The sequence below is a fragment of the Bacteroides sp. DH3716P genome (assembly GCF_025914115.1).
Lineage (GTDB): Bacteria > Bacteroidota > Bacteroidia > Bacteroidales > Bacteroidaceae > Bacteroides > Bacteroides ovatus.
Window position 1 is genome coordinate 921354 of sequence record NZ_CP083673.1, and the last position, 57671, is coordinate 979024.

At 42.7% G+C, this 57671-nt stretch carries 50 protein-coding genes and 1 tRNA gene (1 of these 51 only partly in view); 26 read left to right on the forward strand and 25 right to left on the reverse strand.

All coding sequences use genetic code 11. The features are described 5' to 3' along the window. Window positions 1-2381, reverse strand: the 5' portion of a protein-coding gene (locus tag KQP79_RS03180) for a TonB-dependent receptor (RefSeq protein ID WP_004301370.1). The gene continues 946 nt to the left of window position 1, outside the view; only the first 2381 of its 3327 coding nucleotides appear in the window; its start codon is at window positions 2379-2381; its stop codon lies off the left edge, out of view. Between the two features lie 237 nt (window positions 2382-2618). On the opposite strand from KQP79_RS03180, the gene KQP79_RS03185 reads away from it, so the two are divergent. The 4 genes from KQP79_RS03185 to KQP79_RS03200 are packed head-to-tail and all read left to right on the forward strand — an operon-like array spanning window position 2619 to window position 7641. After that, complete coding sequence (locus KQP79_RS03185) at window positions 2619-3689, forward strand: glycoside hydrolase family 18 (protein WP_032856118.1); 1071 nt, start codon at window positions 2619-2621, stop codon at window positions 3687-3689. A 9-nt stretch (window positions 3690-3698) separates the two neighbouring features. Next, window positions 3699-4859 carry a DUF1735 and LamG domain-containing protein gene (locus KQP79_RS03190; RefSeq protein WP_008642037.1) on the forward strand — a complete coding sequence of 387 codons (1161 nt, stop codon included), beginning with the start codon at window positions 3699-3701 and terminating at the stop codon, window positions 4857-4859. A gap of 26 nt (window positions 4860-4885) precedes the next feature. Then, a complete protein-coding gene (locus KQP79_RS03195) occupies window positions 4886-6313 on the forward strand; it encodes a BT_3987 domain-containing protein (protein WP_004310998.1) in 1428 nt (475 codons plus the stop codon). A 20-nt stretch (window positions 6314-6333) separates the two neighbouring features. Further along, window positions 6334-7641, forward strand: coding sequence for a DUF4989 domain-containing protein (locus KQP79_RS03200; RefSeq protein WP_004301374.1), 1308 nt, complete (start codon window positions 6334-6336; stop codon window positions 7639-7641). Between the two features lie 1021 nt (window positions 7642-8662). Here the strand turns inward: KQP79_RS03200 and KQP79_RS03205 are convergent. From KQP79_RS03205 to alaS, 6 genes are all read right to left on the reverse strand, one after another. Next, window positions 8663-10933: a GH92 family glycosyl hydrolase gene (locus tag KQP79_RS03205; RefSeq protein ID WP_061448265.1), complete on the reverse strand. Its 2271-nt coding sequence runs from the start codon at window positions 10931-10933 to the stop codon at window positions 8663-8665. A 104-nt stretch (window positions 10934-11037) separates the two neighbouring features. Beyond that, the gene (locus KQP79_RS03210; protein WP_004315134.1) at window positions 11038-13344 is read right to left on the reverse strand and encodes a GH92 family glycosyl hydrolase; all 2307 of its coding nucleotides are present in this window, start codon (window positions 13342-13344) and stop codon (window positions 11038-11040) included. 44 nt (window positions 13345-13388) lie between these two features. Further along, entirely contained in the window at window positions 13389-14396 is a 1008-nt protein-coding gene (locus tag KQP79_RS03215) for a FecR family protein (protein ID WP_008650585.1), read from the reverse strand. A gap of 34 nt (window positions 14397-14430) precedes the next feature. Beyond that, on the reverse strand, window positions 14431-14988 hold the full coding sequence (locus KQP79_RS03220; RefSeq protein WP_061448266.1) for an RNA polymerase sigma-70 factor: 558 nt from the start codon (window positions 14986-14988) through the stop codon (window positions 14431-14433). A 27-nt stretch (window positions 14989-15015) separates the two neighbouring features. Beyond that, window positions 15016-17253, reverse strand: a complete 2238-nt coding sequence (locus KQP79_RS03225; RefSeq protein WP_061448267.1) for a GH92 family glycosyl hydrolase — start codon at window positions 17251-17253, stop codon at window positions 15016-15018. Between the two features lie 338 nt (window positions 17254-17591). After that, a complete protein-coding gene (gene alaS / locus KQP79_RS03230) occupies window positions 17592-20210 on the reverse strand; it encodes an alanine--tRNA ligase (protein WP_004305396.1) in 2619 nt (872 codons plus the stop codon). A 171-nt stretch (window positions 20211-20381) separates the two neighbouring features. On the opposite strand from alaS, the gene KQP79_RS03235 reads away from it, so the two are divergent. Together KQP79_RS03235 and KQP79_RS03240 are read left to right on the forward strand one after the other, a co-directional pair. Next, window positions 20382-21350, forward strand: a complete 969-nt coding sequence (locus tag KQP79_RS03235) for a M23 family metallopeptidase (protein WP_234120531.1) — start codon at window positions 20382-20384, stop codon at window positions 21348-21350. Window positions 21351-21370: 20 nt separating this feature from the next. Beyond that, entirely contained in the window at window positions 21371-21715 is a 345-nt protein-coding gene (locus KQP79_RS03240; protein ID WP_004301384.1) for a MerR family transcriptional regulator, read from the forward strand. A 123-nt stretch (window positions 21716-21838) separates the two neighbouring features. Here the strand turns inward: KQP79_RS03240 and KQP79_RS03245 are convergent, their stop codons facing one another. The 5 genes from KQP79_RS03245 to KQP79_RS03265 all read right to left on the reverse strand — a co-directional run bounded on the left by KQP79_RS03245 (window position 21839) and on the right by KQP79_RS03265 (window position 28039). Beyond that, window positions 21839-24079: a RelA/SpoT family protein gene (locus KQP79_RS03245; RefSeq protein ID WP_008776780.1), complete on the reverse strand. Its 2241-nt coding sequence runs from the start codon at window positions 24077-24079 to the stop codon at window positions 21839-21841. Window positions 24080-24151: 72 nt separating this feature from the next. Next, window positions 24152-25447, reverse strand: coding sequence for a lytic transglycosylase domain-containing protein (locus KQP79_RS03250; protein WP_004301388.1), 1296 nt, complete (start codon window positions 25445-25447; stop codon window positions 24152-24154). Between the two features lie 33 nt (window positions 25448-25480). Then, window positions 25481-26368 carry a DUF5683 domain-containing protein gene (locus KQP79_RS03255; protein ID WP_004315141.1) on the reverse strand — a complete coding sequence of 296 codons (888 nt, stop codon included), beginning with the start codon at window positions 26366-26368 and terminating at the stop codon, window positions 25481-25483. Further along, window positions 26369-27259 (reverse strand): ParB/RepB/Spo0J family partition protein, encoded by an 891-nt coding sequence (locus KQP79_RS03260; RefSeq protein ID WP_004301392.1) that lies wholly within the window; start codon window positions 27257-27259, stop codon window positions 26369-26371. It abuts the gene before it with no gap. Window positions 27260-27274: 15 nt separating this feature from the next. Continuing rightward, window positions 27275-28039, reverse strand: a complete 765-nt coding sequence (locus KQP79_RS03265) for a ParA family protein (protein WP_004310990.1) — start codon at window positions 28037-28039, stop codon at window positions 27275-27277. A gap of 355 nt (window positions 28040-28394) precedes the next feature. Between KQP79_RS03265 and surE the strand changes: the two genes are divergently transcribed. From surE to KQP79_RS03280, 3 genes are all read left to right on the forward strand, one after another. Further along, entirely contained in the window at window positions 28395-29162 is a 768-nt protein-coding gene (gene surE, locus KQP79_RS03270; RefSeq protein ID WP_008776782.1) for a 5'/3'-nucleotidase SurE, read from the forward strand. A gap of 78 nt (window positions 29163-29240) precedes the next feature. Further along, complete coding sequence (lpxB, locus tag KQP79_RS03275) at window positions 29241-30377, forward strand: lipid-A-disaccharide synthase (protein WP_004310988.1); 1137 nt, start codon at window positions 29241-29243, stop codon at window positions 30375-30377. Window positions 30378-30471: 94 nt separating this feature from the next. Beyond that, on the forward strand, window positions 30472-31263 hold the full coding sequence (locus KQP79_RS03280) for a NigD-like protein (RefSeq protein WP_004310987.1): 792 nt from the start codon (window positions 30472-30474) through the stop codon (window positions 31261-31263). 106 nt (window positions 31264-31369) lie between these two features. Here KQP79_RS03280 and KQP79_RS03285 read toward each other — a convergent pair whose 3' ends face one another. Genes KQP79_RS03285 through rsfS form a run of 3 tightly spaced genes read right to left on the reverse strand, consistent with a single transcriptional unit; the run spans window position 31370 to window position 34754 of the window. Further along, a complete protein-coding gene (locus KQP79_RS03285; protein WP_004310986.1) occupies window positions 31370-32218 on the reverse strand; it encodes a phosphatidate cytidylyltransferase in 849 nt (282 codons plus the stop codon). Between the two features lie 16 nt (window positions 32219-32234). Continuing rightward, window positions 32235-34385, reverse strand: a complete 2151-nt coding sequence (gene ftsH / locus KQP79_RS03290; protein WP_022199101.1) for an ATP-dependent zinc metalloprotease FtsH — start codon at window positions 34383-34385, stop codon at window positions 32235-32237. Window positions 34386-34394: 9 nt separating this feature from the next. Continuing rightward, window positions 34395-34754, reverse strand: a complete 360-nt coding sequence (gene rsfS, locus KQP79_RS03295; RefSeq protein ID WP_004310984.1) for a ribosome silencing factor — start codon at window positions 34752-34754, stop codon at window positions 34395-34397. Between the two features lie 264 nt (window positions 34755-35018). Here rsfS and KQP79_RS03300 point away from each other — a divergent pair. The 9 genes from KQP79_RS03300 (at window position 35019) to KQP79_RS03340 (ending at window position 40498) form a co-directional block, all read left to right on the forward strand. Further along, a tRNA-Gln gene (locus tag KQP79_RS03300) sits at window positions 35019-35089 on the forward strand. A gap of 173 nt (window positions 35090-35262) precedes the next feature. Further along, a complete protein-coding gene (locus KQP79_RS03305; protein WP_061448018.1) occupies window positions 35263-36525 on the forward strand; it encodes a site-specific integrase in 1263 nt (420 codons plus the stop codon). Then, window positions 36522-36791, forward strand: coding sequence for a hypothetical protein (locus tag KQP79_RS03310; protein ID WP_061448019.1), 270 nt, complete (start codon window positions 36522-36524; stop codon window positions 36789-36791). The genes KQP79_RS03305 and KQP79_RS03310 overlap by 4 nt, the downstream gene beginning before the upstream one ends. A gap of 27 nt (window positions 36792-36818) precedes the next feature. Beyond that, window positions 36819-37139: a helix-turn-helix domain-containing protein gene (locus KQP79_RS03315; RefSeq protein WP_004310981.1), complete on the forward strand. Its 321-nt coding sequence runs from the start codon at window positions 36819-36821 to the stop codon at window positions 37137-37139. Between the two features lie 5 nt (window positions 37140-37144). Further along, complete coding sequence (locus KQP79_RS03320; protein ID WP_138343164.1) at window positions 37145-38377, forward strand: DUF4373 domain-containing protein; 1233 nt, start codon at window positions 37145-37147, stop codon at window positions 38375-38377. Window positions 38378-38388: 11 nt separating this feature from the next. Beyond that, the gene (locus tag KQP79_RS03325; protein ID WP_061448021.1) at window positions 38389-38619 is read left to right on the forward strand and encodes a hypothetical protein; all 231 of its coding nucleotides are present in this window, start codon (window positions 38389-38391) and stop codon (window positions 38617-38619) included. Further along, window positions 38616-38885 carry a hypothetical protein gene (locus KQP79_RS03330; protein WP_004310978.1) on the forward strand — a complete coding sequence of 90 codons (270 nt, stop codon included), beginning with the start codon at window positions 38616-38618 and terminating at the stop codon, window positions 38883-38885. Before KQP79_RS03325 ends, KQP79_RS03330 begins: the two co-directional genes overlap by 4 nt. A 215-nt stretch (window positions 38886-39100) precedes the next feature. Next, window positions 39101-39637: a hypothetical protein gene (locus KQP79_RS03335; RefSeq protein WP_229093027.1), complete on the forward strand. Its 537-nt coding sequence runs from the start codon at window positions 39101-39103 to the stop codon at window positions 39635-39637. Between the two features lie 681 nt (window positions 39638-40318). Beyond that, on the forward strand, window positions 40319-40498 hold the full coding sequence (locus KQP79_RS03340) for a hypothetical protein (protein WP_008650648.1): 180 nt from the start codon (window positions 40319-40321) through the stop codon (window positions 40496-40498). A gap of 620 nt (window positions 40499-41118) precedes the next feature. On the opposite strand, the gene KQP79_RS03345 is transcribed toward KQP79_RS03340, so the two are convergent. From KQP79_RS03345 to KQP79_RS03355, 3 genes are all read right to left on the reverse strand, one after another. After that, the gene (locus KQP79_RS03345; RefSeq protein WP_004312083.1) at window positions 41119-41595 is read right to left on the reverse strand and encodes an HU family DNA-binding protein; all 477 of its coding nucleotides are present in this window, start codon (window positions 41593-41595) and stop codon (window positions 41119-41121) included. 427 nt (window positions 41596-42022) lie between these two features. Then, window positions 42023-42496: an N-acetylmuramoyl-L-alanine amidase gene (locus tag KQP79_RS03350; RefSeq protein ID WP_061448023.1), complete on the reverse strand. Its 474-nt coding sequence runs from the start codon at window positions 42494-42496 to the stop codon at window positions 42023-42025. Window positions 42497-42672: 176 nt separating this feature from the next. Next, on the reverse strand, window positions 42673-42924 hold the full coding sequence (locus KQP79_RS03355) for a DUF4248 domain-containing protein (protein WP_008650657.1): 252 nt from the start codon (window positions 42922-42924) through the stop codon (window positions 42673-42675). Between the two features lie 121 nt (window positions 42925-43045). Between KQP79_RS03355 and KQP79_RS03360 the strand changes: the two genes are divergently transcribed. Further along, a complete protein-coding gene (locus tag KQP79_RS03360; RefSeq protein WP_229091099.1) occupies window positions 43046-43264 on the forward strand; it encodes a hypothetical protein in 219 nt (72 codons plus the stop codon). A 535-nt stretch (window positions 43265-43799) separates the two neighbouring features. On the opposite strand, the gene KQP79_RS03365 is transcribed toward KQP79_RS03360, so the two are convergent. The 7 genes from KQP79_RS03365 to rsmA form a co-directional block, all read right to left on the reverse strand. After that, window positions 43800-44219: a hypothetical protein gene (locus KQP79_RS03365; protein ID WP_149952699.1), complete on the reverse strand. Its 420-nt coding sequence runs from the start codon at window positions 44217-44219 to the stop codon at window positions 43800-43802. Window positions 44220-44528: 309 nt separating this feature from the next. Then, entirely contained in the window at window positions 44529-44849 is a 321-nt protein-coding gene (locus KQP79_RS03370) for a helix-turn-helix domain-containing protein (RefSeq protein ID WP_008770400.1), read from the reverse strand. A 15-nt stretch (window positions 44850-44864) separates the two neighbouring features. Beyond that, window positions 44865-45413 (reverse strand): hypothetical protein, encoded by a 549-nt coding sequence (locus KQP79_RS03375; protein ID WP_015532213.1) that lies wholly within the window; start codon window positions 45411-45413, stop codon window positions 44865-44867. 86 nt (window positions 45414-45499) lie between these two features. Next, window positions 45500-45748, reverse strand: a complete 249-nt coding sequence (locus KQP79_RS03380; RefSeq protein WP_008770401.1) for a hypothetical protein — start codon at window positions 45746-45748, stop codon at window positions 45500-45502. A 495-nt stretch (window positions 45749-46243) separates the two neighbouring features. Continuing rightward, on the reverse strand, window positions 46244-48097 hold the full coding sequence (locus tag KQP79_RS03385) for a DUF349 domain-containing protein (RefSeq protein ID WP_008776525.1): 1854 nt from the start codon (window positions 48095-48097) through the stop codon (window positions 46244-46246). Between the two features lie 85 nt (window positions 48098-48182). Next, window positions 48183-49523, reverse strand: a complete 1341-nt coding sequence (gene mgtE, locus KQP79_RS03390; protein ID WP_004312092.1) for a magnesium transporter — start codon at window positions 49521-49523, stop codon at window positions 48183-48185. Window positions 49524-49584: 61 nt separating this feature from the next. Further along, the gene (gene rsmA, locus KQP79_RS03395) at window positions 49585-50385 is read right to left on the reverse strand and encodes a 16S rRNA (adenine(1518)-N(6)/adenine(1519)-N(6))-dimethyltransferase RsmA (RefSeq protein WP_004312093.1); all 801 of its coding nucleotides are present in this window, start codon (window positions 50383-50385) and stop codon (window positions 49585-49587) included. A gap of 116 nt (window positions 50386-50501) precedes the next feature. Between rsmA and KQP79_RS03400 the strand changes: the two genes are divergently transcribed. From KQP79_RS03400 to KQP79_RS03430, 7 genes are all read left to right on the forward strand, one after another. Next, window positions 50502-51488 carry a lysylphosphatidylglycerol synthase transmembrane domain-containing protein gene (locus KQP79_RS03400; RefSeq protein ID WP_004312094.1) on the forward strand — a complete coding sequence of 329 codons (987 nt, stop codon included), beginning with the start codon at window positions 50502-50504 and terminating at the stop codon, window positions 51486-51488. Window positions 51489-51772: 284 nt separating this feature from the next. Next, window positions 51773-52189 (forward strand): helix-turn-helix domain-containing protein, encoded by a 417-nt coding sequence (locus KQP79_RS03405; protein WP_024988925.1) that lies wholly within the window; start codon window positions 51773-51775, stop codon window positions 52187-52189. Next, a complete protein-coding gene (locus tag KQP79_RS03410; protein WP_232305450.1) occupies window positions 52186-52788 on the forward strand; it encodes an IS630 family transposase in 603 nt (200 codons plus the stop codon). The genes KQP79_RS03405 and KQP79_RS03410 overlap by 4 nt, the downstream gene beginning before the upstream one ends. Window positions 52789-52960: 172 nt before the next feature. Beyond that, window positions 52961-53779: a hypothetical protein gene (locus tag KQP79_RS03415; RefSeq protein ID WP_264386616.1), complete on the forward strand. Its 819-nt coding sequence runs from the start codon at window positions 52961-52963 to the stop codon at window positions 53777-53779. Window positions 53780-54053: 274 nt separating this feature from the next. Further along, window positions 54054-55643 (forward strand): sulfatase-like hydrolase/transferase, encoded by a 1590-nt coding sequence (locus tag KQP79_RS03420; protein WP_234120940.1) that lies wholly within the window; start codon window positions 54054-54056, stop codon window positions 55641-55643. 139 nt (window positions 55644-55782) lie between these two features. Further along, a complete protein-coding gene (locus KQP79_RS03425; protein ID WP_004320118.1) occupies window positions 55783-56511 on the forward strand; it encodes a FadR/GntR family transcriptional regulator in 729 nt (242 codons plus the stop codon). Between the two features lie 283 nt (window positions 56512-56794). Then, window positions 56795-57523 carry a FadR/GntR family transcriptional regulator gene (locus KQP79_RS03430; RefSeq protein ID WP_004320114.1) on the forward strand — a complete coding sequence of 243 codons (729 nt, stop codon included), beginning with the start codon at window positions 56795-56797 and terminating at the stop codon, window positions 57521-57523. Window positions 57524-57671 lie beyond the last annotated feature (148 nt).

Sequence of the window (57671 nt, forward strand, 5' to 3'; positions counted from 1 at the left end):
TTAAGGAAACGTGCAGTAAGACCTACTTCCCAAGAATCTGTACGTTCCGGTTTCAAATCATACAATGGATATGCAGACTGAGAAGAGTATGCTCCTGTTGAAGTATTCCATGAAAAAGTTGGATAAGCAAGGAAGCGTCCAAATGGTAGACCTACGGATGCCCAAGAAGCACGTAGTTTTAAGTATGAAATACTTTCAGGTAATTTGAAAAGTTCAGACAAAACAACAGAGCCTCCTACTGACGGGTAGAAAAAAGAAGACTGTTTTGAGTTCGGTCCCGCTAATTGACTTGGCCAATCATTACGTCCGGTAAGAGTCAAGTAGTAAGTACTTCTATAACCAACTTCTGCAGATGCAAATATAGATTGTGTTTGTTCACGATAACCAGTTTCTTCACGTTTCCCAGTTTCTTTATCCAATTGAGCAACTGTGAAAAAGTTAGGAAGTCCATTCGCTGCAATTGGTCCACTAACGGCAAGAGCTTCAGAACGATTGTCTGAATAAGATGCTCCGATATTAGCTGTTAAACTCCAATCCTCGCCAAATGTTTTATTTATATTCAACAATAAGTCTGCATATGTTTGCTTGTCACGAGTGTTTGTTACACCATAAAAACCATTTTCACCTTCAGCAATAGTTGCGATGGTAGAGGCATAGTATTTTTGTGTATATGTGTTGTATGAATTATCTAGACGTACACGTCCAGCTACGTTCAACCAACTTAGAATATCGTAACTTAAAGCTGCACTCAACATATAACGATCTTTGTCATTTTCACGCAAGTTACGATAATTAATCCAGTAAGGATTTTGTAAACGGAACGATCCCCCTCCTTGAGGCCAATATTGCGTATACATATTACGCTCTAAATCATAACGTTCGTACATTTTGTAATCTTCCCAGTCATTTCCACGCGGAAACAGGTAAGCAGAAGACAATGGGTTTGCATAAATACCTTGATTCACCATATTACGGTCTTTCTGCATAATATATTGAGCACCAACATCCAGTTTCATCTTATCTTCTAGAAAAAGAGTGGTGTTCCGGAATGTAAAGTTATAGCGGTCGTATTTGTTATTTGGAATAATGCCACGCGAATTAACGGCTGCGGCAGAAAGATATGTCTGATTGTGTTCAGTACCAGTAGAAAGTGTTACAGATTCTGTTCCAATAAGCCCAGTCTGAAAATAATCACTTGCAGGATCGTATCCGCGGTAATTAGCTTCATTCAATCTTTTACCCCAACTAGCATCTGTTCCAGAAGTTCCATAGCGATTCTGAAACTGTGGCATGACGAATGGAGATAACATTTCTGTATTACTAGATACGGTCAAGGCTACACGACCCACTTTTCCTTTTTTGGTTGTAATCACAATAGCACCATTAGATGCATTGCTACCATACAATGCGGCAGCAGCAGCACCAGACAAAACTGACATTGATTCAATGTCATCTGGGTTTATATCAGCTATAGCTTCTGTAGAGCCTTGCGATTGCATCTCTTCAGAACCACCAGAAGCGCTCAGGTTATACATTGGAATACCGTCGATAACATAAAGAGCATTAGACGATTGTTCGATACCCCTGGAGCCACGCATAACAACTTTACTTGCACCACCAATACCAGAAGAAGAAGAGTTGATATTTAAACCCGCAACCTTTCCGTTCAGTGAATTAATAAAGTTCGCATCTTTTACAGCTAAAGCTGATTCTGCATCGACCTGTGTGACATTATAACTCAAAGCTTTCTCTGAACGCTTAATACCCAAAGCTGTAACAACTACCTCGTCAATCACTTGGGTATCATCCATCATCGTAATATTAATGGCTGTCTGTCCTTTCAAAGGGATTTCTTGTGTCTTATATCCGATATAAGAATAAACAATAACTGGGTTATTGCTTTTTGTCACAATTTTGTAGTTACCATCCAAATCGGTAATAGCTCCGTCTGTTGTTCCTTTCACTAAAATGCTAACACCAATCAATGGTTCTCCTTTAGCATCTACAACTTGTCCGGTTATAGTACGTTCTTTCCCGCTTTGTTGTTGTAGTGAATCGGAATTTTCTTTTTCTGATAAATAAATTATATTCTCTTCTATTTTATAAGAGATATCTTTATTTTTCAAAAGTGTGTTTAAAACTTGCTCTAAAGAAGCATCTTTTACTTTTAAAGGTTCAACTGTGACAGTTGATAGCTTGTCATTGTAGAAAAATTGGTACTTTGATTGTGATTGAATTTGTTTAATTACAGTTCCTAAAGTTGTACGGGGAGTTGATAAGGTCAACTGTGCCGCAGCCCATTGTACAGGAACTGCTATCAACAAAAGAATCAATAAAGCTCGAAATAACTTCGACTTTCGAAGCGAATGTTTGCTTTCCATACATTTAATTTAATGGTTATACATTTTATTAAACTCAAAAAGAAGAGTGTCGACTTTCCCTTCCTTTGTTAATAAAACAATGCTAATATAATAAACACTTAGTCCATTTTCTCTTTTTTTTCGAAAAAAGTAAGAAATATCTGATATCTCCTTGAATAACCTATATTTAGAATTTACCAAGTACTTAGAGAACTTGGATGAAAATAATGTGATTAAAATCTTTAAGTGATAATATATATGAAAAGAATAGTAAAAAACAGTTTGTTTACAACAATATTGATGGTGTGGGGGATGATGTATTCCTCATGCGAAGGCTGGACAGACCCAGAAAGCATTAACATCCATTACCCTACATTTGAAGAGCAAAACCCGCAACTGTATGCTGACTATATCAGAGATCTGAAACGCTACAAGGATGGAGAACATAAGTTAGTCTTTGTCTCTTTTGACAATCCGGAAACTAATCCAATCAATCAAACCGAACGTCTCACCGCTATACTGGACAGTGTGGATTTTATCTGTTTGAATAATCCAGAAAAGCTCTCGTCTGAAACACAAGCCGAAATGGTAAAAATACGCGAGAAGAATATCCGCACGCTTTCCTGCATTAATTATGAGAGTTTAGAACAAGAATGGAACAATAAGGCAAAAGATAATTCCGAATTGACGGAAGAAGATGCACAAAGGTATCTGAATGAACGTACGGATGCTATGCTGGTTCTATGTGACAATTATGGATATGATGGTATCCTAATTGACTATACAGGACTTTCAATGGTGGGTATGCAAGAAGATGTGTTACAACAATACAAGGCACGTCAGCAAAACTTCTTCAGCAGAGTGTTGGATTGGCGGATTAAGCATACCGACAAAACATTGGTTTTTTACGGTTATGTGCAGTATTTGGCTCCAGAAAACATGGATATGCTGGATAAATACAATCATCTGATACTGAAAACCGCTTCTTCCAAAAACATGGAGGATCTGACATTAAATGTTTTTATGGCTATTCAAGCAGGCATAGACGTAGCAGGAACGAATGCGGATCTTGTTCCAAAAGATCGTTTTATTGCCTGTACACAGTTTCCTCAACAGGAAGATAAGGATATGATAATTGGTTATTGGGATACACGGGATGCAAATGGAAATAAAGTATTGGCTGCACAAGGTACAGCTCAATGGATTGTACAGGCATCACCAGATTATACCTGCACTGGTATTTTTATCATCAATATCCAAAAGGATTATTACAATAATACTTATGGAACAGTACGTGAAACTATTCATATAATGAATCCTAATAAATAGAAATACAATATGAAATTGCATATTTATCAATTAGCATTTATAGCACTTACTGCATTTACGGTAAGCAGCTGCAAGGATACGGATATTAATGATGAACATCATTATGACAATAAGCTTTATATAAGTTCGGTACCCGTAACAGAAGATTTACTGATTAAAGAAGATGTATTGTTTGACAGTCGTAAAATTACTTATCGGCTTGCTGCTCCTGTCGACAACGAAATCCAAGTCAGCTTTGATGCCAAACCATCTTTAGCGGCTACCTACAATCTAAGTTATGGAGATAATGCTACAGCACTTCCCGAAGCGTTTTATGATATTCCTGTGAAGAATGTTACGATTCAACCCGGAGGAATTTCTGGAGATGATATCATAGTGAATTTCGTTAATTTGAATCAATTGGACGACTCAAGACGTTATGTGTTGCCTGTTACAATCACAAATGTATCTGGAATTGGACTTCTTGAGAGTGCCCGTACTACTTATTTTATCATCAAAGGCGCTGCTCTTATTAATGTTGTAGCTAATATTAAAGAAAACTATTTTCCGATAAAATGGAATAGTGATGTAAGCAAGATGATTACTATTACAGTGGAAGCATTGGTACGAAGTGATGACTGGGTGGCCAAACGTGATAATGCACTAAGTTCTGTTTTTGGAATTGAAGGTAATTTCCTTATACGTATCGGTGATGGCGACCGTCCACGTGATCAACTTCAGGCATTTGTGCCAGGTGGAAGTTTTCCTCCAGCAAATCACGCACCAGGTATTGGACTTCCGGTAGACGAATGGGTACACATAGCTGTTGTGTATAACACTGTCAATAAAAACCGAATCTATTACAAGAATGGTGTGGCGGTGTATAAAGACCAGTCAGCAAATAGTACGGTTGATTTAACTAAGAATTGCTATATAGGCCGTTCTTTTGATGGTACCCGCTGGCTTCCGGGAGAAATTTCAGAGGTTCGTATTTGGAGCGTAGAAAGAACTGCAGAGCAAATTGCAGATAATCCTTATAAAGTAAATCCTGCCAGTGAAGGACTTGTAGCCTACTGGAAATTTAATGAGGGGTCTGGAAAGGTTGTTATAGATCGTACAGGTAATGGAAATGATATCACTGCGAGTAAAGATCCGATATGGGTTCCTGTAGAACTTCCTCAAATATATTAATCCTTTTAATTAAAAAGAATATTATTATGAAACAAAAATATCTGATAACAGGGTTGATGGTTGCCATATTTGCAGGCGGCATAACTTGCCTTACCTCTTGTGATGATGATCTTGTCATAAATAAAGCAATAGATGAGTCAGCATATACTGGCATTTATGAAAACAATGGATACTTGCGTGACGGAAAGTCCAATTTGTCCTCTAACGTAGTGGAGCTATACAAAGATACTTATACTACTTCTGTAAAAATGAGTCTTAGTAAAATGGCGAGTACCAGTACTTTTGCTCAAGTAATTATTGATGCAGACTATTTGGATACTTATAACAAAGAGCATGAAACCGATTTTGAATTGTATCCTGCGCACTTGGTTTCTTTTAAGAATGACGGGAAGCTTATTGTAGATGCACAAACAAAATCTGCTCAGACTGACATCACCATTCAGACGGACGGCACTTTGAAAGAAGATAAAACCTATGCTTTACCTATAGCTCTTACCCACGTAAGTAGCGACATTACCATAAAAGATGAGAAAGCTGGTCATTGTATCTATTTGATAAAAGATATGAGAAAGTTAGGAAACACTTACAAAGGGGAAGATGTAGTAAAGTCATTTGTCTTCTTTGATGGTACAAATCCACTGAATGCTCTTTCTTTTCAACTGGAAAACGGAAAATTGCTGTGGGATGTAGTATCTCCATTTGCTGCCAATATCAACTGGGACGCACAAGCCCAACGCCCTTATTTAAAATGTAATGCTTACATACAATATTTGCTAGATAATAATGAGAAATTTTTGCAACCACTTCGTAAACGTGGAACTAAAATAGTATTAGGAATACTTAGTAACGGGGATATAACAGGAGTGGCGCAACTTTCTAAACAAGGTGCCAAAGACTTTGCACGAGAACTAGCTCAGTATTGCAAAGCATATAATCTGGACGGGGTATGTTTTGATGACGAATATGAAGGTGCTTATGATCCGAATAATCCAGCATTAACAGAGCCTAGTGAGGAGGCTGCGGCACGTTTATGCTACGAAACTAAACAAGCAATGCCTGATAAAATCGTAGCAGTATATGCATTAAGAAGAATGTATAGTTCGAAGGCAACCGTTGTTGATGGAGTAACTATTAAAAACTGGATAGATATTGTAGTTGGTGATTATGGTAGAGATCCTTCTCAAGTTCCGTATGGGGACCTGACATCCAAAGAATGTTCCGGTCAATCCATGGAGTTTGTTAGAGGTACAGGTGGCGATTTACAGGGACAAAGACTGATAAACCAAGGTTCTGGATGGTTTATGGGCTTTTCACCGAAGCCGGAAAATTATGGCAATGTATTCCGGCGTCTGTCTGATGTGAGAACTCTGTATGGTTCTCCGTTACAAGCACCTACCGTGTTCTACAAAGACAATGATGCCACACCTTACCAATATCCCGATGATTTGCAATAAATTAAAAAACAATTGTAGAAATGAGAACACTTTATAGATTTTTCTTATTATTGGCAGTCGGTTTGCTGACAGCCCTTTCTGGATGCGGCGAAGATGAAACTCCAAGTCTGGCTACCTATCCGGATAACAATTTTTCTCTTGTGGCGGAAGACGGAGAAGGCTCGGAAATAACAGTGAATGCCACCTATAATAATGAGGGTATATTAGAATTCGATAAACCCGTAATATTCACCTTTCGTTTTAACGCTTCACCCGAGGACGCAATAGTTACTTTTGAGCCAATCGGAGAAGATGTTGAGTTAAGTGATACCAAATTGATAATTCCGGCAGGCTATACGGATGCCAGTGTTACTTTGGGTATAAAAAATATGGATGTTTTTCAATCTAATTACGATGAAGCTACCTATAATTTAGGAGTGAGAGCTACTGTGCAAGGATATAAAATGCCATCTATTACCTTGGAGGCAAAAGCTTTGATAAAGAAAGAGGCGTATGTAGCTACAGGTTTCTTGGAAGGAAAAGTCGGTAATAAAACTACATTCGAACATACTTATTTCAACGGAGAATTTAAGGACACGGAGCGGAATCTATATACATTCAGTGTACAATTGGATCGTCCTGCTCGGAAAGATGTAAAGGTGAAACTTACAACGGAAGGAGTGGATGACGAATACCTGAAAGACATTAGTATTACTCCTGCAGAAATTATAATTCCTGCTGGTGAAAAGACATCAGGAGATATTACTTGGGAGATTACTAATGACTTTTTGTTGCGTACATCGGACGACTCGTCAAACACATTAAATATCACAGCTGTTTTTGAATGTGAAGATCCGGTCTTCGTGCAGGATGAGAAAAGAAGTTCTTTCACCTTGAATATAAATAAATATATAAGAGGATTTGAACACATATCTTACAAACGGCCTTCCGGTTGGATAGAATGGGCCAAACAGGGTTGGTCTGTAGATGTGGAAGATAGTAGTGATTTTTATCAAAACGATGGTGGCGGTTCGCTTATTGATGGTGAAACCAAAGGTAACTATGAAGGTATATGTTCTGATGGAGATATTTCATTTACACTCGATATGGGAGAGGAAAAAACAATCACTGGAGTAGGTCTTGATTATATATATTATTATGCTCCTCAAAATGTACAATTATCAGTTTCTTCTGATGGAAACACATGGAATTATCTAGGAAAAGTAGCTACTGCTGATGAGAATGCCGATTACTATCAATTCATTGAATCTATAACTGCACGGTATGTGAAATTTGATCTTTTGGCTTCTTGGGGATGTGAGCTTTATGAAATATACGTCTTTAAGTAGTATTGAGTCTAAAAAGAATATAGGTTAAAGTTTGTATTCGAGAGGCTGTCTCAAGATTGTTTTTGAGTCAGCCTCTTTTTAATTGCTTTTTCAAAGAACGGGCAGGCGCTAACTTTTCTAAGTCTAACGTTTGCTCATGTTCCTAAATATTTGAATTAAATGCTACATAGTGAAATAAAATATCTATCATAGTATCATTTATTTCAATAATCTTTTAATTATCAAAGGAATAAGTATGATAGATAGCTTTTAGAAAATGCATCTATCATACTTTTACCAGTAAAAACAGGTTATCTATCATTGTGCAAAATAGCCATATAAGGGTCATAATAGGTGTAAGATAGCTTGTTTTTGTCACAAGGGAGCCATATAAATCTGATTATCGTGGCTTAATAATGTAAATGTAATGGCGATAAGTTTATAGCCCACGTATGTGTGCTGTACAGTCCGCATGTGTGGGCTGCACGGTTTACATACGTGGGCTGTACAGCCTGCACATGTGAACTATAGAAAGACAGCCGCTTCCAATAGATTATTAAGTTGTCAATACAGGTTATCATCCTATAAAGTGTGCATTCTTATGCCTTTAAATGGATACTCTCACCTAATGCTACACTAAATAGATATAGTATGGGTGTGATAGATACCCGTTTTTTGCAATAAAAGTATGATAGATGCATTTTCTAAAAGTTATCTATCATACTTATTCCTTTGATAATTAGAAGATTATTAAAATGAATGATACTATGATAGATGTTTTTCTCACTATGTATTCAAACCTGTATCATTTTACTCATTTCCGTACGGTGCTGAATCAATTGATATTTTAGCAAATAAGTATTGAAACGCAGATTAACGCAGATTTTCGCAGATTATTAGAAGGCTGCGCCATGTTTGAGAACTTTTTTATTCTTTGCGAAAATCTGCGTTAATCTGCGTTTCAATAAATGTTCATTTGGCTCATTTCGGTGCAATACAGAAAGACTCAAACCAAGATTAGGGCTAAATTATCCCGCAAGGATTATTGTTGCTTAGAGAAAGAATAGGGCATATCTTCTTCTTTAGTTCCTCTATTCTGATTAGGTTGATTACTCATTTCAACATTGATCGTACCTCCCTTGAGCAAATTTTCGTGTCGGAGATAATTTTTAGTGTAATCAGCACCATTGACATTCATCGAATTGACATAAAATTTTTTCTTACTATTATTCGGAGCATCAATAACCAAACTATTGCCATTTTCAAAATGGAGTGTAGCTTTCTTGAATAACGGAGCACCTATAATATATTCATCCGTTCCCGGACAAACAGGATAGAAACCTAATGCCGAGAATACATACCAGGCAGAAGTTTGTCCGTTGTCCTCGTCGCCACAATAGCCGTCCGGAGTAGGAGAGTACATACAATCCATTACTTGACGCAACCAGTATTGGGCTTTCCAAGGTTGTCCTGCATAGTCATATAAATAAATCATGTGCTGAATCGGTTGATTGCCATGTGCATAGTTACCCATATTCATCACAGTCATTTCACGGATTTCATGAATCACTTGGCCGTAGTAGCTATCATCAAAAATAGGAGGTACGGCAAAAACAGAATCCATCATGGTGATAAACATCTCTTTTCCACCCATCAAGTCAATCAATCCTTGAGGATCGTGGAATACCGACCAAGTATAGTGCCAGCTATTTCCTTCCGTAAAAGCATCTCCCCATTTCAGCGGAGAGAAAGGAGATTGGAATGTACCATCTTCGTTGCGTCCACGCATTAACTTAGATTCCTTATCGAAAAGATTCTTGTAGTTCATGGCACGTTTTGCGAAAAGATTAATCTCTTTTTTCGGACGTTTAAGTTCCTTTGCCAGTTGGTAGATACACCAGTCATTGTATGCATATTCCAACGTGCGTGCGGCGTTCTCATTGATTTTTACATCATAAGGCACGTAGCCCAGTTTATTGTAATATTTATATCCCAGACGTCCTGTTGATGATACTTGTGGATGTACATTCTCCGTTCCGTGAATCAGCCCTTCATACAATGTTTTTATATCGTCCACTTTCACTCCTTTCATGTAAGCATCCACTAAGACAGAAGCAGAGTTGTTACCAACCATACAGCCTCTGTGCCCCGGACTTGCCCATTCCGGGAAGAAACCGCTCTCTTTATATGTATTGATCAGACCTTCCTGCATTTCCTTGTTGACTGACGGGTACATTAGGTTCAATAACGGGAATAGGCAACGGAAAGTATCCCAAAAGCCTGTGTCGGTATACATATACCCCGGTAATACTTGCCCATTATAAGGACTGTAATGAACAGGTTGTCCGGCAGCATCCAGTTCGTAGAATTTGCGTGGGAAGAGCAATGAACGATATAAACAAGAATAGAATGTGCGATATTGGTCGAGATTGCCTCCTTCTACTTCTATTTTGCCTAATACTTGGTTCCACGCTTCTTTTCCTTTTTGGGCTAGCTGTTCGATATTATCTTTGCCCAACTCTTTCATATTCAAAGCTGCCTGTTCAAAACTGATGAAAGAAGAAGCAATTCTTGCATGTACTTGTTCGCCCTTATGTGTTTGGAAACCAATAATGGCTTCGGCATGATCTGTTGTCTGTTCGGTAACATTTTCCTGCAGATTGCCATTGACTACCGTAGCTTTATATGTGAAAGGCTTGTCGAATTCAATAATAAAGTAATTTTTAAAGTTTTCGGGAACTCCACCGCTGTTGCGAGTCGTGTAACCGATAATCTTGTTTTCTTCCGGAATAACCTTAATATACGATCCCTTATCAGAGGCGTCCACTACAACATACGAATGATCGTTTTCCGGAAAAGTGAAACGGAAAAGAACTGCACGCTCGGTTGGAGCCATTTCTGTCACTACATCATGCTCTGCAAGATATACTTTATAATAATAAGGAGTGGCAGTTTCTCCTTTGTGGGCAAACCAACTGGCACGCTTCTCTTCATTGAATTCCGGTTTGCCTACTACAGGCATAATAGAGAATTGTCCGTAATCATTAATCCACGGACTGGGTTGATGTGTTTGTTTAAATCCACGAATCTTATTAGCCGTATAAGTGTATTGCCATCCGTCTCCCATCTTTCCTGTTTGTGGAGTCCAGAAATTCATCCCCCACGGACGGGCAATGGCCGGATAAGTATTACCTGTTGATAACTCGAAACTAGATTGAGAACCCATAAGCGGATTGACATACTGCGTCCAGTCTTTGGCTTTTGCAAAGACGATACAACTTAATGCGCATACTAATAGGAGATACTTTTTCATGGTCTTATTTATTATTTATGGCTCAATCGAATCAGAAATCGATTGAGCCAATTTATTTTTCAAGGTTTTGTTTTTTTTATTCAATTTGAACAGCTAGTACCAACTCATTCCTCTTCTTTGGAGGAGAGAGCTGGAGAGAGGACTCCCCATTTCGTAGGATGATCGGTCATCTTGATTTCCATCGTTCCTCCATTCGCAATATCCTGATGGTTAAAGAATGGAATGTTTAGAGCTTTACCGTTCAGCAATACACTTTCAATGTATTTATTCTTTTTCCCATTATTCTTTACTACAATACTGAAAGTCTTTCCTTCAGGCAGATTGATAACTGCTTTGTCGAAGGCAGGACGTCCGATGGAATATACCGGCTTGCCGGGACATACCTGATAGAATCCCATAGAGTTGAGTATATACCAGGCAGACATCTGACCGCAGTCCTCATTACCCGAAAGACCGTCTATACTGTTGGTATACTGACTTCGGTAAACGCTATCCACCAACTCTTGAGTTCTCCAAGGATGGTTAACGTAGTTATATAGATGGATCACATGGTGACTTGGTTCGTTTCCATGTGCATATTGCCCGATAAGTCCGCTGATATCTGATGAGGTTGTCTCACCTTCAAGTGATGAATCGGCCGAGAATAAGGAATCGAGTTTCTGGACAAAAGCATCTTCTCCACCCATCAGATTGACTAATCCTTCTACATCATGCGGCACAAACCAAGTCCATTGCCAAGCTGTTCCTTCACAATAATCATCGCTGCGGTGAGTAGATGCACGCGGATTGAATGGAGTACGCCATTCACCTTTTGAGTCCAGTCCACGCATGAAGCGGATTGATTTGTCGAAATAAAATTCGTACGCCTTGGCAAAGCGTTCATACTTTGCTTTGGATTCAAAATCACTCATTGCTTCTGCAAAGATAGAGATACACCAGTCATCATACGCATATTCCAGAGCTTTGGCCACTGATTCGTTTTCGCGGTCACAAGGGATATATCCGATGGCATTCTTATAATATTTTGCTTTAGGCATGAGATGAGGCAATACCAAATCCGGACATTTGATGCCGGTAGTGTCATATTCGGCGGCACGCAGGCAGGCTTTATAAGCCTCTTTGGCATCAAAATTGCGATACCCTTTCATGTAGGCATCCACGATGACCGGAACAGCATGATAACCAATCATAGTGCCGGTGTAATTGGAAGCCAAGTCCCACATGGGGTATATCCCACCTTCCTGATGCTTCTTAATTAACGAATTGATAAAGTGATTATTCAGATCAGGATCAATGATAGTCATTAGCGGATGTAGCGCACGGAAAGTATCCCATAAAGAAAATACAGTGTATATCGGATTAAGGGTGTCTCCTTGATGCACTTCAAGATCCATTCCTAAATAACGTCCGTCTGCATCAGTGAACAGATTTGGACTGATTCCCGTATGATAGAGGGCCGTGTAGAAGATGGCTTTATCTTCTTTATCGGAAGTTGTAATATCAATTTTGGAAAGATATTCATTCCATGCCGTACGTGCGTCTTTACGTACTTTCTCGAAATCCCATCCGGGAATTTCTGATTCAACGTTCTTCCGTGCACCGGCAATATCGACAGCGGACACACCTACTTTAACAAGAACCTGCTCGTCTTTACTGGTGTTGAAATGCAATAATGCTTTGCAGACAGGAAGCCGTTTGCCATTGTCCATGGTGATAGAATCCGTAACGAGCGTATAAGAGAATGGCTTGGAAAATTTAGCGTAGAAGTTGATATATTGGTCGAAAGCCCAATAAGTTGTTTTCTTGTGTCCACAGATTTCCGTATCGCTTATTACTTCTATTTCCATCTCGGAGTTAGTCTGTCGTTGCAGGCTGTAATCCAGGTCGATGATAAATCCGGATTCGGCGTTTTCGGGAAAAGTATAGCGATGGATTGCTCCTCGTTTGGTGGATGAAATTTCAGCTTTCACCTGGTAAGTATCAAGAAAGACAGAATAATATCCTGGTTCTGCGATTTCATTCTTATGTGAGAAAGAGGAAGCGTATGCTAGGCGTTGGCTTTGGGGATCGGTTGTACGATATTGTTGTTTACCCACAGTTGGCATGAGCAAGACATCTCCATAGTCGCAACAACCTGTACCGCTGACGTGGGTGTGTGAGAAGCCATTGATGGTAGAGTCGGCATAATAATAACCGGAACAAGCATCCCAACCATCGATCCGGGTGTCCGGACTGGGCTGAATCATCCCGTGGGGAACTACCGCTCCGGGGAAGGTATGACCATGTCCACCGGTACCGATGAAAGGGTTGACGTAAGCACTATAGTCTTTTACATTAGTGGGGGCTGTACAGGAGCTAAGTGTGAATAAACCTCCTAAACATCCTACTATTAGGAATGTTTTTAATTTCATGGTATTAATAGCTTTTAAGTTTTAGCCGGTTCATCTTTTACTTCTTATTTGGGAGAAATGAAGATATTGTTTCCGACAATTTTATAATCAATAGGTATAGAGTTTTGCAATGATTTCAACACTGACTCGATATTCGATTTCCTTTTCAGTACACCGGAGTAAGTTTTACCCGTCTGAATGTCAGGAGACAGAATGATTTTCACATCATAGAAACGCTCCAGCGCTTTGGTGATGGTGAAGATATCTGCTTTTTGGAATGGAATCAGATTATCGTGCCAAACAGCATCCAACTTGGCATCCACTTGTTTCACGGTCAATCGTCCATTATTTTTGTTCAGTTCTGCACGTTGTCCCGGAGTGAGGATAATCTGCCCCTCTTCCTTATTGCCTTTTACTTCAATCTCACCTTCAATAAGTGTCGCCTCTGCTATTCGGCAACGTTTATCGGATTTTAAATTGAACGTAGTTCCCAATACGCGTACGCGTATTGCATCACTTTGAACGGTGAATGGCTTATGGCGGTTTTTGGTGACCTCAAAATAAGCTTCTCCTTCCAGGTAGACATTGCGTTCCTTTTCGGAGAACTCACGTGGATATTTCAAGGTTGCTGCATTGTTCAGCCAAACCTTGCTACCATCCGGTAAGACTACCTCCTTAACAATGCCTTCGCTGGCTACTGCGACCATCATTTGTTGATTGTTTCCGCTTTGATAGAACCAATATCCGATTCCACCACCCATGACCAACATTGCAGCAATCACTGCGGCATATTTCATCCAGCGATGCATGCTTAGTATTTTGCTCTGTTTACCTTTCTCTTCGTCCAGCTTTTTATAGAGTTGTTTTTCCGCACGAAGTATCCGTTGTTCATCAGTGTACTGGTCGAATTTACCCAAATGATAAATTTCTTCCATACGAAAGAGCTGGCGGGCGTTTTCTTCCGATTCCTTCATCCAGGCATTGACCTCGATAAGCTCTTCTTCAGAACACTGTCCTGTCAGATATCTGTTTATTATTTCTTCACTCAGATTACTCATTTTCTTTTCCTTCATATTAGTAATACAATTCAAAACGCAAAAACACTTATTATAATCGCCATAAAAATAAGAAAAGAATCGCCCAAAGAGGATCGAGTCGGCCACGCAAGTATTTTAAAGCCTTATACATATGGGCTTCCACCGTGCGGAGTGAAACTCCGAGAATATCGGCTATTTCCTTGTTTTTCATATCATGCAGATAGCTAAGTTTGAAAACCTCTTTGCATTTGTCAGGGAGCTCATTAATTGCATCATGAATTTCCTTGCGGAGTTCCTTATCTTCGATCCTCCGAATCACTTCGTTGTTGTCCGGTTGATAGAATTCTGCGCGTCTTTGGTTGATTTCTTCCATGGCAACACAATAACCTTCTTCCACACTGCGGTGTTTCAAGACGTTAAGGGCACGGGTGTAAACGGCACGATAGAGAAAGGCCTGGATTTGGTCGCCTATCTCTATGTGGTCTTTTCGCTTCCATAATTCTACAAATACGTCCTGCACTACATCCTCTGCTTCTTCTTCTCCCACCAGACGGGTAGCATAGAAAATCAGGCTGGGATAGTACCGGCGAAATAGTGCTTTATAGGTTATATCGAAGTTTTCGTTCATTCTCTCAATTGGTTGTTCTGGTTTGGCTTATGGGTTATTTTCTTCGAATATGACTCCAATTGCTTTAGGGGTGTTACTCATTTCGAATTCGACAGTTGCTCCACTCATGATTTGCTCGTGAGTAAGATATGTTTTGTCATACGGTTTTCCATCTATTTTGATGGATTGGATATAGATATTTTCTTTGTTCACTTTGGGGGCCAGTACGGTGAAAGTCTTTCCATTCGCCAGATGTAATTGCATTTCCGGGAATAGGGGAGTACCTATCTCGTATTTTCCACTGACGGGATTGACGGGGTAGAATCCCATCGCACTGAATACATACCATGCTGACATCTGTCCGCAATCTTCGTTGCCACAAAGACCGGCTGGTTCGTTCTTGTAGAGCTCGTTCATCACTTTGGCTACATATTCTTGTGTGCGATTTTCGTGTCCTATAGCATTGAACAGATAAATAACATGATGGCTCGGTTCATTGCCATGCGCATATTGTCCTATCATGCCCGTGCTGAAGATAGGTAGTTCGTCATCTGCTGCCGGATGATAGGTGAACATACTGTCCAGTTTTTCGGCAAATCGGTTTTTACCTCCTACAAGGTCGATCAGTCCGTTAATGTCATGCTGTACAGACCAAAAGTATTGCCATCCGTTGCTTTCGCAGATGTGTGGCGTATAGTCATCGGCTTTGAAGTCCTTGATAAAGATGCCTTTGTCGTCACGTGGCTGCATGAAAGAAGTAGCGGGGTTATATACATTCTTGTAGTTTTGAGAACGTTTGTAAAATTCGTCCGCAATGTCTTGTTTGCCCATCTTCTTCGCCATTTCGGCAATGCAATAGTCATCGAAAGCGTATTCCAGTGTTTTGGATAACGACCAGTTTTCTGCGTTGTAGTGGTCTGTTACGTTGTAAGGTATGTATCCTAATTCTTTGTAGAGTCCGATGCCGCGGTAATTATCCAGATTAGCCGTTGCTATGCAAGCATCCAAGGCTTTCTTTGCGTCGAAGTCGCCGATTCCTTTCAGATAGGCGTCTACAATAACAGGTACAGCATGATAGCCGATCATCATGTCTGTTTCACTTCCGTAGAAGTTCCACACCGGTAGGCGGCCATTCTGTTCGTAGAAGGCGATGAAGGATTTCACCATGTCGTTGACACGCTCGGGTTCGGTATAAGTAAAGAGCGGGTGGGCGGCACGATATGTATCCCATAGGGAGAAAGTGCTATAATTAACCCAGCCGTCGGCTTGGTGCACTTTCTTATTGGGGCCGTAGTAAGCTCCGTCTACATCACTGTAAATAGTTGGAGCAATCATTGAGTGATAAAGAGCGGTGTAGAAGTTTACTTTATCGTTCTCATTATCGCTTTTTATTTCAATCTTTCCGAGCTGGCGGTTCCAGTTTGCTTTTGTTTCAGCCAAGTATTTGTCGAAGTCATTTTCGGGGACTTCAGCTTGCAGGTTTTTGGCTGCTCCTTCCATACTGACACCGGAAATGGCAGTGTTTACTAATATCTGTTCATCCTTTTGGGTATTGAAATCGAAGCGGGCGATAACAGCGGTGCCGATACGTTTATTGTCTTTGATGATGGCAGTTGTGTCCAGTTCCATTTTCTCAAAAGGCTTGGAGAATCGGGTGCGGAAATAGATGTGTTGATCGCGTGCCCAGCCGTCGGAGAAACGGTAACCTTGAATGGTGACGGAGTCTACGACTTCGATATGAGAATCGTTGGTAAAATCCCAGTTCATGGCTTTCTTCAGATTTAAGAAGATAGCAGATTGGGCTTCCGGAAACGTATAACGTTGGATACCACAACGCTCGGTGGCAGTCAGTTCGACGTTGATGTTATAATCAGTCAGGCGTACTTGATAATAACCGGCATGAGCACTTTCATCCTTGTGGGAGAATTTAGAATGGATGCCAAGCGGTGCTTCCGCTTCTTTGTAGGGAAGAGTGACAGGCATGAAAGAGATGTCATACAAATCTCCCGCTCCAGTGCCGGAGAGATGCGTGTGGCTGAAACCGGCAATCGTACTATCCGGATAGAAATAACCAGAGATACGGTCCCATCCGGGGAGTCCATTATCCGGGCTAAGTTGCACCATGCCGAAAGGAGCTTGGGCACCAGGATAAGTGTTTCCAGTGAAGTCTGTTCCGATAAATGGATTTACATAAGATGTGTAATCTATTTCGTGTTTTTCTTGCGTAGGGGTACAAGAAATGAGCATGCAGGTTAACAGCAGGCATAGATAAGCAGGTGTTCTCATCATTCTTTAGGTATTAGTGATTACTTATTTTATTTATTTGAAGGATAAGAAAAATAATTAATCTGGTCACAAAGGTAGAAAAAAACTGTGACAAGCCTAAATTATAGGCTTAATATTTTTTAAGAGAGACAAATAGACTTCTACATCCGGTCGATATTCCTCGGTGCCGGACAGTGCTTATCGGTGCCTCGATTAGTGTAATATTTAGGCGCGGATTTCGTAGATTACACGGTTTTAAGAATAAAAAATCCGTGTAATTCGCGTAATCTGCGCCTAATTTTAAATCTTTATGTAAAACGAGCCTATTATCTTTTTATTAGACTCCTTTTCATTTACTTTTAGATTCCTGCTAGCTCCAGTACTTTTTCAACAGCTGCCGGTAGTCCGTCAGTGTTTTTACCTCCTGCGGTTGCAAAGTGAGGCTGACCACCGCCACCGCCTTGAATTAGTTTGGCAGCTTCTTTCACTAAATTGCCAGCTTTCAGACCACTCGCAACCAGATTGTCGCTAAGCATGACTGTCAGCATCGGTTTTCCGTTATCTATATTTCCGGCAACGAAGAACAAGTTTTCTGTAATCTCACCACGAAGTTGGAAAGCGATATTCTTCACTACTTCTGCCGGTAGCGGAGCACAGAACTTAACCACTTTGATGCCGTGAATTTCTTGTATATTCTTCAACAGTCTTTCCTTCAGCGCTGCTTCTTTTTCTTTCATGAAGTCTTCCACCTGCTTCTTCAATCCTGCATTTTCATCCAGATATTTGCGGATTGCAATACCCAAGTCAGGAGCATTGTTGAAGAGAGCCTTCAAGTCGCTAAGTGTATCTTGTATTGTATCCAGCATTTCTTCCACGCGTGCTCCGGTATAAGCTTCAATACGGCGAACGCCGGCAGCAACAGAACTTTCGGAGATGATTTTTACCATACCGATATTTCCGGTTGCAGCTACGTGTGTACCACCGCAGAACTCGATAGAAGTGCCGAACTGGATCACACGAACTCTGTCGCCATACTTTTCACCAAAGAGAGCGATAGCTCCCAACTCTTTAGCTTCCTCGATAGGAATATTGCGATATTCTTTCAATGGGATATTAGCGCGGATTCTTGCATTGACGATATGTTCAACTTTACGGATTTCTTCATCGGTCACTTTCTGGAAGTGAGAGAAGTCGAAACGCAATGAATCCGGTGTAACCAATGAACCTTTCTGTTCGATGTGTTCACCCAATACTTCACGTAAAGCAGCATCCAGCAAGTGGGTCGCCGAGTGATTGGCTGCGCAGGCAGCACGTTTGTCGGTATCTACACAAGCCATCATCGGAGCTTCCGGATGTTCGGGTAGCTTTTTGGTAATATGTATCGGAAGATTATTCTCTTTCTTTGTGTCGACCACTTCAATCGTCTCGAACTCGCTCACCAATACACCTGTATCACCTACCTGACCACCACTTTCTGCATAGAACGGAGTATAGTCGAGTACAATCTGATACAATGTCTGGTTCTTTTGTTTGATCTGACGGTAACGAAGGATAGAAGCCTCGTATTCAGTGTAATCGTAACCAACGAATTCAGTAGTCCCTTCTTTCAGTACAATCCAGTCACCTGTTTCGATGGCGGCGGCATTACGTGCACGCTGTTTCTGTTGCTGCATTTCTTCATTGAACTCTTCAATGTTGACAGTCATTCCGTTTTCACGGAGAATCAGCTCTGTCAAGTCGAGCGGGAAACCGAATGTATCATATAAAGTAAAAGCATCTTTACCGCTGATTTCAGTTTTTCCATTGGCTTTGGTATCTTCCATTGTCTTGTCCAATAGACGGATACCAGTTTCCAAAGTGCGGAGGAATGATTCTTCTTCTTCCTTGATTACTTTTTCAATCAGTGTCTTTTGTGCAACCAGCTCAGGATAAGCTTCTCCCATATTATCAATCAATACAGGAAGCAACTTATACATAAATGCCTGTTTCTGTCCGAGGAAAGTATATCCGTAACGAACAGCACGGCGAAGGATACGGCGGATCACATAACCAGCTTTCGCGTTAGAAGGCAACTGACCGTCTGTGATAGAGAATGCAATAGTACGGATATGGTCGGCAATTACACGCATGGCGATGTCCTGCTGCTTATCTTTTCCGTATTCTGTACCCGACATAGCTGCAATAGCTTTCAGCATTGGCTGGAATACGTCTGTATCGTAGTTGGATGTTTTTCCTTGTAAAGCCATACAAAGGCGTTCGAATCCCATACCGGTGTCAATAACCTTTGCAGGAAGCGGCTCAAGGCTGCCATCTGCTTTGCGGTTGTATTGCATGAATACGAGATTCCAGATTTCAATTACCTGCGGATGATCGTGGTTCACGAGGTCGCGACCGGAGATCTTGGCGCGTTCTTCAGCAGGACGGAGGTCGATATGGATTTCGGAACAAGGTCCGCAAGGTCCTGTATCACCCATTTCCCAGAAGTTGTCGTGTTTGTTACCGTTGATGATGTGATCCTTTGGCAAGAACTGTTCCCAATAAGAAGCAGCTTCGTCGTCACGGCTCAATCCTTCTTCGGGACTTCCTTCAAATACGGTTGCATAGAGATGTTCCGGATTCAGTTTCAAGACTTCTACCAGATATTCCCACGCCCAGCTGATCGCTTCTTTCTTGAAGTAATCGCCGAACGACCAGTTACCAAGCATTTCAAACATGGTGTGGTGGTACGTATCGTGTCCTACTTCTTCCAGGTCATTATGCTTTCCGCTTACACGCAAACATTTTTGCGAGTCCGCGACTCTTTGGTATTTCGCCGGATGGTTACCCAAAATAATATCTTTAAACTGGTTCATACCCGCGTTCGTAAACATCAGGGTAGGGTCATCTTTAATCACCATCGGAGCCGAGGGAACGATGTGGTGTCCTTTCGACTCAAAGAAATTCTTGAATGAATCTCTGATCTCTTTTGCAGTCAACATATAATGAAGAATTATGATTTATGAATTATGAATTATGGGCTGTGGGATATGAGAGAGGGGAAGAATCCCCAATAAATCATAAATCACAACTCATAAATTCGTAAAAACTGTGCAAAGATAGCTTGTTTTTATTACTTTTGCCGTATTAACAAGCGAAATATTTCCAAAAAGATGCGCAAAGTATACTACATCTATAATCCACAGACCCAGACTTATGATCGAATTTACCCTACCGTACGGCAGCGTGCGCTTAGTATCCTGCGTCGGCTTTTCTATGGAATGGGGTTGGGAGCAGGTTGCTTTATTGTATTGCTTTTGATTTTTGGTTCTCCGTCGGAGAAGGAATTAAGAATTGAAAACAGCCGTCTTTTGGCGCAGTACAATGTGCTTTCCCGGCGTTTGGACGACGCTATGGGGGTGCTTCAGGATATTCAGCAACGTGACGATAATCTGTATCGAGTGATTTTACAGGCAGATCCTGTTTCTCCGGCTATTCGTCAGGCAGGTTATGGCGGGACGAACCGTTACGAAGAACTGATGGATTTGGCGAATGCCAAGCTGGTGGTGAACATGACTCAAAAATTGGACGTGCTTTCCAAAAGGCTTTATATCCAGTCGAAATCTTTCGATGATGTGATTGATATGTGTAAGAACCATGATGAGATGCTGAAATGTATTCCGGCCATACAGCCTATTTCGAATAAGGATCTTCGTCAGACAGCATCCGGTTATGGTACACGTATCGATCCTATTTATGGTACGACAAAGTTCCATGCAGGCATGGACTTCTCTGCTCATCCGGGAACGGATGTATATGCTACCGGAAACGGAACAGTGGTGAAAGTGGGATGGGAAACCGGATATGGTAATACCATTGAGATAGATCATGGCTTCGGGTATCTCACTCGGTATGCTCACTTGCAGGGATTTAATACGAAAGTCGGAAAGAAAGTGGTACGTGGTGAGATTATCGGAAAAGTGGGTAGTACAGGAAAAAGTACCGGTCCGCATCTGCATTATGAAGTGCACGTGAAAGGGCAGGTAGTGAATCCGGTCAATTATTATTTCATGGATTTGAGTGCCGAAGATTATGAAAAGATGATTCAGTTGGCAGCCAATCATGGTAAAGTATTCGATTAAAATCTTAAAACAGGAGTGTTATGCTTAATACAGACAAAGAATTGAAGCTATATTATTCAATAGGGGAGGTTGCCGACATGTTCGGAGTCAATCCGTCATTGCTCCGTTTTTGGGAAAAGGAATTTCCGCAAATCTCTCCTAAGACAGCGGGAAGAGGAATACGTCAGTACCGCAAAGAAGACGTAGAAACGATCGGTCTTATCTATCATTTGGTAAAAGAAAAGGGCATGACACTTCCCGGTGCCCGGCAACGTTTGAAGGATAATAAAGAAGCTACGGTTCGTAATTATGAGATTGTAAATAAGCTGAAAGCGATAAAAGAAGAGCTTTTGGCTATTAAACGCGAATTGGATGGACGGGAATAAATAAATGCTAATCGATCATGGATTCGATAGGCAAGAAACCTCATAACAAAATGAACGGTGAACAATTTGCATGATACTGCAACTTATTCACCGTTCATCGTTTTCTTATTTACCGTTTGAAAGCTATTCTTCTACACGGCTCACCTGTTTGATATTCTGTATTTTCTTCAGATTGTTGCAGATGGTTTTTACATCATCCACATCATGTACCCATAACTGAATTTTTCCTTCAAAGATACCATCTTCGGTTTCGATGGTTAGCTTACGGATATTTACATTGAGCTGCCTGGAGATAACCTGGGTGACTTCATTCAAAAGTCCCATATTGTCTATACCTTTTATATATATATATACCAGGAAAGATAATTCTTTGTGTGTATCCCATTCTGTTGCTAATATACGGTTGCCATAACTGCTCTTCAGTTTGGCGGCAACAGGGCATTGGCGTTTGTGGATAATGATCCGGTCGTTTTCATCCACATATCCCAATACATCATCACCGGGAATAGGATGGCAACATTCGGCCATGATATATTTCTTCTGCAAACTTTCTTCCGTCAGTTTGAGCACCTCTTTCGGGTTGATTTTTTCTTTTTCCTGCGGTTCTTTCTCTTCCTGCTTCTCTTTGCTATTGCCGAAAGAGAAAGTCAGATATTTCTTCCAGTTACTGGTTTGCTTTTCTTTCAGTTCATTCTTGTCCGCTTCTCCCAAAACGATTGCTTTACTGCCAATGGCAGCCAGCAGTTCTTCCTCATTCTTGGCATTATGCAGTTTGCGTAGCTTTTCGATAACAGCTTCTTCCGGACGGACTTCCTCCTTTTTCAGAAACTCACTAAGGATTTCTTCTCCTATCTTCTGGTTTGCTTTACGCTCTTTGCGGAGAATGGCTGCTATCTTGGCGCGGGCACGGGCAGTGGTTGCAAAAACTTCCCATTGCGGTTGTACGCGTTGCGATTTTGAAGTAAGGATTTCAACTTGGTCACCACTTTGCAATTTGTGGCTCAACGGCACTAATTTATGATTGACTTTGGCGCCAATACAATGGCTACCAATATCCGTGTGCAGGGAAAATGCAAAGTCGAGAGCCGTAGAGTTCTGCGGCATAGTCTTCAGTTCGCCTTTAGGAGTGAACACGAATATTTCAGAAGCAAATAAATTTAGCTTAATGGTATCCAGAAAGTCAATGGCATCCGGTTGCGGATCATCTAATATCTCCTTAATCGTTCTTAACCATTTTTCCAATTCACCTTCATCCTCGCTGCCTCCTCCTTCTTTGTATTTCCAGTGGGCTGCGAAACCTTGTTCGGCAACGTCATTCATCCGTTCACTACGAATCTGGACTTCAATCCATTGTCCGTTGTTACCCATCAGAGTGACGTGCAATGCCTGATAACCATTAGCTTTAGGATGGCTGACCCAATCGCGCAAACGGTCCGGGTGGGGTTTGTATATCTTGGAGATAGAAACGTAGATATCGAAACAGTCATTGAGCTCTTCTTCTTCATTACGTGGTTCGAAGATGATTCGAACAGCCAGTAAATCGTATATTTCTTCGAAAGGAACATGTTTGGTCTGCATCTTGTTCCAGATGGAATAGATTGATTTTACACGGGCAAGTATCCGGTATTTCAATCCCATCTTATCCAGTTGGGTACGAATCGGGGCCGTGAAGTCGTTGAAAACCTTGTCACGTTCAGCGGCAGTAGCATTCAACTTCTCTTCTATTTCCGCATATTCTTCGGGATGTTCATATTTGAAGCTTAGATTCTCAAGCTCCGTTTTTATCTTATAAAGCCCCAAGCGGTTGGCAAGTGGAGCATAGATGTAAAGCGTTTCGCCTGCAATCTTATATTGCTTGTTGGGTAACATGGAACCAAGGGTACGCATGTTGTGCAAGCGGTCTGCTATCTTGATAAGAATGACCCGGATGTCGTTCGACATGGTGAGCAGCAACTTCTTGAAGTTCTCTGCCTGTGCCGAAGCGCGGTCACCGAAGATTCCACCGGATATTTTAGTCAGTCCGTCCACAATCTGGGCGATCTTCGGACCAAAGATATTCTCGATGTCTTCCACTGTGTAATCAGTGTCCTCTACCACATCATGCAGCAAGGCTGCACATATAGAAGTGGAACCGAGACCTATTTCATTGCATACAATGCTGGCAACGGCAATCGGGTGCATAATATAAGGTTCGCCCGAACGGCGTTTGATACCTTTATGCGCCTGATTGGCAAAGTTGAAAGCCTTCGTAATGATTTCAACTTTTTTGCGATGCTTAGTATTGAGATAATCATTCAGTAGTTCGTGGAACGCCTGATTAATCATCTCTTCGTCAGCTATTTCTTTGGGGGCCAGATTATCCATAATTGTTATCCTTTCACTTGCTTAGTTCTGCAAAAATAAGCAAATTTCCGAACGATGCAAGCAGGAAGTTATTTATTTGTATATTTTCAATCGTTTTCCTGCTGCAATTTTAGTGCTAGACATTCCATTCCACCTTTGTATATCCTTAATTGTGACACCATACTTTCTGGCAATAGTGGATAAAGTGTCTCCACTTTTTATTGTATAATAGGTCAGATTTCCCTTACCGGCAACTGCTGATGTCGTTTTGCGGGTTGCAGGTGTAATATCCTTTACAGCAACGGTTTTCCGGTTGCGGAACAACTCATCGGCACGATGCGTATAAATCGTATCTTGCTTATCGATAAAAGTACTGATCGCGTCAATAGGCAGTCTTAACGTATAAGGTTTGCTGTCACCCGGAATCATTTGCTTCTTATATTGCGGATTCAGACTCTTGATCTGATCCAGAGGTACATTACAAAGGTCAGCGATTTGTTCGAAGTGCAGATTTTTGTTTACTTGCACTGTGTCAGTACTTGCCGGAATATTAGTTTCCATCGGGCAGATATTGTGATCGCAGTAGTAAGTCATCACATAGTTGGCAGCGATAAAGGCAGGCACATAGCCACGTGTTTCTTTAGGCAGATAATTGTAGATTTTCCAATAATCAGTTTCGCCATTGGCACGGCGGATTGCCTTATTGATTGTACCGGGACCACAGTTATAAGCAGCAATCACAAGATTCCAGTCTCCATAGATATCGTACATTTCTTTGAGATAACGTGCGGCAGCCCAAGTTGCTTTAATCGGGTCGCGTCGTTCATCTACCAGGCTGTTTGATTCCAAGCCATAGATCTTACCTGTACCGATCATAAATTGCCACAGACCGGAAGCGCCTGCGCGCGACACGGCAGAGGGGTTCAGTGCAGATTCGATAATCGGGAGATATCTAAGTTCCAGTGGAAGTCCGTATGCATCCAATGCTTCTTCAAAAATCGGCATATAGAAGTTGCAGGCACTCAACATGAAAGAAACCTGATTACGCAAGCGTCCTGCATACATATCGATGAATTTGCGGATAATATCATTATAAGGCATTTCCATGATAGCCGGAATGCGTGACAAGCGGTCGATATAGACAGAGTCGCTGAATAAAGGGTTGATTTCAGCTGTACTGCAATCTTTGCCTAAGTCAATATAATTTTTGGCTTTCCAGTCGTTCAACAGACTGTCAAGTGGATATGTCATACTTTTAGGCAGGTCGATGCTTTCTTTGCGTTCAGTTCCATTTTCACGAATCACTACATCTACACTTTGCGCTTTTACCTGCGACGTTGCCACCAGTAAAAGAAAAATAATCGAACAATAGTTAACTAATTTCTTCATGCTTCAATAATAAGATCAATCTAAATTGTGTTTTTAAAATCGTAATACGCATTGCAGACCAACCGACTTGCTTTTTAAACTGCTAGAGCGGAACTGGTTGTTATTGTCGATAACAGCCGGTTCTACTTTCATGCTCAAGTCGGGGGTTATATCGAAGTTAGACAACTCTGCATCTACATAAGCGTCGATGATAGAGATCAGATAAACTCCGATAAAAGCAAATATACTAAGGTCCCGATAACGACGGAACATATCTTTTCTTCGTTTTAGTGTGTTTTTTAGCTGCTCCTCATTATAAGTGGAGTTCGGGGGCAACAAATCTTCGTAACTTTTCGTATTCGGATTGCTGTCCATAATGTCCAGATAGGCTTGCGAATAGTCTTTGTACATCTTACCGTTCCAACTTAAGGCGTAAGCACAACCAGCAAATCCCCCATATATAATAGGTAATTTCCAGTATTTACGGTTGTAAATCTGTCCTCCACCGGGGAATACGACTGCCAACCACGTTGCTTTGGTCGGATTCGGGATAAATATTTTCTTGTTAATATCTTGAGCAGGTGGCGGCACAGTGTCGGTCTTTACAACAATGGAGGCAGGTTGCTCTATCTTTTTCAGCTCTTTCTTGTTGGCTGCATCCAAGCTGTCCGCTATCTGTATTTTAGCAGCTGACAAACTGTCGATGGCCGGAAGTTCTTTGGATGGTATGATTTGGATAGAATCCTTCTTCACCGAGTCCTGTATAATCGGATCACGATGCCTTCGTGCACGGGCTTTCGGCGCTTCGCGCTGTATGATTGTTGTATCTTTCCGTGCCGGAGTAACAGTGGATTGTGCATACACATCAATCCCTGCCACCTGTAAAAAACAGAGAAGCAGGGCGCTGACTAGTAACTGATATTTCTTACTTTTTCTTGTCATTTACTTCTTTAGCGTATCGAAGATTTCCATGATACGTTCCAGTTCCTCCTCGTTCCCGAAAGGAATACTGATCTTGCCTTTTCCCTTTTCAGAGCAGGTGAGTTGTACCTTGGTGTTGAAAAAGCCGGAGAGTTGTTGCTTCAATAAGTTGAATTCTTCAGGAAGTTTGCCACGTTTGGGTGTTATTTTCCGTGTGCCGCTTTTCACAGCTTCTCCTTCGCTTAATGATTTAACAATTTCTTCTACTTTGCGGACTGAATATCCGTGTTCTTGTATTTCTTCGAATATTTTAACTTGTAGTTTAGGGTCGCCTAATGAAATCAGTGCACGGGCATGTCCCATGTCCAACTGCTTGTTTTGCAGGGCCATCTGTATCGGAGCCGGCAATTTCAGTAAGCGCAGGTAGTTGGCGATCGTCGTTCGTTTCTTTCCGATACGTTCGCTAAGACGTTCCTGTGTCAGTTCGTACTGATCGAGCAGATGCTGGTAGGCTAGTGCGATTTCTACGGCATTCAGGTCTTCACGCTGGATATTTTCAATCAGCGCCATTTCCATCATGTTTTCGTCGTCGGCAGTGCGTATATAAGCAGGGATCGTTTTCAGTCCTGCTCTTTGTGATGCACGATAACGACGCTCTCCCGCGATGATCTGATACTCATCGTCCGAGAGTTTGCGTAAAGTGATAGGTTGGATGATACCGATTTCCGCAATGGAATCAGCCAGTTCCTGTAATGCTGTTTCGTCAAACTCACGGCGGGGCTGGTTGGGATTGACAGTAATCTTTGCCAGCTCTATTTCATTAATGGAAGAAGACCCTTCGGTTTTCACATCATCCATTGAGAGCAAGGCGTCGAGACCACGTCCTAATGCATTTCTTTTTTGTGTTGCCATATCTTCTTCTTTCTTTTATTTATTTCGGTTGATAATCTCTTTAGCAAGAGCCAGGTGGTTTTTGGCGCCGGTAGATTCCGCATCGTAAAGGATGGTCGGGACACCGTAGCTGGGAGCTTCGCTCAATTTCACATTTCGTTGAATAACGGTGTTGAATACCAGTTCCTGGAAATGACGTTTCACTTCGTCGTAAATCTGATTAGCCTGACGCAGACGAGAGTCATACATTGTCAGTAAGAAACCTTCGATTTCTAAAGCCGGATTCAGTTTCGACTTGATGATTTTGATGGTATTCAACAATTTGCTGATACCTTCAAGAGCAAAATATTCAGCTTGAACGGGGATAATCACGGAGTCGGCTGCCGTCAGGGCATTGATCGTGATCAGTCCTAATGAAGGCGAACAGTCTATCAGGATATAGTCATATTCTTTCTTCAAAGGGGTGAGTACTTCTTTTAGTATCTTTTCTCGGTTTGGGAGGTTCAGCATTTCAATCTCTGCTCCTACGAGATTGATGTGCGAAGAGATTACTTTCAAAGAATCAATCTCCGTATCAAGGATAGCGTCCTGTACGTTGGCTCTGTCAATAATACATTCATAGATAGTGCATTCCGACTGCTTGATGTCTACTCCCAGACCGGAAGAGGCATTAGCTTGCGGGTCGGCATCTATCACGAGTACCTTTTTTTCCAGTGTAGCAAGTGAAGCTGCGAGATTAATCGTAGTCGTTGTCTTTCCTACACCGCCTTTTTGATTGGCCAAAGCAATAATTTTTCCCATATTCTCTAAATTTATTGGCAGCGAAATAAGTGATAAATCCTTAGAGCGCCTACGAAAAAAGAGAAACTTTGCAATTTCTGTTGATAAGTCGCCTGTTTTGTTAATAACTGTCGGACGAAACGGTTACCAAACTTCGACAGGTTCATCATTTACCTTTCTCTTTATGAGCTTGCAAATATACATATTTATATTGGATATTTATTTCTTTTTTTGCTCGCTTGCAGAAGATTAAGATTTGTAAACGGGTAGGAGTGGGGGTGAAAGAGACTTTTCGATCTGATGCGGGGAGGTGTTTGGTGGTACGGCTTCTTTTTGTTACTTTTGTGCGAATATAAAAAAGGAAAGGATTGAATATATGGAAAAAGAGAAGCCGTTGATACTTGTTTCGAATGACGATGGCGTGATGGCTAAAGGTATTAATGAACTGGTGAAGTTTCTTCGCCCTTTGGGTGAGATTATAGTGATGGCACCTGATGCTCCGCGTTCCGGTAGTGGGTGTGCGCTGACGGTGACGCAGCCGGTTCATTACCAGTTAGTAAAGAAAGAAGTGGGCTTGACTGTTTATAAATGTTCGGGAACACCGACCGATTGCATCAAATTGGCACGAAACACAGTGCTCGATCGGACTCCGGATCTGATAGTCGGCGGTATCAATCATGGAGATAATTCTGCCACCAACGTGCATTATTCCGGTACGATGGGAGTGGTTTTTGAGGGCTGTTTGAATGGAATTCCTTCTATTGGCTTCTCCTTGTGCAATCATGCACCCGATGCTGATTTTGAAGCTGCCGGACCTTATATCCGCAATATCGCTGCCATGATCTTGGAAAAAGGACTTCCTCCTTTAACTTGTCTGAATGTGAACTTCCCCGATACAGCCGATATAAAAGGAGTGAAAATCTGTGAACAGGCGAAAGGACGTTGGACGAATGAATGGGCTGCCTGCCCTCGTCTGAATGATTCTAACTATTTTTGGCTGACCGGTGAATTTACCGATCATGAACCTGAAAACGAGAAGAACGATCATTGGGCTTTGGCAAATGGTTATGTTGCTATCACCCCGACTACGGTTGACGTGACGGCTTATCACTTTATGGACGAACTTAATAAATGGTTTAATTAGTTGAAATTTGAAAAAGAAAGCATGACGCCCTGTTAGTCATCTATCCCTACCAACTCTCAACTCTCAACTCTCAACTCAATGAAGTATTATCTGATTGTCGGTGAAGCTTCCGGCGACTTGCACGCCTCTCATCTGATGGCTGCCTTAAAGGCAGAAGACCCGCAGGCTGATTTCCGTTTTTTCGGAGGTGACTTGATGGCGGCTGTCGGAGGAACGATGGTGAAGCATTATAAGGAGTTGGCATACATGGGATTTATCCCTGTATTACTCCATCTGCGCACTATCTTTGCAAATATGAAGCGTTGCAAAGAAGACATTGTTTCCTGGGAACCGGACGTTGTTATTCTGGTAGATTATCCGGGATTCAATCTTGATATTGCCAAGTTTGTCCATGCAAAGACACAGATACCGGTTTACTATTATATTTCTCCGAAGATATGGGCGTGGAAAGAATACCGTATCAAGAATATAAAACGAGATGTAGATGAGCTTTTCTCCATTCTTCCTTTTGAAGTGGAATTCTTCGAAGGAAAGCATCAATACCCCATTCACTATGTAGGAAACCCTACGGTGGATGAGGTGGCAGCCTATCAGGCAGCTCATCCGAAAAATAAGGAGCACTTTATTGCGGAGAACCAATTGGAGGATAAGCCGATTATCGCTCTTCTTGCCGGTAGCCGGAAACAGGAAATCAAAGATAATCTGCCGGATATGTTGAAGGCTGCTTCCGCTTTTCCTGATTATCAGCTTGTCTTGGCCGGTGCACCTGCCATTGCTCCCGAGTATTATAAACAATATGTAGGAGAAGCGAAAGTGAAAATCATTTTCGATCAGACTTATAGCCTGTTGCAGCATGCAGATGTAGCTTTAGTTACTTCGGGTACAGCTACGCTTGAGACGGCATTGTTTCGTGTTCCTCAAGTGGTTTGTTATTACACTCCGATCGGGAAAGTGGTTTCTTTTTTGCGGCGTCATATCCTGACAGTGAAATTTATTTCGTTGGTAAATTTGATTGCCGACCGTGAAGTAGTCAAAGAACTGGTGGCAGATACGATGACCGTGAAGAATATGCAGAGCGAATTGAGAAATATCATTGAAAATGAAGCATATAGAAATGAGATGCTTTCGGGGTATGAATATGTAGCCGAACGGTTAGGACCTGCCGGTGCTCCCCGTCATGCAGCTCGTGAAATGCTGCGTTTGTTGAAAAAATAACTTTCTTTTTCTGAATAAACGTAAAGCCGATGCAGTAAATGCACGGCTTTTTTATTTATAAAGCAGAAGACTAAAATAATGAAAGGAAAAAGATATGAAAAAATTTAAGTGGCTTTTAGGAATCTTATTATTGGCATTAGTGCCAATGTTGCAATCATGTGATGATGATGGTTATTCTATTGGAGATTTCAGCTGGGACTGGGCGACTGTTCGTGCAACCGGTGGAGGAGGATATTATTTGGAAGGTGATAATTGGGGGGTGATTGATCCGGTTGCTACTTCTATTCCTTGGTTTAAACCAGTGGACGGTGAACGTGTTGTGGCTTTTTTCAATCCTTTGTATGACATGGAAGGAGGAAAAGGAGTTCAGGTGAAGATGGAAGGCATACAGGAACTGTTGACAAAAGAAGTGGAAGATATGTCGACAGAGGAAGAAGCGGAAGAATTCGGAAATGATCCTATTCTGATTTATCAGGGTGATATGTGGTTGGGAGGAAAGTTCCTGAACGTAATTTTCCGTCAGGAGTTGCCTCGTTCGGAGAAACATCGTATCAGCCTTGTGCAAAATAAGATGGAACCGGGAGAGCCGGGCGAACCGTCAGAACCGGGAACATTGAATGTGGATGAAGATGGTTACATACATTTGGAACTGCGTTATAATACATATGAGGATGTGACTGACTATTGGGGATGGGGACGAGTTTCTTATAATCTGGAAAAATTCTTCCCTACGCCGAAAGATTCCTGGGTAGCACCCAAAGGGTTTAAGGTGACAATAAACTCAAGAGAACATGGAGAAGGAAGAGTGATTGTGCTTGATCTGGATCATCCGGTCGGTGTACCGGAAGCAGCGAAGGATGTTCATTCCACTTCTTCGATCCGATAACCTAACTATGATTTACTGTGTGTGAAAAAGGTCGGGATACTTCCGTAGAAGTTCCCGACCTTTTGTATTTTGTTTCAGCTCTAATCGATTGAGAAAGAATCCCCCGTTAGAACCATGTTAATGCATATAGATAAACGACTGCTGCCGGTATAGCCATCAGGGAACTGTCAAAGCGGTCGAGCATCCCACCGTGTCCCGGAAGAATGGTTCCCGAATCCTTAACGTGCAACTGGCGTTTCAATAACGACTCCGTCAGGTCGCCCCATGTGCCGAATATAACAACCACCAAGGCCAGTCCTGCCCATTCAATCATTGACATAAATGGGAAGTAGTGAGCGAGTATAAAAGATACTCCGATTGCTACCACTCCGCCGCCGATAGAACCTTCCCATGATTTCTTGGGAGAGATACGTTCAAATAACCGGTGTTTGCCGATCAATGAACCGATGCAATAGGCTCCCGTGTCATTCAGCCAAAGGAAAATAAAGATAGATAGCGGTAGGATAGGATTGTAACTTACGCTACTGTATTCTGATCCCGGATCGTTATGGAATGCTAATACATTCAGCAAAGCAAAAGGTAGTCCGATATAAAGTTGGCTAAGCATAGAATAAGCCCAGTTAAGTACCGGGTTTTCCTTTTTCAGATACAACTCGCTAATCATCATGTAAAGCAATAAAAGCACATACGGGATGAATATCTTCGAATCGGCCGCATCAATGCAGAATCCCATGATTGCAAGGAATAGGTAAGCCCCGCCGAGCATATTAATAGTCTTGTTTATCTTCACTCCTTCTGCGCGCATATTTACCAGCTGTCCGAACTCATAAATGGTCAGTGCGCTGATAGCGGTAAACAGAATACCAAAGCTGAATGCGTCATAAAGGATGCCCCCCACCAAGATGGCAACGAAGAGTACACCCGTAATAGCTCGTTTTATGAAATTATTAATCAAAATCTATTCGTTTTAATTAGTTGGACCCGTTAGCTTCTTCTTCATTGGATTTACCCTCTACGGTAACTTTGCCCTCCACAGTAACCTTTTTACCTTCTGCGGCAACTTTGGTGTCTATGGGTGCTTGTTTTTCCTTTGCGGTATTTTCAGCTTCCTCTTCTTTGATTTCTTTTTCTTCTTCTTTCAGCTTTTGGGCAAGTTCTCTTTCAGCTCTTGCGGCATCCTGACTTTCTTTAGCAGCCATGATTTCTTCCGAACGGGAAGCCCAAGGGCGTTTACCGAAGATGCGTTCAACGTCTTCCGCGAAGATTACTTCTTTGTCAATCAGTAATTGCGTCAGTTCGTTGTGTCCTTCTTTATTCTCCGACAGAATTCTCTTGGCACGGTCATACTGCTCGTTTACCATTCTCTTGACTTCTTCGTCAATCAATTCGGCTGTCTTTTCGCTGTATGGACGGTTGAAAGAATATTCATCGTTGTTGTAATAACATAAGTTCGGCAGCTTGTCGCTCATACCTAAATAAGCAATCATGCCGTATGCCTGCTTAGTCACCCTTTCCAGGTCGTTCATGGCACCTGTTGAGATGCGGCCGAGGAATAAATCTTCAGCGGCGCGTCCTCCCAAAGTAGCACACATTTCGTCCAGCATCTGCTCCTTGGTAGTGATCTGACGTTCTTCCGGCAGATACCAGGCAGCTCCTAATGCACGTCCGCGAGGAACGATTGTAACTTTAATCAATGGGTTGGCATATTCCAACAACCAGGAGATAGAGGCGTGTCCTGCTTCATGCAAAGCGATAGAGCGTCTTTCTGCTTCCGTTGTAATCTTGGTTTTCTTTTCCAGACCACCGATGATGCGGTCTACCGCATCCAGGAAGTCCTGCTTGCTTACGAATTTCTTTCCGTGGCGGGCAGCGATCAGTGCAGCCTCATTGCAGACATTGGCAATATCCGCACCCGAGAATCCCGGTGTCTGACGTGCCAGCAAGTCCACATCTACACTATCGTCTATTTTAATCGGGCGCAAATGCACGCCAAATACTTCTTTACGTTCGTTCAAGTCGGGCAGGTCCACGTGTATCTGACGGTCAAAACGTCCTGCGCGGAGCAGTGCCTTGTCGAGTACGTCTACACGGTTGGTAGCAGCAAGGATAATCACACCGCTATTGGAACCGAAGCCGTCCATTTCTGTCAGCAACTGATTCAATGTGTTTTCGCGTTCGTCATTTCCTCCCATTGCAGGGTTCTTGCCACGGGCACGTCCTACGGCATCAATCTCATCAATAAAGACGATACAGGGAGCTTTTTCTTTAGCCTGTTTAAACAAGTCGCGAACACGGGATGCACCTACACCCACAAACATTTCCACGAAGTCGGAACCAGCCAATGAGAAGAAAGGTACATTCGCTTCGCCGGCCACAGCTTTGGCAAGCAATGTTTTACCGGTTCCCGGAGGGCCTACCAGCAATGCTCCCTTGGGTATCTTACCTCCCAAATCCGTATATTTCTGCGGTTCCTTTAAGAACTCTACGATTTCCTCCACTTCTTGTTTTGCTTCGGCCAGCCCCGCTACATCTTTAAATGTAATCTTGATGGCTCCGCCTTTTTCAAAAAGCTGGGCTTTTGATTTTCCTACATTAAATACGCCGCCGGGGCCACCACTGCCGCCTCCGCTCATACGGCGCATGAAGAATATCCATAACGCAACCAGCAAGACAAGCGGGAGTACCTGAATCAGAATTGCGGGGAAAATATCCGATTTGGGCGGATAGTCGGATGAACCGTCAAAATGACCGGCTTCCTTTTCTGCCTGCAAAAACTCTTCCAGTTTATCGGTAGACGGGGTTCTACTTGTAATGACAGGGTTGCGTCCCACCTTGGTAGAGTCGGCTCCAAAAACAGCCCCTACGGCAGTCGGTTTGAGGAAAGCTTCGATTGATTTATCTTCATAACCCAATACTTTGCTGACATAACCCTTTTTTACATAGTCCTGAAACTCGCTGTAAGTTACAGCTTTGCTTCCTGCTCCTTTTGAATCACTGCCCCACCAGAGGCCGAGAAGCATAAGGGCAATAATCATATACATCCAGTTCAGGTTGAACTTGGGCATATTAACCTTATTGTTAGGTTTATTGCTATTGTTATTATTGCTATTATTATTGTCCATAATCATTAATTAGTCTAGATCGGGGATTTGAGTAAGTTTGGCATCTGCCCAGAGGTGCTCAAGATTATAAAAAGCTCTTGTCTCCGGCAAAAAAACGTGTACCAATACATCGGCATAGTCCATAGCTACCCATTCTGCATTTCGGAGTCCGTCGATTGCATAAGGCTTGCTGTCCGCACCTTTGCGTGTAAATTCCTTGATTGAATCTACTATTGCACTCACTTGACTGGGAGAATTTCCCTGACAGATAACGAAATATTTACAGATGGTATCTTCTATGCTGGTTAAATCGGCAACGACTATCTTTTTACCTTTTTTCTCTTGAATTCCTTCTTTTATTTTTTCAATTAATACTTTAGTATCGTTCATTCCTGTAATTGGGATTAATAATTCATGTTCTCTATTTGTTTATAACAAAAAAAGGTGACCCTTTGTTTCTGATAATAAACGTGATATTTTTGACAAATATACGCTGATTTATTGGATACAAGAAAGTTATCCCTCAATTTTTGTGTTTTTTAGTGGAGATACTTTTGTTTGGAAAGCTTATTTGGACATTTTTGCAAAAAAAATATCGGATTTGTTTTGAATTCCCAAAATATTTGTATCTTTGCACCCGCAAACGAAAATCATTGGGCTATGGTGTAATGGTAACACTACAGATTCTGGTCCTGTCATTCCTGGTTCGAATCCAGGTAGCCCAACAAAACACCAGCTTTTTACTGACAAAAACCCGCTAAAAATGCAATTTTAGCGGGTTTTTTTGTGCTTTGACAAATACCATCCGAAAAAAGTTGACGCTAATTCGGTGGCTAATTCGGTGACACGAATGCTCTTTTTTGATATTTTTTTGAGTGGTTCTCAAAAAAAAATAACGATGAGCCAAAAAAAGCAAACTTTCAATGTTCTTTTCTGGATAAGGAAAGGAAGAACGAATGAAAAACTGTCACCTCTTTCATGTCGGGTTACGATTTCGGGACAAAGATACGAAATTCCCACGAAACTATACCTACGGTCTGAATCATGGTCGGCAGTTGCGCAAAAGTCACTTGGTAAGACCGCCAATGACAAAGAAGCCAACCGGTATATCGAAGATTTGAAAATCACGATCGAAGATACCGTTACCAAAATCAGACAGAAAAACTACCCTCTCAACATTGAGAACTTCAAACTCATGTTTCAGACACAGGATAATGAGTTCTCTACCATCAGCACACTGTTTGATTACCATGAAATCATGGAGAAGAAAAATCTCCGTGCCAGTACATTTGTCGGCTATCACGTAACGAAGAAACACCTGCTCAACTTTATACGTATCAAATACCATGTCTCTGACTATGATTTGACCGCCATTGACAAAGCTTTCGTTTATGAGTTTTACGCCTATCTGCAAGGCTATAAGAGGGAAGGGGAGACCGTATGCGCTGTCAATGGTGCATTGAAGCATATCCAGCGTTTCAAAAAGGTGATGAATGTCGCCCTGCAAAACGAATGGATAAGCCGGAACCCTGTCTGCCTGCTCAACGCCAAGAAAACGAAAGTAGAAAGAGGATTCCTGTCCGAAAAGGAACTGAAGAGCATCGAGGAAGTCCCTTTGCCCGTCAACCTCTCCATCGTGAGGGACGTGTTTGTATTTGCTGTCTACACCGGGCTGTCATTTGTCGACATCAGTAACCTGACGAATGAAAATATAAATGTCGGTATCGACAAAAGCTTGTGGCTGAACTACTATCGTCAGAAAACGGACATACACGCCATGCTGCCTTTATTGCAACCTGCTGTCTGTATATTAAAGAGGTATGAAGCATACCACAAAGGAAAACGGACTAATCATGTATTCCCGGTACCGCCCAACCAGGTGGCAAACCGATACCTGAAAAAAGTGGCCAAGGAAGCGGGAGTAGAGAAAAATATTACCTTCCACATGGCCCGACACACTTTTGCCACCACTATCACCCTGTCTCACGGCATACCGATTGAAACTGTGTCAAAAATGTTGGGACATACCAGCATCAAGACGACGCAAATCTACGCTAAGATTCTGGACACGAAAGTCATGGACGACATGGCGGCTCTCAAAGAATTGTACACCAGAAAGGAATCTCAAAAATCACCCGATAATAAAGCCGTAAACGGATGAAAACAACCGCAACCATCAGCCAGGAAGAACTGGAGCAGAAAGCTGTCGATAGCATGATAGCATACGAGAAGAACCTCATTTCCGGACAGGAAATGAAGGAAGCAGTCACCCGTGCGCTGCATCACTACGCCAACAGGGAAGGACACCGGGAAATCGTTCTGAAAGGGTGGATTATAAAAACCATCTACGCCCTCGACAGCAGCCAACTGAAAGACCTCGACCGGGTAGCTTTCACCTGCATGGATAAACAGCCGGTTAACCCCTGATAATTAACTCACATAAAAAACAAAATCATGAAAACAGAAACCAACAGCATGAGAATCGTGAAACCTGAAAAGGAATCTGAAAAAGCAGTCGTGGAACCCCAAAAGGAGAAAGCCACCGGAAAACCGAAGTACAAACCCGTGGAACCCGTCACACTCGAAACTGTTCCGGAAGATGCCGTGTTCATCCGCTCCACGGATGTATGCAAATTGCTCAACATCAGCAACTCAACGTTAAGGAACATGCGTGCGGAGCACGCAATCCCATTCTACAAACTGGGTGGGATATTTCTCTACAGCAAAGAAGAAATCATGAATTACCTCGCATCCAATTACAGTAGAAGAATCTAGCGAAAATGGCAAAAACAGGATTATCATATTATCAGGCGGAAACCGACCGCTTTCAGGACATCAAGGTAAAACGTCTGAAGAAGCGATACGGCTGCGAAGGGTATGCAGTGTACCAGTATATCCAAAACGAGATATACCGGGTTGAAGGCTGTTATATCCGTTTCACGGACGACCAGCTTTTTGATGTTTCCGAATACTGGGGCATTGAAGAGCAACGGGTAGAAAAAATCATTGAATATTGCACGGAAGTGGAATTGTTCGACACCATCACCTGGCATACGAATCATGTACTTACTTCCGTAGATATTCAGCAGAGATATCTCGAAATCTGCCGGAGAGCCAAGAAGAAGATTGTAATACCGGAAGATATACGGCTTGTCGAGATACAAGACGTGGCTTCCGGTGTGACAGGTGCGTCGCTACCTCTTTTCTCCGGTCAGGAAATTGAGACGAAAACCGGAAAAACAGTTTATGGTTCTCCCAAACTGGATACCGGAAAACAGACCGCAACCGATATCGGAAAAGAAACCGTAATCACTGCCGGAATATCTTCCGGCGTCATTATTCCGCAGAGTTCTGCGGAAATTCCGGAAACTCCGCGGAATTCTGCGGAAAAACGGCACAAAGAAAAAGAAAGTAAAGAAAATTCCCCCTCTATCCCCCGGACTATTCCGCCGGCAAGGGATGATGAGGACAAAGTTTCACTCTCTCCGGACGGGAATAGGGGAAATGTTTCCGCAGAATCCTGCGGGAAACGTCCGGAACATGGCGAAGAATACAGTTTGAAGTTGCAGCGGCTGGGGGAAACCTGCTACAATCTGGGGTGTTCGAAAGGAGATGTCCGTAAGGTTCTGATGATAGAAAATATTGCCATGGACGACAGCCCGATATGGCAACTGATTGAAGAGTTGAAGGCGAGCGGCGGACGTTATTCGTTCACCGGAGAGGTGTTGCCCGCCCTGTGGGGACTGGTGAAGACGGGGCGCCTGCGGATGATGGAAGAGCATACGGATGAGGTGAAAGAGGGCGTTCATAACGTCAGGCAGATGCTGTCGGGTATCGGCGTGCCGAGCTACGACATGGACGAATTATGCGGAGAGGCGAAAGGCAAAGAAGATGTCCTGCAAGAGGTTATACGGGAAATACGACGATCGAAAGGGCGGATTCTTTCGGTGAGCTGTTTCATCAGGTCACGGTTGAAAAAAGCGAAGAAAAACGAATTGCAAAAAACGGCGTAAGCCACACAGTTATGAGTGAAGATAAAAACAAGACGCCGCTCTACTACCCCCGCAAAATGCGTACAGGGTGGTGCGTGGCGCACGAAGTGACAGCCGCGGGCGTCACTATCGAGAGATACGGAATACACTGCCAGACGTATGCGGAAGCATACCGACGGGCGGAAGTGATGAACCAGCAGCAACAGGCGCAAGCCCTTCAACCAGCCAACTCTGACAGCAAGAGAGGGGGTGAACGATCATGAGTGAAAAAGTAAGCACGATCACCTTGCGACTGACAGCCGAAGAAGCCGCCCAACTGGAGATACTCAAAGACATCATTGGGAAGAAGAGCGGGAGCGAAGCGATTAAATACGTCGTCAAGGAATACCCCCGTTTCTGTACCCACTACAAGCAGGAAGCGAAGGAACACGGAGAACTGAAACGAAAGTACCGGGAGCAGGGCGAAGCCGTGCGGGGTTTTCTGTCGGCACTCGACAGGTTGGAGAAAGCGGGCAGGGAGAAAGAGTAGGGGAAACGATTGCTAGCAAAATACGCTCCGGAAGATCTTGGCCAATGAAATATTTGCTAGCAGATGTTTCCGGATCGTGTACTCGAGCTGCGTAAAAGTGCTAGCGGATTCTTGTTCCCGGTTCGTTCCGGAGCAACTAATTTGCTAGCAATTAACGGGGATATCAGGTTGATGGAGCCGGGATCCCGACAGGTATGTGATAGCAAGTGAAGGTAATGGGCAAGTGCCGAACCAAGCGGATTACTTTCGCGAGCGGCTTATCGTCTGATTGCTCACCGTGCCGCCGTGTGGTTCGTGGCAATGCGTGCAGCGGGAATACCGCCGCCCACACAGCCCCGTCCCCCGCAGCAGCACTCCGTCAGTGTTTAATAGCAATATTCCTTCACCGGCAGCGTTTCTCGGACGGGCGGTGTTTCTGTGCACCGTGCCGCTTTCCTTGCTTTCCCGTAGCCACCCAATGGGCGCAAAGAAAGCCGCCCTCTGACAGTGTTTCTATGGAACGTTCTTGGGGGAAGTCTTCCCAAAAGTTACTCCTGTGTGTAACAGTCGAGGCTGGCAAAGTGGGTGATTACGGAAGTTACTACCGCCTGACGCATACGGCTCCGGCTTCCGCTCACACCCCGGCACAGCCGGACTACAAGCGACAGCCTATGCGGTGGAAACCCTTGCGGAAGGGTATCCCCTGCGGAACGGGTGACAGCTGTGATGCCCAGTGCGGTTTCGCTCCGCCCGGCACTTGCTGCCGGGACTAAGGCGAGAATCCGCTACCTCTTTTCGTCTGACAACAGGAACGGAAGTGTTAGCCAGGAGTGCAGCCCTGCGGTGCGGGGTTCCCGGGTTTACGGTTGAGTGGGTTTGTATTGTGGAAGTAAGCACCCTTCGTCGTCCTTCGGGCGCGTGCAGACGTGATGCTGCGTGCGCCGTGACAGCAATTGTTTTCCTTCCGTCTTCCTTTTTGGGGGACACCCAAAAAGAGACCGGCAGAAAAACAAAGGGGTAGCGATATTCAACATAACGGGTCATTATGCCCGCACGCCTTGCCATTCAGGCAAGTCGGGTGCATAATGCGTGGTTATGTTTAATATGGATTGTTTTATTTTTCCGCCCCCAGGCGAAAAAAGCCATGCGGAGTGGAAACGCCACCACCCCGACCACCGCCCCTTAGTTACTTCTGCCACTCCCGGGCCGTGCGGTTTTCTGACCTGTTGCGGGTGCTTCCTGCGGGTTGCGCCTGGCGGCGTGCCCGGCTAACTGTTTACACCTTTCGGAACATTGGAAATTCCCGGCGGTCGGCTTCGCCGTCCGCTCCATGAAGCGGGGCGAAGCGCCCCGCCGAAGAGTGCAAATAACAAATCCGTGACAATCGGGCAAATGTCACAAAATAAAATAGTAAAAAACGTAAGTTCTCAAAACTTATATTAAACAGAATAGAAATGAAAGAATCACATACAGGTATTGGTATCTGCCGTTGCTACCAATGCCGAATGAAAAAAAAGAACTGCAGCACATCGGGACGTAAATCGCTCAAACGGGCAATCAACAAGTTTCGCCGCAAGCAATTGAAGTTAGACAAAGTAACCAGGCACAATCACTTCGGCGGATATTGGGCCTAAGACTAATACATGCTTTTATCCGCCCCACACTGCACAGGAACACATTTTTTTCCTTTTTTCATCTACCTCTCCAAGGGCATGGATGAACGGCAGACAAGAAATTTCAGATAAAAATACCGCACGACGTAGGAGCGCAGGATATTTTTATCTGAAATAGCGTAGCGGTTCTTGACTGACGGACGGCCGTGACCTATCTTTGTAGAAGAAAAGAGGAAAAATACGCTGTAAAACAGCAAACTTATCATTTATACTTTCCCGTCACTTTATAGATAATTGCGTTTCTGTCTGTGTCATTCTGTTTATTTACGGATAGAACCATACGGGAATAAAACGTAAAAACTCCCGAAAACAGCCGGAAAAGAAGCAAAAACGTACTTGAAACCCTTCGAGATGTTTTCAAAAATTCATCAGACGTTTTTTTTATTTCGTCAGACGTTTTTTGAAAAACTCCTGATGTTTTCTATGAGACTTTCAGAAGCATATTCCGTTCACCAAATACCCGCAAATGAAAAGCCCGGTGAAATGATTTCTCATTCATCGGGCTTTTTCCTTGGTTTGTTTGCGATGTACGGAACGAGGATAATGCGCTAGCAGGCGTTTTCTTCGTTACCGGTCATTGTTTAAGCTGCCGGGTCTGGAGCTTCTCCGCCGCCTTCGTCAGGTTTCGGATTTGGTTTCTCATCTCCTCCTTCGCCATCTTCGTTCGCTGCGCTTGCTCCTGCCTTGGAGAAAGAATACATTGAAACGGCTTCCTTGATTTCGGCAGAAGGAACATAGATAACACGTGCTTTTTTCACACTGCTTGCTCCACACTTGCTGGCATCCTCGGTGCCTTTACCGGAAACGGAAGGACGGAATGAACCGAGATCTCCCAGGCGGACGGGTGAACCGTTTGCGAGGTTGCGCTTGATAACGACCATCAATGCGTCAAGAACTGCCTTGATGTCAGAGCCGGTCAGTGTACAACGGTCTGCGATCTGGTCAACGATTTGTTTTTGTTTCATTTCTGGAGCGAGCACTACCTGCGCATAGTATTTTGCTGCAGCGGCTTTGTCCTGCGGATTCTTGCGCAAAGCGGGTTTGATTGTAATTGCCATGTTAATTAGTGTTTTAATGATTAATAATGTTGCAAATCTACATATACGTGCGTGGGCGTGCGGACGTATGTTCTTATCTGTGATGATACGTGTTTCATCATACGATTATGTACATGAAAAAAGGGCTGCGGTTTGTATTCCGCAGCCCTCCAAACAGGGGTTTTCACTCCGATCGTAAAGTTTACTCCTTAATCGTTTCTCCTTTCATCGTCTTTCACGGGACTGTCTGCCCCGGTGAGCCAAACAAAAATTTTACCGATAACTTTCAATACCTTCAACGTCGTTCTCCAAAATGGTTTCATAATGACCTCCTTTTTAATTGTTTCCCGCAAAGGTAGGGGAAATGAAGAATGAAGAATGATGAATGAAGAATTGGCTGCGCTTTCATACATTTACATCTGCATAGTAATTCTTCATTCATCATTCTTCATTCATCATTCTTCATTAAATACCCGTATTCGACGGAGACACAGAAGCAGGGGCATTGTTTGATGTACTCGCAGGGTTCTATGGTACCGTTGTGGTTGAGGTCGGGCGAGAGGTCGCGGTGACCGCAAATCTTTGCTCCGTGGTAGGTGAGCAGCAGGAAGCGGAGAAGGGTTTCAAGGCTTTGTTTTTGTGCGTCGGTGCGGGTGTCGGCGGCACGTCCGGAAGCATCCAGACCTCCTTCGTAGGCAACTCCTATCGACGGGGTGTTGTAGCCTTTGGCGTGGGCTCCGATGTGGGTGATGTCGCGCATGTGGTGTATTGTTCCGTCTTTGGTGATGTAATAGTGATAGCCACATTCGGCAAAACCTTGGCGTTTGTGCATGGAGTCGAGGGCTTCCGGGGTGAGGTTGCTTGTGCAAGGGGATGCGGTGCAGTGCACCACAATCAGGGTGATGTTTCTTTGTTTAATCATTGTTTTTTGTGGGTGATTATGTGGATGATTTTTAGTTGTGTATTCTTGTTCTACCCCCCTTCCGTCCCCCTTTGGGGGAGACGCTTGTCGGGGGAAGTGCTCTTCCCCCTTGCCGCAGGGCGTTCCCCTAGCGAAGAGGGTTCGGGCTGTAGCCGTAGGAGCTGCTGCACTAGGGCTTAAAAGGGTGAGCCGAAAGAGATGGTTATCAGTTCCTTTTGTTTGGGGGTGAGGATGCGGTTACTTAACTGGTAGTTTGTTTCTTGCAATGCTTCGAGTAGTTCGGTGTCGTCCTTTATCCACTGTTTGAGGCGGATAGAAGCGGACGCAGGTGCAATATTCGGGAAATAGAGAACGGCCAGTTCTTTGAAACCGTAGCTACGGTTGGTCAAACTTTGGCAGTTGTTTTGTTGGTGCATGTTGGTATACATAATTATAGTGTTGGTTTACAGATGTAAAGATAGGCTTTTTAGTGGCTGGTTGTCACCTGTATACTTGGTAGATATAGTTATATATGTTTGTTGGCAGAGGAAATTTGTGATATTCGGGCAATTGTCACGAATTTCTTTTGTCCGTAACTTTTCGGCGGGGCGTCTGCCCCGCTTCGTGAAGCGGACGGCGAAGCCGACCGCTGGGAATCTCCGATATTCTGCAAAGACTGTCCGCAGGGTGCAAACAGTCAGCCGGGCACGCCGCCAGGCGCAGCCCGCAGGAACAGGAAACCCGCAAGAAGTCGGAAACCCTGCCGGAAACCGGGAAAGGCAGGAGTAACTAAGGGGTGGTGGTCGGGGTGGCGGCTTGCCGCCACAGTGGTGGCGTTTACATTCCGCAGGGCGCAGTCCGTAAGGGTGGACATTAAACGGAGTAACTTTATGCCCGTTCCTGAAACAACGGAAAAGCCCGCAAACAGCAGGAATATTTGGAAGATGCTGTTATGTTGAATTAAAGCACAAAATCCGGAACGGTTTTGTGACTAATTAAACATAATTGCTCTTCCGGATTTCCTGCGCAAAAGCTGCACTCCACTAGAAAAACCGGAAGACCACGGCGCTAGCAACATCACGTCAGCACGGCGGCGAAAGCTTTCGACGCCTCTAGTTCAAACGGACAAACCCGCTCAATCATAAAACACGGGAACCCCGCACCGCAGGGCTGCACTCCTGACTAACAGCCCGTTCCTATAGTCAGACGAAAAGAGGTAGCGGATTCTCGCCTTAGTCCCGGCGTTAGTGCCGGGCGGAGCGAAACCGCACCGGGCATCGCAGCTGTCACCCGTGCCGCAAGGGCTTACATTCCGCTAAGGATATCATCCGAAAGGGTCCCCATCGCATAGGGTGCTGCTTCCTTTGCTGTATTCGGCAAGTGAGGGAGCGGCAACCGGAGCCGGATATAAGACGGGAGTAACTTCTGCTATCGTCCGCAAGGGTGTCCACCGCATAGGCTGTCGCCTGTGGTCCGGCTGTGCCGGGGTGTGGGCGGGAGCCGGAGCTGAATGCATCAGGCGGTAGTAACTTCTGTAATCACCCACTTGGCAAGCCTCGACTATTATACACCGGAGTAACTTTAAAGAAACTTTCCCCAAGAATCTCCCATAGAAACACTGCCGTAGGGCGGCTTTCTTTGCGCCAGTCCGACGGCTACGGGAAAGCAAGGAAAGCGGCACGGTGCACAGAAACACTGAACGTCCGAGAAACGCTGCCGGTGAAGGAATGTTCCGATTAAACACTGACGGAGTGCTGCTGTGGGGAGCGGGGCTGTGTGGGCGGCGGTATTCCCGCTGCACGCATTGCCACGAACCACACGGCGGCACGGTGAGCAATCAGACGAAAAGTTTCAAGCATGACTTTTTTCCAGTTTGCTAGCACATACCTGGCAGGATCCCGGCTTCATCAACCTGTTATCCCCTGCCAACTGCTAGCAGAATCCGGCAGCCGGCTTCTTCCAGGACGAAACATTTGCTAGCACTATTCCCGAGCTGCAGTAGTTGATCCGGAAAAATCTGATAGCAAATCTTTCCTACTGCAGCCGGGGTGAGCTATACAGCCATCGGTTCCTCTTTGATAATCGAGATTTCCAGTGCGTTTTCAATCTTGGTCAAAGTTTCGAGTGAAAGGTTCTCCCGTCCTCTCAACACCTTTGAGATGTATTGCGGGCTGCAATTCATTTTTTCAGCCAATTGCTTTTGGCTCATTCCTAATTCTTCCATCCTGTCCAGCATCAGCATGGCAATATTTTGCGAATGTCGGAGCCAAGACTTGTTTGTTTCAAGGAAGTCAAACAGCTCACGCCATTTCGAAGGCGTTGGAGAAGCATGTTCTTCAAGCCTTTGTGCGATAGATTTCATACGATTTTCCATATCATTCCTCCCAAATTATAATTCACTAATATACTCTATAAACCCTTCGTCGTCAATGATTCCTTCTTCAAGCAGGTAGCGTCGAACCCTGTCTATTTTCACAAGTTCCTGCCTGGTGTGCTCTCTTTCCTGCATCGTAGCCGTCAGCTTGATGGCGCCTCCGGTGATGATGTAGTTGCCTTGAATCAATTTGATAGCGTATAGCCGGAGCCATGACGAGTGACCGTATTTACGTTTTAACCGGGCCTTTTCTTTTTGCAGCATCATATCCGAAGCCTGGTTGTTGTCCAGCGGGCGGAATATCTTGCTTAAATCGGTTTCCGGGGAGATGTCCATTATGATGTATCGAAGGCGTTCACTATCTTCAATAGTATCGCTGATAGCTTCTTTTATATCTGTTATTTTAAAGTAGGCGTTCAAGTCATCTATATTCTCCTTGAAGAAAGTGCGTAGCCAAACCACGTCGGCCCAGTTGTTGAACACCTTATAAAATTCGTTATCATCCTCGCCTTCAAAGTGTACAGCCCATAATTTTCTGTCTCCAGTAATGTCGTCAAATGTCATATCTCCTTGTTTTATAGTAAGACAAAGATACGCAAAAGTAACGAGATAATAAACTTATAGGTTGATTATTTAGCAAGAAAAATGTTTTATTTAGTTGGTTTAGTGGTTGTATGGTAGATGGTGGTGTCTGTGTCCCAGTCATTAATTTCATCATTCGTGTTTATTTGCAGACTGTCAATGAGAGTTTTTTGATGAGTTATTTCCGGTTGTTCGCAGCCTCCTATCAGTTGTATAATGAATATTATTCCTGCTATAACGATTCCTGCTATGGTATTATTGATAACATTTCTTTTTAAGCCTTTAATATAAGAATTCTGATACCTTTTATTTTGCATAATTTATATTTTTTACGCTGTGAAGTTAATAAATTAAATGCGATATTTATCATTATTTGTCACTTTAATTAGGTTTATCCGATTAAAAACGATACCTTTGTATTACAAAACTTGAATCCTCAATGGGATATTAAAAGAGGGTTTTTGCCAAAGTCGGTGTCTAATTCGGTGACACTACGAAAATAGGAAGCTGTTAATTCATTATGAATGAGACTATAAAGGAATTAAAGTTTGAGGGCAGGTAGCCCAACAAAATCAACGTCAATTTAGATAGAACCCTGCTAAGAATTAGTTTTTGCAGGGTTTTATTGTTTCCGGACATTCATAGTCAAGAGAAACGCAAATTTGCTGTGAAAAGAAGCTGTGAAGTTGATGTTTAAGAAATAAATCTTTAAACAAGCTGTATAAGCTTGTTTAGCAGAAAAGAGAAACAGGTTTTATTGCTCAAGCGAGCATAAAACCTGTTTCTTTTATTTCTCTAAATCGGGCAGAGGATTATTCTTCTGCTTTAATTGATTCGTCGATTACTTTAATTTTTTGTAATACCAGTTCCAAGTCTGCTTTCAACTTGTCTACCTTGCGGTTCAGTTCGGTCAACAGGCTGCTGCCTTTCTTGGAAGTAGAAGTTAGGAAGCCCAGATTGTTCTCATAAGTCTGAAGTTCATTCTTCATATTCTCATAAGTACGTACCAGTTTCTCGCGTTCTCTATATAAAGATTGAGTGCCGCCCCCCTGGATATTGCTAATGTTCGAACGGAAGTTGCTTAACTTCTTGTTGGAAGCATTGATGTTGAAACGGTCGAATAACTGATCGATCAATCCGTGATATTGCTTGTATAGCTTATCTTTTTCTTTGAACGGCACATGACCGATAGAGTTCCATTCCTTCATCAAATCCCGAACCAGATTGCTTGCTTCTTCGGTATCCATGTTCTCATCGATAGCGGATAACTTTTCGATCAATGCTTTCTTCTTTTCCATATTCTCTGTTTCGACAGAGCGTTGTGAAGAAGTGGCCTTGTTCTTTTGCTCAAAGAAGTAGTCGCAAGCTGTGATAAACCGTTTCCAGATTGCATCCGAGTGTTTTTTGGCAACCGGTCCGATGGTCTTCCATTCTTTTTGAAGTTTGGTCAGTGCATCGGCAGTTACTTTCCAGTCTGTACTGTCTTTCAAGGCTTCCGCTTTTTCGCAGAGCGCTTTTTTCTTTTCCAGATTCTCGTTCATTCCTTCTTTCAGACTTTTGAAGAATTCTCCTTTCTTCTTGAAGAAATCATCGCAGGCATGGCGGAAACGCTCGAAGATCTTCACATTCATCTTTTGCGGCGCAAAACCGATAGTTTTCCATTTGTTTTGCAGGGCAATCACTTCCTGGGTCTTGTTTTCCCAGGCAGAGAATGTTTTTAGTTCATCATACTCAATCGCTTCAACGATTTCGCAGATGACGGTCTTTTGATCCAAATTATGCTGTTCGGCTTCTTTCAACGATTCGAAGTGCTGCTGATGGCGGCGGTTGACAGCGGTAGAAGCTGCTTTAAACCGATTCCAGATTTCATCACGCAGTTCTTTGGCTACCGGACCTGTATCGCGGAACTCCTGATGCAACTTCTGAAGTTGGTGGAAAGCGGAAACAACATCTTCCTCGTCAGCCAACTTTTCGGCAGCTTCGCAGAGATGCGTTTTGATTTCTAGATTCTTTTTGAAGTCATATTCGCGGAATTCATTGTTCAGTTTCAATAAATCGTAGAACTTCTCTACATATAATTGATAGTTTTTCCAAAGTTCATTCACTTTACCTTGCGGCACCAGTTTTGTGTCATTCCATTGCTGTTGCAGCTTCTTGAACTCCGTATAAGATTTGTTGGCGTCATCTCCGGATTCCACCAATTCTTTCAGTTCTTCAATAATGGAAAGTTTCACTTGCAGGTTTTCTTCCTTCTGGCGTTCCAACTCGGCAACCTGTTTACTGCGTTTTTCCTTGATAACCCCCATCAGGCGTTTGAATTCTTCTTCCGTCGGGTCCTCTTCGGCAACAAAATCTTCAATGTTTCCACCGTTGTCTGTAAACTGTACCTTAGCAGCTTCCAACTCGGCATTATGTAACTTGTAGAATGATTGTTTCAGATTGTCAATATCCTGCTTGTTCGCATTTTCAGCATCTTGCGCAAGCTCTTTTAGCTGGTTTAGTACATCTTCCTTAGTGGCAGGTTTAGGAGCTGCTTCAGGTTGAACTTCGGCAGTAACATCTTCAGCCGGAGTCTCTGTAATAGCTTCAGAAACCTCGACTGTTTTCTTTTCTTCTTCTAATTCCCCTTGGTTCAAGGGTTGATTAGTGTCATGAGCGTCCATCATTGTATATTAGTTTTGGGTCACAAATTAATGAAATAAAACGATTACTTCATACTATTTTGCTTATTTTTTTTTGTTTATCGTGTTTTTATGACAATAAAACGGTTATTCCCATGTACAACATCATTCCGATGATGTCATTTGTAATGGCTATAAACGGACCTGTTGCAATGGCTGGATCGATTTTGAACTTCTCCAGCGTCATCGGTACCAGTGTCCCGAAAATAGAAGCGAACATTACCACGGCAAACAGGCTGATGGATACGGAATAGGTGACCGTAGCCGTTGCGCCGAACCTGATAAAGTTGTAGGTGTATACTAATAAGGAGATAATAGTGGCATTAATTAAAGCTACTACCGATTCCTTGGTAATCTGCTTGAAGGTATTTTTAGCGTCCAGCGAGCTGTTTGCCAAACCCTGTACGATGATTGCCGAAGATTGTGTTCCGACATTTCCTCCTGTACCACCGATTAGCGGGATGTACAGTGCCATTTCGGGATGGGCAGCAAAGGTGGAGTCGAAATTACCCAATATCATAGAGTTGCCGATTCCGCCGATCATACCGATTAATAACCAGGGGAGGCGGGCGGTGGTCTGTCTCAATACATTATCGTCTGTTTCTACGTCCTGCGAAAGACCGGATGCCAACTGATAGTCACGTTCCGACTGCTCACGGACTTCATCCATGACGTCGTCGACGGTGATTTGTCCCACAAGCCGACCGATACTGTCGACAACGGGGATAGCCACCAAGTCATACTTCTCAATCGCCTGTACTACCTCGTCAATGGGAGTATCTACGTGTACCGAAATCGGATCTTTCTGCATCACGTGTTTCACTTTCGATACAGAAGGGGAAGTAATCATCTTTTTGAGCGGGAAGATACCTCGCAGACGTTCGTCATCGTCAATGACATATACATAATAGATTTCGTCCAGTTCTTCCGCCTGTTGCCGCATCTCTTTCAGACATTCGGGCATACTCCAGTTTTCGTTGACAAGTACCATTTCCGTACCCATCAAACCACCGGCGGTATTTTCGTCGTATTTCAACAAGTCGACGATGTCTCCTGCCTGTTCGATGTCCTCGATGTGCGAAAGAACCTCTTCCTGCTTGTCTTCATCGAGTTCACGCATCAGGTCTACGGCATCATCCGTGTCCATGTAGTCAACGAAGCGTTTGGCGATTGTCTCCGAAGGAAGCATTTCGAGCAGCTCTTTACGAGCATCTTCGTCCATTTCGACAAGCACGTCGGCGGCAATTTCGTTATCGAGCAGGCGATAGACGAACTTAGCCTCTTCCGCATTCAGGTCATTGCACAATTCGGCGATGTCGGCCGGATGGAGGTCGATGAGAAGACCTTTTACCTTGTCGGCGTCTTTTTGCTCAATAAGGTGTTTAACGTTGTCAATGTATTCCTCGTTCATCGTTGTCAATTACAAATTACGAATTACAAAATCCAGTTCTCTGCTCACTGTTGCCCGCCAATTATTGGGCGTTGCCGGCTGTCTTTAATGCTTCTTCCACTTTATTGGTCAGATCGATAAATTCGGCTACCGATAGTTGTTCCGGGCGTTTATTAAATAAGATGTCCTCCGTGAGCGGACAATCTTTGCCTAAAATAGGTTTGATGGAGTTGCGCAATGTTTTCCGTCGCTGGTTGAAGGTCGTTTTCACTACTTGCTTGAACAGTTTTTCGTCGCATCCCAACTCTTTAGTCTCGTTGCGTGTCATACGGATAACAGCACTTTTCACTTTGGGAGGCGGATTGAACACGTGTTCGCTGACAGTGAACAAATATTCCACTTTATACCATGCCTGTATCAATACGCTAAGGATACCGTATGTCTTGCTGCCCGGTCCGGCTGCAATACGTTCGGCTACCTCTTTTTGAATCATTCCCGTGCAACAGGGGACGATATCTTTGTTGTCCAGCATCTTGAAAAAGATTTGGCTGGAAATATTATACGGGTAATTACCAGTCAGTACGAAAGGCTTCCCGTCGAACAACCGGTGAAGATTCATTTTCAAGAAGTCATCCTCGATGATGTGGTCTTCCAGTGACGGATAGGCTTCGCGAAGATAAGCAACCGACTCATAGTCAACTTCTACGACCTTTACCAATCGGTCTTTCTTTACTAGAAACTGGGTCAATACTCCCATACCCGGCCCCACCTCTAAAATAGGCAGTTCGGGGAAGGTGTCGACTGTATCGGCAATATCTTGCGCAACTTTCAGATCTTTCAGAAAGTGTTGTCCGAGAAACTTTTTAGGCTTTACTAATTTCATTTACCAACTAAATAATTACTTTTGCAGCTGACAAAGGTAATTCTTTTAAATGAAGAACGTACCACTATTTATTAAAAAATAAATGATGTGTCAGCGAAGCTAATGAAGAATTAAGGATGAAGAAACTATTAAAAAAGACGCTGAAACTGATATTACCGGTTGTTTTAGGCGGCTTTATCTTATTCTGGGTATATCGCGACTTTGATTTTACAAAAGCGGGCGATGTGTTGTTACACGGTACAAATTGGTGGTGGATGCTCTTCTCGTTATTGTTCGGAGTGTTTGCACAAGTCTTTCGTGGTTGGCGGTGGAGACAAACATTGGAACCGTTGGACGCTTTCCCGAAAAAGAGCGATTGCGTGAATGCTATCTTCATTTCATACGCTGCCAGTCTGGTGGTTCCCCGGATCGGGGAGGTGAGCCGTTGCGGAGTGTTGGCGAAATATGATAATGTCTCGTTTGCCAAGTCGTTGGGAACAGTCGTTACGGAGCGGTTGGTCGATACGTTGACTATTCTCCTCATCACAGGCATCACTGTATTGCTCCAATTACCGATATTCGTCACTTTCCTTCAGCAGACCGGAACGAAAATCCCTTCATTAATCCACCTTTTGACTTCGGTATGGTTTTATATCATTCTGTTTTGTTTTATTGGTGTGGTGATACTTCTTTATTATTTAAGAAAAACGCTGTTCTTCTATGAACGGGTGAAAGGATTTGTATTGAATATATGGGAAGGAATTATGTCTTTAAAAGGCGTGCGCAACATTCCCCTCTTTATTTTTTATACACTGGCTATTTGGGCTTGTTACTTTCTCCATTTCTATTTTACATTCTATTGCTTTGCCTTTACGGCACATTTGGGTATCCTTGCGGCATTGGTCATGTTTGTCGGCGGCACGTTTGCCGTAATTGTGCCTACCCCTAACGGAGCGGGACCCTGGCATTTTGCCATCATTTCTATGATGATGCTTTATGGAGTAAACGTGACGGATGCCGGAATATTTGCCCTGATTGTACACGGTATTCAAACCTTTTTGGTTGTTTTATTGGGTGTGTACGGCTTGGCTGCTCTGCCGTTCACCAATAGACATCGGGCGTAAATTTTTAGCTAAAAGTGTATATTCTTACATGTTTTTGCCAACCTCCTTTGTCATCTGAAAACTTTTCCATAACTTGGCACTGTTTAATTATCAGATTTAAAATAGTTTTAAAATATTTATTAAGTAGATGTTCATAATTGGTTTATATCATAAGGTTTTGATACCTTTGCCTCATAAAATTCAAATATGCACTTATGGGCAAAATCAAANTAAGTAGATGTTCATAATTGGTTTATATCATAAGGTTTTGATACCTTTGCCTCATAAAATTCAAATATGCACTTATGGGCAAAATCAAATCAATCATATTAAAGGATTCCGAACGCTTGGCGTTGGAAACGGGTTTCCGACAGGGAGACAGCCATTGCTTTCGGATGCGCTGTCGTGCCGTACTGCTCAAATCGACTGGACTTTCCAGCAAGGCCATAGGTTTGCAGACGGAGATGTCACATGTATCTGTCAACTCTTGGGTAAAACGTTTCTTGTCGGAAGGCATCGACGGCTTGCAGACCCGTCCCGGCCGTGGGCGAAAACCTATCATGGACTGTACGGACGAGGAAGTTGTTCGCAAGGCCATAGAACAGGACAGGCAGAGCGTCAGCAAAGCTCGGGAAGCCTGGCAGAAGGCCACTGGCAAGGAAGCGAGCGACCTGACATTCAAGCGTTTTTTATCAGCCTTGGCGCAAGATATAAGCGAATAAGAAAACGCCCAAGGGGAGTCCCCTCGCCGCAACTCTATGCGTATAAGACCGAGAAGTTGCAAGAACTTGAACATCTGAACATAAACGGCAAGATAGACCTCTATTACGCCGATGAAAGCCATGTGTGCACCGAAGGCTATGTGCCTTACGGCTGGCAATTCCGTAACGAAGACGTGTATATCCCATCCCAAAAGGCACAAAGGGTCAACATCTTCGGCATGATAGACAGGAACAACCGCTATCATGGGTTCACCACGACTGAAAGTATTGACGCGGACAAGGTCGTTGAATACCTTGACACCTTTTCCTTGAACATAAAGAAAGATACGTTCATCGTGCTTGACAATGCGAGCGTACATCGAAACAAGAAAATAAAGGAATTGAGAGAACTGTGGGAGAAACGCGGACTTTTTCTCTTTTACCTTCCACCGTATTCCCCTCACCTGAATCTTGCAGAAACCTTGTGGAGAATAATGAAAACTAAATGGATCAGACCGCAGGATTATGCAAGTAGCGACAACCTCTTTTACACCGTCAATAGGGCATTGGCGGCTGTCGGGGATACCTTGGGTATTAAACTTAAACATAATGCTGCTTAATTTTAATTAGTTACTTANTACACCGTCAATAGGGCATTGGCGGCTGTCGGGGATACCTTGGGTATTAAACTTAAACATAATGCTGCTTAATTTTAATTAGTTACTTAAAAATAGCGGTGATACGATAACCATGAATGTTTCGGCATCTATGCCAACTCCGAAACAAGAAACTATGCTTGAATCAAGAACAGTTGTTGATCAGATTACAAACAATTATATATCATTAAAATGGACAAATACTGATAAAAAAGCTTATGCTATTACTCTTTATACCGACAGTAACGGGCAACAATTAATGGGGCGGCCGTCTTTTAATATTGATCGTTATAGTGACGATATGAAATCCGTGTATTTTAATGCAAGTTTTAATTCAGGATTTAAAGAAGCATATTTTCATTATCCCTATGGTATTAATACCGCTGATAAAAAAGCTAAAGTTCTGACTATACCGGCAGAACAAACTAAGGCAGGTTTTAAAAAATACAATGTAATGATTTCAGATAAAATAACGCCAACTAAATCCGGTGATTTGTCTGTAACGTATAAACAGTTGACATCAATCGTATATGTAGAAGTAGAGAATATTCCTGAAGGTAAAACTATTGATAACATTACTTTTTATCCATCCAATAATGATGGAGGTTCAGCTAAAACAGTTGTTTTAGACAAATTGACTTTAGGATTCAATGAAACCCAAACACTGACTCAAACTTATGAGTCGAGTTTAGATTCGGAAAAGTGGATGATATATACATTTAACGAAGGTGAAGAAGCTGGTAAATGTATGTTTATTATCTATCCGCCGGCTATGAATAGTGTTAAGGCGGATGATATGACTTTCACTGTAAACTATACAGACGGAACTAAGAAGAATTCAAAATTATCTTCTAATAGTGTAGGTGTAAAGATGCTTCAAGCTTTTAATGCTTTGAATGCAGGAGAAGTGTTATGTCTGACTATACCAGGCTCTCCGGCAACATCGGCTAACTAAAGATATCTATTATAGTGCAGTTAACAAAATCCTCAATCTAACTGCCGGATTTATACACTAAAAATATTGGAGCATTCTTTTTCTATCCAGTTAAATTCAAGCGTCTCGACGTTTTGATTAAAATGACGAAGAATTTAAGAGAAAACGTTTCATCGTTTTATCCAAAATGCCGAGGCGTTTTTTTGTGATTCGAAATTGCTGTGAATCAGCTTTCCCTTTTGCTTTTAGCATAATTGGAAAGTATTGTTTTTATAAAATAAAAATATATTATACTATGAACAGATTTTTGTATTTATCATCAGCTTTGTTTCTTTCTGTAAGTAATTCGTCTTGTGTTAAAGATAAGATTGATGTAGATAAGCCCAATTTACTTGTAATTATGACTGATGAACATTCTATAAGGACTTTGGGGTGTTATAGAGAACATATGGCAGAATGTCAGAGAAACTTGTGGGGAAGTTCGCTTAAAATAGAGACCCCAAACATCGACAGGCTTGCTTCTGAAGGAGCTTTATGTTTGAACTTTTTCACTTCCGCACCTGTATCAACACCGGCCAGGGCGTCATTCCAGACTGGACTTTATCCTGCTGCTGCAGGGGCGCCTATCAATGGTATGCCAATGGATTCAAATCTCATGACTTTTGCTGATGTACTTTCTGAAAATGGATATTCGACTACTTACGTTGGCAAATGGCATCTGGCAGGAGTTCCTAAAATTCCTGGCAGAATGTACTACGAGCCTGGCTTTTCTTTTGGGTGGCAGAATAGAAACTATATGTTTGAGACAGATCACGAGAAGTGGTATAAGGTGAAAGAAAAACCCAATAGAATATACATCACCAATAAGAATAAAGAAGGGGATGATGCTTATGAATACAGTACTGACTTTTTGACAAATAAAGTCATTGAATTGTTGGAAGAACGTGATAATCGTCCGTTTTGTATGATGCTGTCGATTCCCGACCCTCATTCACCTGATCTGTGCAAGGAACCTTACATATCACAGTATGCTAAAATTGAAATTACCAACCCATCTACAAATACTGAAGAGTTGCTTAATGCTCGTCCGGGATGGGGGATAGGGGGAAAAGCTCAAGCAGAAAAATTTGTTCCTAAAAATATCCGGAATTATTTTGCTATGGTTAAATGTATAGATGACAATGTTGGAAAAATCTTGAAATATCTGGATGATAATAGTCTGACTGATAATACGATAGTTGTTTTTACATCCGATCATGGAGACATGCTTTATAATCACATGAGAGTTGATAAAGGTTGCCCTTATGATGATGCAATAAGAGTTCCTTTTATTGTGAGATATCCTTCACGTATAATGTCGGGGAAAGTGATAAAAAGAGCTTTGAATACAACTGATTTTCCTCCTACTATATTGGGACTGATGGGCTTTAATGAATTGGGTGAAGTTCATGGTGAAGATGAGAGCTGTATTTTGAAAGATACAGTCAGTGTCGTGGAGAATGGCAGAATGGTATACATCACTGACTCTCCTTTTAGTGAGTGGACTGCTATCACAGATGGGAAATACAAGCTTGTTTTGTCATGCAAGGATAAGCCTTGGTTACTCGATATAGAGAAAGGCCCTTTGGAAATTCAGAATTATTATGATGCTCCTGAATATTCGGATATTAGGAAAAGATTTCAAGATGAATTAATTTTAAAAATGAAGAAATATGATGAACCTGCTTTAAAATTAGATCGTCCTTTCCTATATAGCAGTGACGATGATATAACATATAAATCTCCTTATTATGGAATGAACAGAAAACAGATTAGTGAGGTTGAAAAGGGAACTTTGGAGAAATATATTATCGAAATGCATAGAGATTATTATCGAAAATATTAAGAATGAAGTAGTTTTTGTACTTATATTGTGATTTTAATCACAGAAAGTTTCCGTTATTTAAGAAAAAGTTATCATATTTGCATCATAATATGACATCAGATAACTTGAATAAAAAAATAATAACAAAAAATAATAACATATGAGTTCGGATTTATTGAAAGGATTACCAAGTTTGGCCAATGAATCTGTGGCTAAACAGGTGACGGATATTTTGACAGATTTAATCGTGTCGGGAAAGATTAAACTTGGCGAGTATCTCCCCACTGAGGAAGACTTGTGCCGCGAGTTCGGAATAGGCAGAAGTTCTGTAAGGGAAGCCATCAAGACCCTTGAGTCGAGGGGAATGGTAAAGAAGTTTCACGGCAAGGGGATGGTAGTGATAGACGAAAGCGCGGCGGCTACTGCCAAACTGCTGCAGATATCGCTGAAAATGAAAAAAACTACGATGAAGGATATCATGGAGTTCCGAAACTCGATAGAAATCAAGATGACGGAGTTGGCTGCCAAACGTGCCACCGACGAACAGATACAAATTATTTCCGGTCATTTGGAAAAGATGAAGAACGAGGAGTACAAGCTTGACACATTTGCTGAATTCGACTATAATTTCCATAAATCAATAGCCGACGCTTCCGGCAACAGTGTGTTCTCGCTGATGATGGAAACCATGCGTCCGATGCTTTATAATCATATCATATATACGCTGAATCCTACATTCAATCCTGAACATTCGAACCATTATCACGAAAAAATCCTTCAAACCATCAGGGACAGGAATCCTGAAGAGGCGGTAGAGGCCATGCGTTTGCATCTGACCGGAACGGAAAGGATAATAGAAGAACTTGAAGGCGTAAACGTCACTATATAGGTGGCTGCCCATCACGATAATTCAAGCCCTGCCATTGCCGATATGTCTGTCGGCGATGGCAGGGCTTTTGTTTTTAACATATAATATTTATTGAAAAATTTACAGAAAAGCTTGTTTGTATGATAATAAGAATGTATTTTTGTGCAGATGTCAGACAACATAGCTCGTGCGTGTAGCTTTCGAACAACAATTGTTGTATTATTCAATCTGGGCGTGTCTGATGAGTATTATTCATTTTTAAGATATAGCGTCAAAAAACATTTTAACAAACTTAATTTAACTTATGACTTCCAAGATATTAAATAGTTTGCCTCATTTAGCCAATGACTCTGTGACTAAGCAGGTGACAGACATACTGTCGGACTTAATAGTTACAGGCAAAATTGTAGAAGGGGATTTTTTGCCAACAGAAGAAGATTTGTGCCATGAGTTCGGTATAGGGCGTAGTTCGGTGAGAGAGGCCATCAAGACGCTTGAGTCCAGGGGTATGGTGAGAAAACTCCATGGCAAGGGGGTGGAAGTGATAGACGAGAGTGCCAAGGCCACAACCGAAATGCTTCATATATCGCTCCGGATGAAGAAAACGACGGTACGTGATTTTATGGAATTCAGAAAGTCTATGGAAATCAAGATGACCGAAATGGCTGCCTGTCGTGCCACGTCTGAACAAGTGAAAACCATCGAAGAAGTTTTAGAGAAGATGAAGACGGACGAATACAGACTTGAGACATTTGCCGATTACGACTTCATGTTTCATAAATCGATAGCCGATGCTTCGGGCAACAAAGTCTTTTCGCTGATGATGGAGACCATCCGCCCCATGCTTTATTCTCATATCATTTATACGCTCAACCCGAATTTCAATCCGGAGCTGTCGAACCATTTCCATGAAACCATACTTGAGGCCATAAAAGCTAAAGACCCCAATGCAGCATCAGCCGCCATGGCTGCACATTTGGTGGGAACAAAGAGTATAATAGATGAACTGGAAAGTGCTAATGTAACGTTGTAACTATTATATTTAAATTGATATCCATGAAAAGACGTGAATTTTTAAAAAAAATCATTCCTTACAACCACTTTTTTATCTTGTGGGGGATTTTCCATCGCAAGTCAGGGCAATGAATTTAAGCCGAGAGAGTATTGGCCTAAGCGTGACG

Excerpts from the sequence above, each read along its gene's own strand:
- KQP79_RS03185 (WP_032856118.1), top strand. The coding sequence starts at position 2,619 with ATGAAAAGAATAGTAAAAAACAGTTTGTTTACAACAATATTGATGGTG.
- KQP79_RS03190 (WP_008642037.1), top strand. The coding sequence starts at position 3,699 with ATGAAATTGCATATTTATCAATTAGCATTTATAGCACTTACTGCATTT.
- KQP79_RS03195 (WP_004310998.1), top strand. The coding sequence starts at position 4,886 with ATGAAACAAAAATATCTGATAACAGGGTTGATGGTTGCCATATTTGCA.
- KQP79_RS03200 (WP_004301374.1), top strand. The coding sequence starts at position 6,334 with ATGAGAACACTTTATAGATTTTTCTTATTATTGGCAGTCGGTTTGCTG.
- KQP79_RS03205 (WP_061448265.1), bottom strand. The coding sequence starts at position 10,933 with ATGAAAAAGTATCTCCTATTAGTATGCGCATTAAGTTGTATCGTCTTT.
- KQP79_RS03210 (WP_004315134.1), bottom strand. The coding sequence starts at position 13,344 with ATGAAATTAAAAACATTCCTAATAGTAGGATGTTTAGGAGGTTTATTC.
- KQP79_RS03215 (WP_008650585.1), bottom strand. The coding sequence starts at position 14,396 with ATGAAGGAAAAGAAAATGAGTAATCTGAGTGAAGAAATAATAAACAGA.
- KQP79_RS03220 (WP_061448266.1), bottom strand. The coding sequence starts at position 14,988 with ATGAACGAAAACTTCGATATAACCTATAAAGCACTATTTCGCCGGTAC.
- KQP79_RS03225 (WP_061448267.1), bottom strand. The coding sequence starts at position 17,253 with ATGAGAACACCTGCTTATCTATGCCTGCTGTTAACCTGCATGCTCATT.
- alaS (WP_004305396.1), bottom strand. The coding sequence starts at position 20,210 with ATGTTGACTGCAAAAGAGATCAGAGATTCATTCAAGAATTTCTTTGAG.
- KQP79_RS03235 (WP_234120531.1), top strand. The coding sequence starts at position 20,382 with ATGCGCAAAGTATACTACATCTATAATCCACAGACCCAGACTTATGAT.
- KQP79_RS03240 (WP_004301384.1), top strand. The coding sequence starts at position 21,371 with ATGCTTAATACAGACAAAGAATTGAAGCTATATTATTCAATAGGGGAG.
- KQP79_RS03245 (WP_008776780.1), bottom strand. The coding sequence starts at position 24,079 with ATGGATAATCTGGCCCCCAAAGAAATAGCTGACGAAGAGATGATTAAT.
- KQP79_RS03250 (WP_004301388.1), bottom strand. The coding sequence starts at position 25,447 with ATGAAGAAATTAGTTAACTATTGTTCGATTATTTTTCTTTTACTGGTG.
- KQP79_RS03255 (WP_004315141.1), bottom strand. The coding sequence starts at position 26,368 with ATGACAAGAAAAAGTAAGAAATATCAGTTACTAGTCAGCGCCCTGCTT.
- KQP79_RS03260 (WP_004301392.1), bottom strand. The coding sequence starts at position 27,259 with ATGGCAACACAAAAAAGAAATGCATTAGGACGTGGTCTCGACGCCTTG.
- KQP79_RS03265 (WP_004310990.1), bottom strand. The coding sequence starts at position 28,039 with ATGGGAAAAATTATTGCTTTGGCCAATCAAAAAGGCGGTGTAGGAAAG.
- surE (WP_008776782.1), top strand. The coding sequence starts at position 28,395 with ATGGAAAAAGAGAAGCCGTTGATACTTGTTTCGAATGACGATGGCGTG.
- lpxB (WP_004310988.1), top strand. The coding sequence starts at position 29,241 with ATGAAGTATTATCTGATTGTCGGTGAAGCTTCCGGCGACTTGCACGCC.
- KQP79_RS03280 (WP_004310987.1), top strand. The coding sequence starts at position 30,472 with ATGAAAAAATTTAAGTGGCTTTTAGGAATCTTATTATTGGCATTAGTG.
- ftsH (WP_022199101.1), bottom strand. The coding sequence starts at position 34,385 with ATGGACAATAATAATAGCAATAATAACAATAGCAATAAACCTAACAAT.
- rsfS (WP_004310984.1), bottom strand. The coding sequence starts at position 34,754 with ATGAACGATACTAAAGTATTAATTGAAAAAATAAAAGAAGGAATTCAA.
- KQP79_RS03305 (WP_061448018.1), top strand. The coding sequence starts at position 35,263 with ATGAGCCAAAAAAAGCAAACTTTCAATGTTCTTTTCTGGATAAGGAAA.
- KQP79_RS03310 (WP_061448019.1), top strand. The coding sequence starts at position 36,522 with ATGAAAACAACCGCAACCATCAGCCAGGAAGAACTGGAGCAGAAAGCT.
- KQP79_RS03315 (WP_004310981.1), top strand. The coding sequence starts at position 36,819 with ATGAAAACAGAAACCAACAGCATGAGAATCGTGAAACCTGAAAAGGAA.
- KQP79_RS03320 (WP_138343164.1), top strand. The coding sequence starts at position 37,145 with ATGGCAAAAACAGGATTATCATATTATCAGGCGGAAACCGACCGCTTT.
- KQP79_RS03325 (WP_061448021.1), top strand. The coding sequence starts at position 38,389 with ATGAGTGAAGATAAAAACAAGACGCCGCTCTACTACCCCCGCAAAATG.
- KQP79_RS03330 (WP_004310978.1), top strand. The coding sequence starts at position 38,616 with ATGAGTGAAAAAGTAAGCACGATCACCTTGCGACTGACAGCCGAAGAA.
- KQP79_RS03335 (WP_229093027.1), top strand. The coding sequence starts at position 39,101 with ATGGGCAAGTGCCGAACCAAGCGGATTACTTTCGCGAGCGGCTTATCG.
- KQP79_RS03340 (WP_008650648.1), top strand. The coding sequence starts at position 40,319 with ATGAAAGAATCACATACAGGTATTGGTATCTGCCGTTGCTACCAATGC.
- KQP79_RS03345 (WP_004312083.1), bottom strand. The coding sequence starts at position 41,595 with ATGGCAATTACAATCAAACCCGCTTTGCGCAAGAATCCGCAGGACAAA.
- KQP79_RS03350 (WP_061448023.1), bottom strand. The coding sequence starts at position 42,496 with ATGATTAAACAAAGAAACATCACCCTGATTGTGGTGCACTGCACCGCA.
- KQP79_RS03355 (WP_008650657.1), bottom strand. The coding sequence starts at position 42,924 with ATGTATACCAACATGCACCAACAAAACAACTGCCAAAGTTTGACCAAC.
- KQP79_RS03370 (WP_008770400.1), bottom strand. The coding sequence starts at position 44,849 with ATGGAAAATCGTATGAAATCTATCGCACAAAGGCTTGAAGAACATGCT.
- KQP79_RS03375 (WP_015532213.1), bottom strand. The coding sequence starts at position 45,413 with ATGACATTTGACGACATTACTGGAGACAGAAAATTATGGGCTGTACAC.
- KQP79_RS03380 (WP_008770401.1), bottom strand. The coding sequence starts at position 45,748 with ATGCAAAATAAAAGGTATCAGAATTCTTATATTAAAGGCTTAAAAAGA.
- KQP79_RS03385 (WP_008776525.1), bottom strand. The coding sequence starts at position 48,097 with ATGATGGACGCTCATGACACTAATCAACCCTTGAACCAAGGGGAATTA.
- mgtE (WP_004312092.1), bottom strand. The coding sequence starts at position 49,523 with ATGAACGAGGAATACATTGACAACGTTAAACACCTTATTGAGCAAAAA.
- rsmA (WP_004312093.1), bottom strand. The coding sequence starts at position 50,385 with ATGAAATTAGTAAAGCCTAAAAAGTTTCTCGGACAACACTTTCTGAAA.
- KQP79_RS03400 (WP_004312094.1), top strand. The coding sequence starts at position 50,502 with ATGAAGAAACTATTAAAAAAGACGCTGAAACTGATATTACCGGTTGTT.
- KQP79_RS03405 (WP_024988925.1), top strand. The coding sequence starts at position 51,773 with ATGGGCAAAATCAAATCAATCATATTAAAGGATTCCGAACGCTTGGCG.
- KQP79_RS03415 (WP_264386616.1), top strand. The coding sequence starts at position 52,961 with ATGCTTGAATCAAGAACAGTTGTTGATCAGATTACAAACAATTATATA.
- KQP79_RS03420 (WP_234120940.1), top strand. The coding sequence starts at position 54,054 with ATGAACAGATTTTTGTATTTATCATCAGCTTTGTTTCTTTCTGTAAGT.
- KQP79_RS03425 (WP_004320118.1), top strand. The coding sequence starts at position 55,783 with ATGAGTTCGGATTTATTGAAAGGATTACCAAGTTTGGCCAATGAATCT.
- KQP79_RS03430 (WP_004320114.1), top strand. The coding sequence starts at position 56,795 with ATGACTTCCAAGATATTAAATAGTTTGCCTCATTTAGCCAATGACTCT.